This is a genomic window from Pseudomonas sp. C321 (assembly GCF_055407105.1).
On the sequence record NZ_JBUZRB010000001.1, the window covers coordinates 57,672 to 115,342 of the forward strand.

Annotated in this window: 47 protein-coding genes, 1 other RNA gene and 1 pseudogene (1 of these 49 only partly in view); 27 read left to right on the forward strand and 22 right to left on the reverse strand. The window is 60.1% G+C overall.

All coding sequences use genetic code 11. The annotated features are described in order from the left end of the window. The first annotated feature begins 234 nt into the window (after positions 1-234). Positions 235-1,800 carry a methyl-accepting chemotaxis protein gene (locus ACZRJ6_RS00235; protein ID WP_463969949.1) on the forward strand — a complete coding sequence of 522 codons (1,566 nt, stop codon included), beginning with the start codon at positions 235-237 and terminating at the stop codon, positions 1,798-1,800. 85 nt (positions 1,801-1,885) lie between these two features. Here the strand turns inward: ACZRJ6_RS00235 and ACZRJ6_RS00240 are convergent, their stop codons facing one another. Beyond that, positions 1,886-2,578: an alpha/beta family hydrolase gene (locus ACZRJ6_RS00240; RefSeq protein ID WP_463969948.1), complete on the reverse strand. Its 693-nt coding sequence runs from the start codon at positions 2,576-2,578 to the stop codon at positions 1,886-1,888. 79 nt (positions 2,579-2,657) lie between these two features. Between ACZRJ6_RS00240 and ccoN (ACZRJ6_RS00245) the strand changes: the two genes are divergently transcribed. From ccoN (ACZRJ6_RS00245) to hemN, 14 genes are all read left to right on the forward strand, one after another. Then, positions 2,658-4,082: a cytochrome-c oxidase, cbb3-type subunit I gene (gene ccoN, locus ACZRJ6_RS00245; protein ID WP_463969947.1), complete on the forward strand. Its 1,425-nt coding sequence runs from the start codon at positions 2,658-2,660 to the stop codon at positions 4,080-4,082. 10 nt (positions 4,083-4,092) lie between these two features. Then, entirely contained in the window at positions 4,093-4,701 is a 609-nt protein-coding gene (gene ccoO, locus ACZRJ6_RS00250; RefSeq protein ID WP_133101627.1) for a cytochrome-c oxidase, cbb3-type subunit II, read from the forward strand. A 3-nt stretch (positions 4,702-4,704) separates the two neighbouring features. Then, the gene (locus ACZRJ6_RS00255; protein ID WP_133101628.1) at positions 4,705-4,923 is read left to right on the forward strand and encodes a cbb3-type cytochrome oxidase subunit 3; all 219 of its coding nucleotides are present in this window, start codon (positions 4,705-4,707) and stop codon (positions 4,921-4,923) included. After that, positions 4,920-5,840 carry a cytochrome-c oxidase, cbb3-type subunit III gene (gene ccoP, locus ACZRJ6_RS00260; RefSeq protein WP_463969946.1) on the forward strand — a complete coding sequence of 307 codons (921 nt, stop codon included), beginning with the start codon at positions 4,920-4,922 and terminating at the stop codon, positions 5,838-5,840. Before ACZRJ6_RS00255 ends, ccoP (ACZRJ6_RS00260) begins: the two co-directional genes overlap by 4 nt. 548 nt (positions 5,841-6,388) lie before the next feature. Next, positions 6,389-7,831 carry a cytochrome-c oxidase, cbb3-type subunit I gene (gene ccoN, locus ACZRJ6_RS00265; RefSeq protein WP_463969945.1) on the forward strand — a complete coding sequence of 481 codons (1,443 nt, stop codon included), beginning with the start codon at positions 6,389-6,391 and terminating at the stop codon, positions 7,829-7,831. Further along, on the forward strand, positions 7,831-8,439 hold the full coding sequence (ccoO, locus tag ACZRJ6_RS00270) for a cytochrome-c oxidase, cbb3-type subunit II (RefSeq protein ID WP_022643327.1): 609 nt from the start codon (positions 7,831-7,833) through the stop codon (positions 8,437-8,439). Before ccoN (ACZRJ6_RS00265) ends, ccoO (ACZRJ6_RS00270) begins: the two co-directional genes overlap by 1 nt. Before the next feature lie 5 nt (positions 8,440-8,444). Then, positions 8,445-8,630, forward strand: coding sequence for a CcoQ/FixQ family Cbb3-type cytochrome c oxidase assembly chaperone (locus ACZRJ6_RS00275; protein WP_003175465.1), 186 nt, complete (start codon positions 8,445-8,447; stop codon positions 8,628-8,630). After that, the gene (gene ccoP / locus ACZRJ6_RS00280; RefSeq protein WP_463969944.1) at positions 8,627-9,604 is read left to right on the forward strand and encodes a cytochrome-c oxidase, cbb3-type subunit III; all 978 of its coding nucleotides are present in this window, start codon (positions 8,627-8,629) and stop codon (positions 9,602-9,604) included. Before ACZRJ6_RS00275 ends, ccoP (ACZRJ6_RS00280) begins: the two co-directional genes overlap by 4 nt. A 363-nt stretch (positions 9,605-9,967) precedes the next feature. Beyond that, positions 9,968-11,383: a cytochrome c oxidase accessory protein CcoG gene (gene ccoG / locus ACZRJ6_RS00285; RefSeq protein WP_463969943.1), complete on the forward strand. Its 1,416-nt coding sequence runs from the start codon at positions 9,968-9,970 to the stop codon at positions 11,381-11,383. 14 nt (positions 11,384-11,397) lie between these two features. Next, positions 11,398-11,937, forward strand: a complete 540-nt coding sequence (locus ACZRJ6_RS00290; protein WP_133101633.1) for a FixH family protein — start codon at positions 11,398-11,400, stop codon at positions 11,935-11,937. Between the two features lie 111 nt (positions 11,938-12,048). Further along, on the forward strand, positions 12,049-14,499 hold the full coding sequence (locus ACZRJ6_RS00295; RefSeq protein ID WP_463969942.1) for a heavy metal translocating P-type ATPase: 2,451 nt from the start codon (positions 12,049-12,051) through the stop codon (positions 14,497-14,499). 22 nt (positions 14,500-14,521) lie between these two features. Beyond that, complete coding sequence (gene ccoS, locus ACZRJ6_RS00300) at positions 14,522-14,749, forward strand: cbb3-type cytochrome oxidase assembly protein CcoS (protein WP_463969941.1); 228 nt, start codon at positions 14,522-14,524, stop codon at positions 14,747-14,749. Next, a complete protein-coding gene (locus tag ACZRJ6_RS00305) occupies positions 14,742-15,425 on the forward strand; it encodes a sulfite exporter TauE/SafE family protein (RefSeq protein ID WP_463969940.1) in 684 nt (227 codons plus the stop codon). The genes ccoS and ACZRJ6_RS00305 overlap by 8 nt, the downstream gene beginning before the upstream one ends. Before the next feature lie 102 nt (positions 15,426-15,527). Beyond that, positions 15,528-16,910, forward strand: coding sequence for an oxygen-independent coproporphyrinogen III oxidase (gene hemN / locus ACZRJ6_RS00310; protein WP_463969939.1), 1,383 nt, complete (start codon positions 15,528-15,530; stop codon positions 16,908-16,910). 6 nt (positions 16,911-16,916) lie between these two features. Here the strand turns inward: hemN and ACZRJ6_RS00315 are convergent, their stop codons facing one another. Next, on the reverse strand, positions 16,917-17,387 hold the full coding sequence (locus ACZRJ6_RS00315; protein ID WP_463969938.1) for a hypothetical protein: 471 nt from the start codon (positions 17,385-17,387) through the stop codon (positions 16,917-16,919). A gap of 156 nt (positions 17,388-17,543) precedes the next feature. On the opposite strand from ACZRJ6_RS00315, the gene fnr reads away from it, so the two are divergent. Then, positions 17,544-18,278 (forward strand): fumarate/nitrate reduction transcriptional regulator Fnr, encoded by a 735-nt coding sequence (gene fnr, locus ACZRJ6_RS00320; RefSeq protein ID WP_463969937.1) that lies wholly within the window; start codon positions 17,544-17,546, stop codon positions 18,276-18,278. Between the two features lie 79 nt (positions 18,279-18,357). After that, on the forward strand, positions 18,358-18,906 hold the full coding sequence (locus tag ACZRJ6_RS00325; protein ID WP_463969936.1) for an adenine phosphoribosyltransferase: 549 nt from the start codon (positions 18,358-18,360) through the stop codon (positions 18,904-18,906). A gap of 6 nt (positions 18,907-18,912) precedes the next feature. Here the strand turns inward: ACZRJ6_RS00325 and ACZRJ6_RS00330 are convergent, their stop codons facing one another. The 5 genes from ACZRJ6_RS00330 to dnaX form a co-directional block, all read right to left on the reverse strand. Further along, entirely contained in the window at positions 18,913-20,061 is a 1,149-nt protein-coding gene (locus tag ACZRJ6_RS00330) for an acyl-CoA dehydrogenase family protein (protein ID WP_463969935.1), read from the reverse strand. 97 nt (positions 20,062-20,158) lie between these two features. Next, positions 20,159-20,761, reverse strand: a complete 603-nt coding sequence (gene recR / locus ACZRJ6_RS00335) for a recombination mediator RecR (protein ID WP_133101641.1) — start codon at positions 20,759-20,761, stop codon at positions 20,159-20,161. A gap of 66 nt (positions 20,762-20,827) precedes the next feature. After that, positions 20,828-21,862: an NADP-dependent oxidoreductase gene (locus ACZRJ6_RS00340; protein WP_463969934.1), complete on the reverse strand. Its 1,035-nt coding sequence runs from the start codon at positions 21,860-21,862 to the stop codon at positions 20,828-20,830. A gap of 268 nt (positions 21,863-22,130) precedes the next feature. Next, positions 22,131-22,469 carry a YbaB/EbfC family nucleoid-associated protein gene (locus ACZRJ6_RS00345; RefSeq protein WP_133101643.1) on the reverse strand — a complete coding sequence of 113 codons (339 nt, stop codon included), beginning with the start codon at positions 22,467-22,469 and terminating at the stop codon, positions 22,131-22,133. Positions 22,470-22,512: 43 nt separating this feature from the next. Next, entirely contained in the window at positions 22,513-24,576 is a 2,064-nt protein-coding gene (dnaX, locus tag ACZRJ6_RS00350) for a DNA polymerase III subunit gamma/tau (protein ID WP_463969933.1), read from the reverse strand. Positions 24,577-24,710: 134 nt separating this feature from the next. Here dnaX and ACZRJ6_RS00355 point away from each other — a divergent pair, with 134 nt between their 5' ends. Further along, positions 24,711-25,469 carry a substrate-binding periplasmic protein gene (locus tag ACZRJ6_RS00355; RefSeq protein ID WP_463969932.1) on the forward strand — a complete coding sequence of 253 codons (759 nt, stop codon included), beginning with the start codon at positions 24,711-24,713 and terminating at the stop codon, positions 25,467-25,469. On the opposite strand, the gene ACZRJ6_RS00360 is transcribed toward ACZRJ6_RS00355, so the two are convergent. The 3 genes and pseudogenes from ACZRJ6_RS00360 to ACZRJ6_RS00370 form a co-directional block, all read right to left on the reverse strand. Continuing rightward, positions 25,450-27,141, reverse strand: coding sequence for a putative bifunctional diguanylate cyclase/phosphodiesterase (locus tag ACZRJ6_RS00360; RefSeq protein ID WP_463969931.1), 1,692 nt, complete (start codon positions 27,139-27,141; stop codon positions 25,450-25,452). The two genes, ACZRJ6_RS00355 and ACZRJ6_RS00360, sit on opposite strands and share 20 nt — an antisense overlap. An 18-nt stretch (positions 27,142-27,159) precedes the next feature. Continuing rightward, the gene (locus ACZRJ6_RS00365) at positions 27,160-28,299 is read right to left on the reverse strand and encodes a methyl-accepting chemotaxis protein (RefSeq protein WP_463969983.1); all 1,140 of its coding nucleotides are present in this window, start codon (positions 28,297-28,299) and stop codon (positions 27,160-27,162) included. Between the two features lie 144 nt (positions 28,300-28,443). Next, positions 28,444-28,872: pseudogene (locus ACZRJ6_RS00370) on the reverse strand (PAS domain-containing protein); the annotation flags it as partial. A gap of 301 nt (positions 28,873-29,173) precedes the next feature. Here ACZRJ6_RS00370 and ACZRJ6_RS00375 point away from each other — a divergent pair. Further along, positions 29,174-29,488 carry a helix-turn-helix domain-containing protein gene (locus ACZRJ6_RS00375; RefSeq protein ID WP_463969930.1) on the forward strand — a complete coding sequence of 105 codons (315 nt, stop codon included), beginning with the start codon at positions 29,174-29,176 and terminating at the stop codon, positions 29,486-29,488. A gap of 96 nt (positions 29,489-29,584) precedes the next feature. On the opposite strand, the gene ACZRJ6_RS00380 is transcribed toward ACZRJ6_RS00375, so the two are convergent. Beyond that, entirely contained in the window at positions 29,585-30,499 is a 915-nt protein-coding gene (locus tag ACZRJ6_RS00380) for a DMT family transporter (RefSeq protein ID WP_463969929.1), read from the reverse strand. Between the two features lie 102 nt (positions 30,500-30,601). On the opposite strand from ACZRJ6_RS00380, the gene ACZRJ6_RS00385 reads away from it, so the two are divergent. Next, entirely contained in the window at positions 30,602-31,465 is an 864-nt protein-coding gene (locus tag ACZRJ6_RS00385) for a LysR family transcriptional regulator (protein WP_463969928.1), read from the forward strand. Positions 31,466-31,640: 175 nt separating this feature from the next. On the opposite strand, the gene ffs is transcribed toward ACZRJ6_RS00385, so the two are convergent. The 6 genes from ffs to ACZRJ6_RS00415 all read right to left on the reverse strand — a co-directional run bounded on the left by ffs (position 31,641) and on the right by ACZRJ6_RS00415 (position 40,920). After that, positions 31,641-31,737: signal recognition particle sRNA small type (ffs, locus tag ACZRJ6_RS00390), an RNA gene on the reverse strand. A 121-nt stretch (positions 31,738-31,858) separates the two neighbouring features. Then, positions 31,859-33,025 carry a zinc-binding metallopeptidase family protein gene (locus ACZRJ6_RS00395; RefSeq protein ID WP_463969927.1) on the reverse strand — a complete coding sequence of 389 codons (1,167 nt, stop codon included), beginning with the start codon at positions 33,023-33,025 and terminating at the stop codon, positions 31,859-31,861. Positions 33,026-33,161: 136 nt separating this feature from the next. Beyond that, the gene (gene ligA / locus ACZRJ6_RS00400; RefSeq protein ID WP_463969926.1) at positions 33,162-35,528 is read right to left on the reverse strand and encodes an NAD-dependent DNA ligase LigA; all 2,367 of its coding nucleotides are present in this window, start codon (positions 35,526-35,528) and stop codon (positions 33,162-33,164) included. An 87-nt stretch (positions 35,529-35,615) separates the two neighbouring features. Then, positions 35,616-36,464 carry a cell division protein ZipA gene (zipA, locus tag ACZRJ6_RS00405; protein ID WP_463969925.1) on the reverse strand — a complete coding sequence of 283 codons (849 nt, stop codon included), beginning with the start codon at positions 36,462-36,464 and terminating at the stop codon, positions 35,616-35,618. A 305-nt stretch (positions 36,465-36,769) separates the two neighbouring features. Next, the gene (gene smc / locus ACZRJ6_RS00410) at positions 36,770-40,258 is read right to left on the reverse strand and encodes a chromosome segregation protein SMC (RefSeq protein WP_463969924.1); all 3,489 of its coding nucleotides are present in this window, start codon (positions 40,256-40,258) and stop codon (positions 36,770-36,772) included. Positions 40,259-40,260: 2 nt separating this feature from the next. After that, positions 40,261-40,920, reverse strand: a complete 660-nt coding sequence (locus tag ACZRJ6_RS00415; protein WP_463969923.1) for a GntR family transcriptional regulator — start codon at positions 40,918-40,920, stop codon at positions 40,261-40,263. Positions 40,921-41,200: 280 nt separating this feature from the next. On the opposite strand from ACZRJ6_RS00415, the gene xdhA reads away from it, so the two are divergent. Genes xdhA through guaD form a run of 4 tightly spaced genes read left to right on the forward strand, consistent with a single transcriptional unit; the run spans position 41,201 to position 47,229 of the window. Then, the gene (xdhA, locus tag ACZRJ6_RS00420; RefSeq protein WP_463969922.1) at positions 41,201-42,655 is read left to right on the forward strand and encodes a xanthine dehydrogenase small subunit; all 1,455 of its coding nucleotides are present in this window, start codon (positions 41,201-41,203) and stop codon (positions 42,653-42,655) included. Continuing rightward, positions 42,648-45,047, forward strand: coding sequence for a xanthine dehydrogenase molybdopterin binding subunit (xdhB, locus tag ACZRJ6_RS00425; RefSeq protein ID WP_463969921.1), 2,400 nt, complete (start codon positions 42,648-42,650; stop codon positions 45,045-45,047). Before xdhA ends, xdhB begins: the two co-directional genes overlap by 8 nt. A gap of 12 nt (positions 45,048-45,059) precedes the next feature. Continuing rightward, positions 45,060-45,902 (forward strand): xanthine dehydrogenase accessory protein XdhC, encoded by an 843-nt coding sequence (xdhC, locus tag ACZRJ6_RS00430; protein WP_463969920.1) that lies wholly within the window; start codon positions 45,060-45,062, stop codon positions 45,900-45,902. 22 nt (positions 45,903-45,924) lie between these two features. After that, positions 45,925-47,229: a guanine deaminase gene (gene guaD, locus ACZRJ6_RS00435; protein ID WP_133101659.1), complete on the forward strand. Its 1,305-nt coding sequence runs from the start codon at positions 45,925-45,927 to the stop codon at positions 47,227-47,229. Positions 47,230-47,289: 60 nt separating this feature from the next. Here the strand turns inward: guaD and ACZRJ6_RS00440 are convergent, their stop codons facing one another. Beyond that, positions 47,290-48,054: a GntR family transcriptional regulator gene (locus ACZRJ6_RS00440; protein WP_149412844.1), complete on the reverse strand. Its 765-nt coding sequence runs from the start codon at positions 48,052-48,054 to the stop codon at positions 47,290-47,292. Positions 48,055-48,382: 328 nt separating this feature from the next. Between ACZRJ6_RS00440 and ACZRJ6_RS00445 the strand changes: the two genes are divergently transcribed. Beyond that, positions 48,383-49,573 carry a benzoate/H(+) symporter BenE family transporter gene (locus tag ACZRJ6_RS00445; protein ID WP_463969919.1) on the forward strand — a complete coding sequence of 397 codons (1,191 nt, stop codon included), beginning with the start codon at positions 48,383-48,385 and terminating at the stop codon, positions 49,571-49,573. 54 nt (positions 49,574-49,627) lie between these two features. Here the strand turns inward: ACZRJ6_RS00445 and ACZRJ6_RS00450 are convergent, their stop codons facing one another. After that, positions 49,628-49,972 (reverse strand): YggL family protein, encoded by a 345-nt coding sequence (locus tag ACZRJ6_RS00450; protein WP_133101662.1) that lies wholly within the window; start codon positions 49,970-49,972, stop codon positions 49,628-49,630. A 235-nt stretch (positions 49,973-50,207) separates the two neighbouring features. On the opposite strand from ACZRJ6_RS00450, the gene dacB reads away from it, so the two are divergent. After that, positions 50,208-51,668, forward strand: coding sequence for a D-alanyl-D-alanine carboxypeptidase/D-alanyl-D-alanine endopeptidase (gene dacB / locus ACZRJ6_RS00455; protein ID WP_463969918.1), 1,461 nt, complete (start codon positions 50,208-50,210; stop codon positions 51,666-51,668). Positions 51,669-51,732: 64 nt separating this feature from the next. Here the strand turns inward: dacB and ACZRJ6_RS00460 are convergent, their stop codons facing one another. Together ACZRJ6_RS00460 and rlmKL are read right to left on the reverse strand one after the other, a co-directional pair. After that, positions 51,733-54,132, reverse strand: a complete 2,400-nt coding sequence (locus ACZRJ6_RS00460) for a sensor domain-containing diguanylate cyclase (RefSeq protein WP_463969917.1) — start codon at positions 54,130-54,132, stop codon at positions 51,733-51,735. A 136-nt stretch (positions 54,133-54,268) separates the two neighbouring features. Next, positions 54,269-56,539, reverse strand: a complete 2,271-nt coding sequence (gene rlmKL / locus ACZRJ6_RS00465; RefSeq protein WP_463969916.1) for a bifunctional 23S rRNA (guanine(2069)-N(7))-methyltransferase RlmK/23S rRNA (guanine(2445)-N(2))-methyltransferase RlmL — start codon at positions 56,537-56,539, stop codon at positions 54,269-54,271. A gap of 530 nt (positions 56,540-57,069) precedes the next feature. On the opposite strand from rlmKL, the gene rmf reads away from it, so the two are divergent. Beyond that, the gene (gene rmf / locus ACZRJ6_RS00470) at positions 57,070-57,285 is read left to right on the forward strand and encodes a ribosome modulation factor (RefSeq protein ID WP_002553055.1); all 216 of its coding nucleotides are present in this window, start codon (positions 57,070-57,072) and stop codon (positions 57,283-57,285) included. Positions 57,286-57,400: 115 nt separating this feature from the next. Here the strand turns inward: rmf and ACZRJ6_RS00475 are convergent, their stop codons facing one another. Then, on the reverse strand, positions 57,401-57,671 hold the 3' portion of the coding sequence (locus ACZRJ6_RS00475; protein WP_463969915.1) for a quinone-dependent dihydroorotate dehydrogenase. 755 nt of this gene lie beyond the right edge of the window; 271 of the gene's 1,026 nt are visible here — the last part of the coding sequence; its start codon lies off the right edge, out of view; it ends in the stop codon at positions 57,401-57,403.

A 57,671-nucleotide genomic window follows, 5' to 3' on the forward strand; every position in this document is an offset into this window, starting at 1 on the left:
CGGTTCAAGCCTGGGTAGCGCGGCGATTGCCACGCTTTTTGACTTGAATCCGCTGTATTTCGGACTATTTGCCTATCCGATGCTTGCTGGCTGAACGCCACATCAGCACAAGAGAGCAGCCCGCACCAGCACCTGCGAGCTACGGTGTGATGGCACGCTGATTATTGCAAAAACAAGTTAAATAAAACCCTGCGATGGTCGACAACCTGTCAAAGCCTTGTGGATTGAACAACCATGCGTAATAACCAGCCCGTTACCCACCGCGAACGTACCTTCCCCACTCAGCAACGGTTGATTTCCACCACCGATGCCAAAGGCGTGATCACGTACTGCAACGACGCGTTTGTCGAGATCAGTGGGTTTTCCCGGGACGAACTGATGCGTGCCCCGCACAATCTGGTTCGTCACCCGGATGTACCTGCGGCCGTTTTCGCCCATATGTGGTCCACACTCAAACAAGGCTTGCCGTGGATGGGCATCGTCAAGAACCGCTGCAAGACCGGCGATCACTATTGGGTCAACGCTTATGTGACACCGGTCTTCGACGGCAATCAGGTGATCGGCTACGAGTCGGTGCGGGTCAAGCCCTCCGCCGAGCAGATCCGCCGGGCCGAAGCGCTTTACCAGCGCATCAACCAGGGTAAGTCGGCCATCCCGAGCAGTGACAAATGGCTGCCGGTGCTGCAGGACTGGCTGCCGTTTATCCTGGTCAGCCAGTTGAGCTTTCTGATCGGAATCTGGTTCGACTCCCACTGGGGCTTCGCCCTGGCAGCCGCGCTTTCCGTACCTCTAGGCCTGATGGGCCTGTCCTGGCAACAGCGCGGCCTCAAGCGTTTGCTGCGCCTAACCGAGCAAACCACCTCCGACCCGCTGATCGCGCAGATGTACACCGACAGCCGTGGTGCCCAGGCGCGCCTGGAGATGTCGATCCTCAGCCAGGAAGCACGGTTGAAGACCTGCCTTACCCGCTTGCAGGACACCGCCGAACACCTCAACGAGCAGGCGCGCAAGTCCAATACACTGGCTCATAACAGTTCCAGCGGCCTGGAACGCCAGCGGGTGGAGACTGAACAAGTCGCCACCGCCGTCAATCAAATGGCCGCGACGACTCAGGAAGTCGCCAGCCATGTGCAGCGCACCGCCGATGCGACCCAGGAAGCCAATCGCCTGACCGGGCGTGGTCGCGATATCGCCGGGGAAACCCGCGAAGCCATTCAGCGCCTGTCGGTGGCAGTCGGGGAAACCGGGCTGACCGTGACCCAACTGGCCAAGGACAGCGACGAAATCGGCGGCGTGGTCGATGTGATCAAGGGCATTGCCGACCAGACCAACCTGCTGGCGTTGAACGCAGCCATCGAAGCGGCCCGTGCCGGCGAGATGGGACGTGGCTTTGCCGTGGTGGCGGATGAAGTGCGCCAACTGGCCCAGCGTACCAGCGAGTCCACCGGGCAGATCCATGCCCTGATCGCCAAACTGCAGCAGACCGCCAGCACCGCCGTACAGACCATGTCTGCCGGGCATCGTCAGGCCGAAGAAGGCGTGGCGAAGGTGATGGAGGCCGATCAGGCGTTGGTGGGTATCAGCGAAGCAGTGGCCAATATCACCGACATGACCACCCAGATCGCCGCCGCTACCGAAGAGCAAAGCGCCGTGGCCGAAGAGATCAGCCGCAACATCAGCACCATTGCGCTGTTGGCGGATCAGACTTCGGAGCAGGCTTTGAACTCGGCCCAGTTGAGTGAAGAGCTGACGCATACCGCCAATACTCAGTACTCGCTGGTAGAGCGGTTTAACCGCTAGACCGCTATCGCAGGCAAGGCAGCTCCCACATTTGACTGGATTCACAAATCAAAATGTGGGAGCCGGGCTTGCCCGCGATGGGCCCCTAAGTGCCACCAAGAAAACTTGAGACCTTCACCGCCGCCGCCTCCAGATGCTGCTCATGACTGAATCCCGAAGCCTTCAACGGCTTCAAGTCATGATCCCCCGCCACCAGCCACATCACCTCGATGCTCGGCGATAGCTCATATCCTTCCACTGCCTGGCGATTACCCAGCGCATCACGCTCGCCCTGGACAATCAAGGTGTGCGCTTTTAACCCAGCCAAATGCTCAATCCGAGGCTTTTGTGGCTTGCCTACCGCATAAAACGGATAGCCTAAACACACCAGCCCATCAGCCCCCACGTCATCCGCCAGCAAACTGGCCATCCGCCCGCCCATGGACTTGCCGCCGATGGCCAGGCGCCCAGTGACATGTTGTCGCACCAGGGCATATACCTCACGCCAGGACTCCAGCAGTTTTGGGGCCGGGTTGGGCGGGCGCTTGCCGCCATCCAGGCGCCGTTGGGCCATGTAGGGAAACTCGAAGCGCAACACGTTGACGCCACGGCCGGAAAGGCGCGCAGCCATATCGCTCATGAAGCTGCTATCCATCGGCGCGCCGGCGCCGTGGGCAAAAATCAGCGTCACCGGATCGCCAGAAACCGCGCCTGAGGCAACATCCCATAACCAGCCATGTTCACGCACACAGTGCGCCCATTGATCCTCGTCAATACCGGCCTTGTGTTCTTTACCCATGCTTGCCTCGCTTTTTAGTCTGCCTATAACTACAGCCGAAGTGTCGCACCTGCTTCGATTGAACCGTGGATGGGGAACCATGAACACTACAATCAGAACCGCCTATAACTACAAGGTGGTCCGCCAATTCGCCATTATGACGGTGGTCTGGGGCATCGTCGGAATGGGGCTCGGGGTTTTTCTCGCAGCCCAGTTGGTATGGCCGGAACTCAACTTCAACTTGCCTTGGACCAGCTTCGGCCGCTTGCGCCCGTTGCACACCAACGCGGTGATCTTCGCCTTCGGCGGCTGCGCACTGTTTGCAGCGTCCTTTTACTCGGTGCAACGCACCTGCCAAACCCAGCTGTTCGCGCCGAAAGTCGCCGCGTTCTGCTTCTGGGGCTGGCAGTTGGTCATCCTGTTGGCAGCGATTTCCCTGCCTCTGGGCTACACCAGTTCCAAGGAATACGCCGAGCTGGAATGGCCGATCGACATCCTGATCACCATCGTCTGGGTCGCCTACGCCATTGTGTTCTTCGGCACGTTGATGAAGCGCAACACCAAACATATCTACGTCGGTAACTGGTTCTTCGGTGCGTTCATCATCACCGTAGCCATCCTGCATATCATCAACAACCTGGAAGTCCCGGTTAGCCTGACCAAGTCCTACTCCCTGTACGGCGGTGCGACGGATGCCATGGTGCAATGGTGGTACGGCCACAACGCTGTAGGCTTCTTCCTCACTGCAGGCTTCCTGGGGATGATGTACTACTTCGTGCCGAAACAGGCCGAGCGTCCGGTGTACTCCTATCGCTTGTCCATCGTACACTTCTGGGCACTGATCACCCTTTACATCTGGGCCGGTCCTCACCACCTGCACTACACCGCACTGCCGGACTGGGCACAGTCCCTGGGCATGGTGATGTCGCTGGTGCTGCTGGCTCCGAGTTGGGGCGGCATGATCAACGGCATGATGACCCTCTCGGGCGCCTGGCATAAGTTGCGCAGCGACCCGATCCTGCGCTTCCTCGTGGTCTCCCTGGCGTTCTACGGCATGTCGACCTTCGAAGGCCCGATGATGGCCATCAAGACCGTCAACGCCCTCTCCCACTACACCGACTGGACCATCGGCCACGTACACGCCGGCGCCCTCGGTTGGGTAGCGATGATTTCCATCGGCGCGCTGTACCACATGATCCCGAAAATCTTCGGCCGCGAGCAGATGTATAGCCTCGGTTTGATCAACGCGCACTTCTGGCTGGCTACCATCGGCACCGTGCTCTACATCGCGTCGATGTGGGTCAACGGCATCGCCCAGGGCCTGATGTGGCGTGCAATCAACGAAGACGGCACCCTGACCTACTCCTTCGTCGAAACCCTGGTGGCCAGCCACCCAGGCTTTGTCGTGCGGCTGGTGGGCGGTGCGATCTTCCTCAGCGGCATGTTCCTGATGGCCTGGAACACCTGGCGCACCGTGCGGGCAGCACAACCTGCCGAAGTCGCCGCTGCGGCGCAGATGGCCTGAGGAGTCAGTCATGAAACACGAAATTATTGAAAAGAACGTCGGCCTGCTGATGCTGCTGATGGTGCTCGCCGTGAGCATCGGCGGCCTGACGCAGATCGTCCCGCTGTTCTTCCAGGACGTCACCAACAAACCGGTGGAAGGCATGAAGCCCTACACCGCGCTGCAACTGGAAGGTCGCGACATCTACATCCGTGAAGGCTGTGTACAGTGCCACTCGCAGATGATCCGGCCGTTCCGTGCCGAGACCGAGCGTTATGGTCACTACTCGGTCGCCGGTGAAAGCGTCTGGGATCACCCGTTCCTGTGGGGCTCCAAGCGTACCGGGCCGGACCTGGCTCGCGTCGGCGCACGCTACTCGGACGACTGGCACCGCGCGCACTTGTACAACCCGCGCAACGTGGTGCCGGAATCGAAGATGCCGGCCTATCCATGGCTGGTCACCGCCCAGGTCGACAACAGCCACACCGAAACCAAGCTCAAGGTCATGCGCACCCTCGGCGTGCCGTACACCGACGCGGACATCACCGCCGCCGTGGACAGCCTCAAGGGCAAGACCGAAATGGACGCACTTGTCTCCTACCTGCAAGTGCTCGGCACTGCAATCAAGAGCAAGAGGTGAACCATGGGTTTTGAACTTGATACCGGAATGATCCGCGGCCTCGGCACGCTGGTGGTGGCAATTGCCTTCATCGGCCTGTCGCTGTGGGTGTTCAACTCCAAGCGCAACCCGGAGTTCGCCGAGGCTTGCCTGCTGCCATTTGCCGATGAACCGTTGCCAAACACCACCGGCACCCCATCCGACGCTCACGAAGAGCCTGTAACAAGGAGCATTCGGCCATGACTACCTTCTGGAGTACATGGATCTGTGTACTGACCATCGGCAGCCTGATCGGCCTGACCTGGCTGTTGTTTGGTACCCGCAAGGGCGAAACCAAGGGCAGCGTCGACCAGACCATGGGCCACGCCTTCGACGGGATTGAGGAGTACGACAATCCCCTGCCCCAATGGTGGTTCATGTTGTTCGCCGGGACTTTGGTGTTTGCCGTCGGCTACCTGATCCTCTATCCGGGCCTGGGCAACTGGAAAGGTGTGTTGCCGGGCTATGAAGACGGCTGGACCCAGACCAAGGAATGGGACAAGGAAATGGCCAAGGCCGACGCCAAGTTTGGGCCGATCTTCGCCAAATTCGCAGCCATGCCCGTGGAAGAAGTCGCCAAAGACCCGCAAGCGCTGAAAATGGGCGGTCGCCTGTTTGCCTCCAACTGCGCGGTGTGCCACGGCTCCGATGCCAAGGGCGCCTACGGCTTCCCCAACCTCGCGGACAACAACTGGCGCTGGGGCGGTTCGGCGGATGCGATCAAGCTCACCATCATGAGCGGTCGTCACGCGGCCATGCCAGCCTGGGGTGAAGTACTGGGCGAAGACGGAGTCAAGAACGTTGCCGCCTACGTGCGTCACGATCTGGCCAAGCTGCCATTGCCTGCTGACAGCAATGTCGACATGGCGGCCGGCCAGGTGGCGTTCAGCACTACGTGCGTCGCCTGCCACGGTCCTGATGGCCATGGCGTTGAAGCCATGGGCGCGCCGAACCTGACGCAGCCAGGCGGTTTCATCTACGGCACCAGCCTGGCGCAGTTGCAACAGACGATCCGTCATGGTCGCCAGGGCCAGATGCCGGCGCAGGACGTACTGCAAGGCAATGACAAGGTGCATTTGCTGGCCGCGTACGTCTATAGCCTGTCTCAGAAGCAGGAGTAAGCTGCAAGCTGCAAGAGAAGAGCCCAAAACTTGGATCTTGCAGCTGCTTTCAACAGCCACGCCCTACCCCTTCCCCCCTTCAAACTTGTTGCTTGCAGCTCAAAGCTTAAAGCTGCGCGACTGCGCCCTATTGTCACACCCTCCCAAAGCACAACTTCCCCCTCCTGCCATTCGGGTCTACGCTTGTTTTGACAGTGGACCGGCATTGGCCGGTCGCAGGCCGACTTGCACTCGATGGGTTAGACATCTCTGCTCGATGACAGGCGCAAAGGCTGGTAGTTACCGGCTGTCGTGCCACTGACCATTCGTCACCTGCACAGCTTGTTTACACACGCACCGTTACAAGTACCTTCGACCCTCTGATTTTCCTGTTCGCTCTGTCAGCTTTTAATTGCGAATTTTGTCCTTACACCAAACATGGAAAGGGCGCAGAATCTGGTTTGGAACGCATTGACGCAAGTCAGGTTGCGTTGCAATACCCCCCCGCTTTCTACATACTTGCGGCCGATTTTTATCCTAATAAAACACCTAAACCGTGGAACCTTAGAATGAGCACAGCAATCAGTCCGACTGCTTATAACTATAAGGTAGTCCGCCAGTTCGCCATCATGACGGTGGTCTGGGGGATCCTTGGCATGGGGCTCGGTGTCTTCATCGCCTCGCAACTGGTCTGGCCGGAGTTGAACTTCGACCTGCCATGGACGACGTTTGGACGCCTACGCCCGCTGCACACCAACCTGGTGATCTTCGCCTTCGGCGGATGTGCACTGTTTGCCACCTCCTACTATGTCGTGCAGCGAACCTGCCAGACGCGACTGATCTCCGACAGCCTCGCCGCGTTCACCTTCTGGGGATGGCAAGCGGTCATCGTCGGCGCCATCATCACCTTGCCAATGGGCTTCACCACCACCAAGGAATACGCGGAATTGGAATGGCCCCTTGCCATCCTTCTGGCGATCGTCTGGGTGACCTATGGCATCGTGTTCTTCGGCACCATCGTCAAGCGCAAGACCAAGCACATCTATGTCGGCAACTGGTTCTACGGCGCATTTATCGTCGTGACGGCGATGTTGCACATCGTCAACCACGCGTCCCTGCCGGTGAGTTTCTTCAAGTCCTACTCGGCGTACGCCGGTGCGACTGACGCGATGATCCAATGGTGGTACGGCCACAACGCCGTAGGTTTCTTCCTGACCACCGGCTTCCTGGGGATGATGTACTACTTCGTGCCGAAACAGGCCGAGCGTCCGATCTACTCCTATCGCCTGTCCATCGTGCACTTTTGGGCGCTGATCACCCTGTACATCTGGGCCGGCCCTCACCACTTGCACTACACCGCATTGCCGGATTGGGCGCAGTCCCTGGGCATGGCCATGTCGATCATCCTGCTGGCTCCAAGCTGGGGCGGCATGATCAACGGCATGATGACCCTCTCGGGCGCGTGGCATAAGCTGCGTACCGACCCGATCCTGCGCTTCCTCGTGGTGTCTTTGGCGTTCTACGGCATGTCGACTTTCGAAGGGCCGATGATGGCCATCAAAACGGTCAACTCGCTGTCCCACTACACCGACTGGACCATCGGCCACGTACACGCCGGCGCCCTCGGTTGGGTAGCGATGATCTCCATCGGCGCGCTGTACCACATGATTCCCAAGGTCTTCGGCCGTGCGCAGATGCACAGTACTGCCCTGATCAATACGCACTTCTGGCTCGCGACCATCGGTACCGTGCTCTACATCGCCTCGATGTGGGTCAACGGCATCACCCAGGGCCTGATGTGGCGTGCAATCAACGATGACGGCACCCTCACCTACTCCTTCGTCGAAGCACTGCAAGCCAGCCATCCTGGTTTCATCGTTCGCGCCATCGGCGGTGCGTTCTTTGCCAGCGGCATGTTGTTCATGGCCTACAACGTCTGGCGCACCGTTCGCGCCTCGACCCCGGCTGAAGCTGAAGCCGCCGCTCAGATCGCTGTCGTTGGAGCTCACTGATGAAGCATGAAGTAGTCGAGAAGAATATCGGCCTGCTGGCCTTCTTCATGGTTATCGCCGTGAGCATCGGCGGCCTGACCCAGATCGTTCCGCTGTTTTTCCAGGACGTGACCAACAAGCCGGTGGAAGGCATGAAGCCGCGCACCGCCCTTGAACTGGAAGGCCGCGACATTTACATCGCCAACGGTTGTGTCGGTTGCCACTCGCAGATGATCCGGCCGTTCCGCGCAGAGACTGAACGCTACGGCCACTACTCGGTCGCCGGAGAAAGCGTCTGGGACCACCCGTTCCTGTGGGGTTCCAAGCGTACCGGTCCGGACCTGGCCCGTGTCGGCGGTCGTTACTCCGATGACTGGCAGCGTGCGCACTTGTACAACCCGCGCAACGTGGTGCCCGAGTCGAAAATGCCGGCGTACCCGTTCCTCGTGGAAAACAAGCTCGACGGCAAGGACACGGCGAAGAAAATGGAAGTCTTGCGCACCCTGGGCGTGCCTTACACCGACGAAGACATCGCCGGTGCCAAGGATGCCGTGAAGGGCAAGACCGAAATGGACGCGCTGGTGGCCTATCTGCAAGGCCTTGGCACCATCATCAAAAGCAAACGGTGATCTAAATGGATATCGGGATGATTCGAGGCCTGGGCACCGTTGTCGTGATGGTGGCCTTTATCGGCCTGGCCTTGTGGGTGTTCAGCCCCAAGCGCAAGTCAGAGTTTGAAGACGCGACCTTGCTGCCTTTCGCGGATGATCCCGAAGCCATCAAGCACGTCGAGCAAGCTTCTAGGAGTAACAAAGAATGACTACGTTCTGGAGTCTGTACGTCACAGTCCTCAGTCTGGGTACCATCTTCGCCCTGACCTGGCTGCTGCTGTCGACCCGCAAGGGTCAGCGCGCCGAGCAAACGGACGAGACGGTTGGCCACTCGTTCGACGGGATCGAGGAATACGATAACCCGCTGCCTAAATGGTGGTTCATGCTGTTCGTCGGCACCATCATCTTCGCCCTCGGCTACCTGGTGCTGTACCCAGGCCTGGGCAACTGGAAAGGCCTGCTGCCAGGCTACGCCTACCTCGACAATGACAAGCAAACCCCGTTCGCCAACGGCCAAAGCGGCTGGACCGGCGTACACGAGTGGGAAAAGGAAATGGCCAGGTCGGACGCCAAGTTCGGCCCGATCTTCGCCAAATTCGCTTCCATGCCCATTGAAGAAGTGGCCAAGGACCCGCAAGCCTTGAAGATGGGTGGCCGTCTGTTCGCCTCCAACTGCTCGGTGTGCCACGGTTCCGACGCCAAGGGTGCCTACGGCTTCCCCAACCTGACCGACGCCGACTGGCGCTGGGGCGGCGAGCCGGAAACCATCAAGACCACCATCATGGCGGGTCGCCACGCGGTGATGCCAGGTTGGGCCGAAGTCATTGGCGAGCAAGGCGTTGCCGACGTCTCCGGCTTCGTACTGACCAAGCTCGACGGCCGCAAGCTGCCGGAAGGCGCCAAGGCTGACGTAGCCAACGGCGAGAAACTATTCGCCGCCAACTGCGTGGCCTGCCACGGTCCTGCTGGCAAAGGCACGCCAGCCATGGGCGCGCCTGACCTGACTCATCCGGGCGCGTTCATCTACGGTTCAAGCTACGCCCAACTGCAGCAGACCATCCGTTACGGCCGCCAGGGCCAGATGCCTGCCCAAGAGCAGTTGCAAGGCAACGACAAGGTGCACCTGCTGGCCGCTTACGTTTACAGCCTGTCCCATGGGGAAAAGGCCGCTGACGCCAAGTAAGTAAACAAGCTGCAATAAAAAACGGCCCCGCCAGTGAAAATTGGCGGGGCCGTTTTTTTGGCCGTTGCTCTGGAACGCCGTAGCAACTAAGTTGCAAGGGTGATGTTTTTTTAGCGAGGCACAGCCATGAGCAATGAGGCAATCATCCAGGATTGAGCCCTCAGCGCCCAAAAACCGTCCATACTTCACCTGTCAATTGATTCAAGTCATTTACACCATCAATTGATTTCTCCCAACGCGACCAAAGGTCGCACCCGTTCGCCAGTACTACAGGCGTATCATTGCGCCACTGCAACACCCTTATTTTGACCCCGGCTGGCACGTACTGGCCGAGGCAAATCTCCACTGCCGTGGGATGCAATGATGAGCAACCAGATTCCGGTACATGACGTTACCCCGCCTGCCAAAAACTCAAGCAACACCGTCGATCTCTACGCGTCTCGGGAGAAAATCTACACCCGTGCCTTCACCGGACTGTTTCGCAATTTGCGGATGCTCGGTGGCGCCGGGTTGTTCCTGCTTTATTTCGGCACGGTGTGGCTGAACTGGGGCGGTCATCAGGCCGTCTGGTGGAACCTGCCGGAGCGTAAGTTCTTTATTTTTGGTGCGACATTCTGGCCCCAGGATTTCATTCTGCTGTCGGGCATCCTGATTATTTCCGCGTTTGGCCTGTTCTTCATCACCGTGTACGCCGGGCGTATCTGGTGCGGTTATACCTGCCCGCAAAGCGTGTGGACCTGGATCTACATGTGGTGCGAAAAAGTCACCGAAGGCGACCGCAACCAGCGAATCAAGCTGGACAAGGCGCCGATGAGCGCCAACAAGTTACTGCGTAAGTTCAGCAAGCACAGCCTGTGGCTGCTCATCGGCTTTGTCACCGGCATGACCTTCGTCGGCTACTTCTCGCCGATTCGCGAGCTGGTGTTCGAGTTTTTTACCGGACAAGCCGATGGCTGGTCGTATTTCTGGGTCGGTTTCTTCACGCTCGCCACCTACGGCAACGCCGGCTGGCTGCGTGAGCAGGTGTGCATTTATATGTGCCCCTATGCGCGCTTCCAGAGTGTGATGTTCGACAAGGACACCCTGATCGTCTCCTACGATCCGCGCCGTGGCGAAAGCCGTGGCCCGCGCAAGAAAGGCATCGACTACAAGGCCCAGGGCCTGGGGGACTGCATTGATTGCACCATGTGCGTGCAGGTCTGCCCCACCGGCATCGACATCCGCGACGGCCTGCAGATCGAGTGCATCGGCTGTGCCGCCTGCATCGACGCCTGCGACAACATCATGGACAAGATGGATTACCCTCGCGGGTTGATCAGCTACACCACCGAACACAACCTGTCAGGGCAGAAAACCCACAAGCTGCGCCCGCGCCTGATCGGTTATGCCCTGGTGCTGCTGGCGATGATCAGCTTATTGGCCACCGCTTTCTTCATGCGTTCGCTGGTGGGTTTCGACGTCAGCAAGGACCGGGTGCTGTACCGCGAAAACGCCGAAGGGCGGATCGAGAACGTCTACAGCCTGAAAATCATGAACAAGGACCAGCGCGACCACACCTATGTACTGGACGCCAGCGGCCTGCCGGACCTCAAGCTGCAAGGCAAACGCGAGATCAAGGTGGCTGCCGGGGAAATCTTCAGCATGCCGGTGGAACTGTCGAGCGCGCCGGAGCAAATGCCGTCGAGCACCAACGAGGTCAAGTTCATCCTCAAGGATGCCGACGATGACAGCGTCCACGTTGAAGCCAAGAGCCGATTCATCGGCCCTCAAATTCGTTAAAAGAGAGCAGAACAATGCCCGTAGCAACTGCCGCAAGCCCCTGGTACAAGCACCTCTGGCCCTGGATCATCATTGGCATCCTGGCCTGCTCGGTGACCTTGACCTTGACCATGGTGACCATCGCGGTGAACAACCCGGACAACCTGGTCAACGACAACTACTACGAAGCCGGCAAAGGCATCAACCGCTCTCTGGACCGCGAACTGCTGGCCCAAACCCTGCAACTGCGCGCCACCCTGCACCTGGATGCACTGACCGGCGAAGTCGAGCTACGCCTGAGCGGCAACAGCCAGCCTGCCACCGTGGAGCTGAACCTGATTTCACCCACCCAGCCGGAAAAGGATCGCAAGATCGTCCTGGCTCGCAGCGAAAGCGAACCGGGCCGTTACATTGGCCAAGTGACGGACAAGGTTGAAGGTCGTCGTTTTGTTGAGCTGCTGGGTGTGCAGGACGGCAAGACCTGGCGCATGTTTGAAGAGGAAGATGTCAGCCATGACAAGGACTTGATGCTCGGTGACGAACCGTTGCAGGGTGCTGAAGACCTGAAAAACTAAACCCTGCGCATCGCGCATCGCGGGCAAGCCCGCTCCCACAGTTGATCGCGGTCAAGTGTGGGAGCGGGCTTGCCTGCGATGAGGCCCTCCCAGCCGACATAGATCCAGACCATGACCACCCCAACCCCCTGCTACCACTGCGCCCTCCCCGTCCCGCCCGGCAGCCGGTTCACCGCCGTAATCCTCGGCCAGACCCGCGAGCTTTGCTGCCCGGGTTGCCAGGCCGTGGCCGAGGCGATTGTCGCCGGTGGTCTGGAAAGCTATTACCAGCACCGCAGTGAAGCGTCGGCTAACCCCGAAGCGCTGCCGGTGCAGTTGGTGGACGAATTGGCGCTGTACGACCGTGCCGACGTGCAAAAACCTTTCGTACGTCACGACGGCGACCTGGCCGAAGCCACCTTGCTGATGGAAGGCATCAGTTGCGCCGCCTGTGGCTGGTTGATCGAAAAACACCTGCGCAGCCTGCCTGCTGTGGCCGAGGCGCGGCTAAACCTGTCCAACCACCGATTGCAGGTGCGCTGGGCAGACGCGCAATTACCGTTGAGCCAACTGCTCAGCGAACTGCGCCACATCGGTTACGCCGCCCACCCTTATCAGGCCGACCGCGCCGCCGAGCAACTGGCCAGCGAAAACCGCCTGGCCCTGCGTCAACTGGGTGTGGCTGGGCTGCTGTGGTTCCAGGCGATGATGGCAACCATGGCCACCTGGCCGGAATTCAACATCGACCTGAGCCCGGAGCTGCACATCATCCTGCGCTGGGTCGCACTGTTTCTCACCACGCCCATTGTTTTCTACAGCTGCGCGCCGTTTTTCAAGGGCGCCATGCGCGACCTGCGTACCCGCCACCTGACCATGGATGTCTCGGTTTCCCTGGCCATCGGCGGCGCTTACCTGGCCGGTATCTGGACCGCCATTACCGGCGTTGGCGAACTGTATTTCGATGCTGTCGGCATGTTCGCCCTATTCCTGCTGGCCGGGCGCTACCTGGAGCGTCGCGCCAGGGAGCGCACTGCTGCCGCCACGGCGCAGTTGGTCAACCTGCTGCCTGCGTCGTGCCTGCGTCTAAGCGGCGACGGCCAGAGCGAACGCATCCTGCTCCGAGAGTTGGGGCTTGGAGATCGAGTGCTGGTACACCCGGGGGCAATCCTGCCGGCGGACGGGGTGATCCTCGACGGCCAGTCGAGCATCGACGAATCCCTGCTGACCGGCGAATACCTGCCGCAGCCTCGCCAAATTGGCGACGCCGTTACCGCAGGCACCCTGAACGTCGAAGGCGCACTGACCGTGGAAGTCCGCGCCCTGGGCCACGACACGCGCCTGTCAGCCATCGTGCGCCTGCTGGAGCGAGCCCAGGCGGAGAAACCCCGGCTGGCGGAAATCGCCGATCGCGCCGCCCAATGGTTCCTGCTGTGCTCGCTGATTGCCGCCGCCGTGATCGGCCTGCTGTGGTGGGAACTGGATTCGTCGCGGGCATTCTGGATCGTCCTGGCGATGCTGGTAGCGACCTGCCCTTGCGCGCTGTCCCTGGCGACACCCACTGCGCTGACTGCCGCTACCGGCACCCTGCACAAACTGGGTTTGCTACTCACTCGCGGCCATGTGCTGGAAGGCCTGAACCAGATTGACACAGTGATTTTCGACAAGACCGGCACCCTCACCGAGGGCCGACTGGCGTTGCGCGCAATCCGACCACTGAGCGTGCTGGACAGTGACGAGTGCCTGGGCCTGGCTGCTGCCCTGGAAAATCGTTCGGAACACCCGATTGCCCGCGCCTTCGGCCGCGCACCGCTGGCAGCTGACGAAGTGCTCAGTACGCCGGGCCTGGGGCTCGAAGGTCGGGTCGGCGAGCGCCGCTTGCGCATCGGCCAACCGGGTTTTGTCTGCGCGCTGAGTGGTTGCCCGATCCCCGCCTCGCCAGATGAAGCCGGGCAATGGTTGCTGCTGGGCGACACCAACGGCGCCCTGGCCTGGTTTGTCCTCGATGACCGCTTGCGCAGCGACGCCCCGGCATTGCTGGCCGCGTGCAAGGCGCGGGGCTGGCGTACGCTGCTGCTGTCAGGAGACAGTTCGCCGATGGTCGCCAGCGTTGCCGCCGAGTTGGGTATCGACGAAGCCCACGGCGGCCTGCGCCCGGATGACAAGTTGCAAGTGCTGCAGCAACTGCACAAGGAAGGCCGCAAGGTGCTGATGCTCGGCGACGGCGTCAACGACGTGCCGGTGCTGGCCGCCGCCGATATCAGCGTGGCCATGGGTTCAGCCACGGACCTGGCAAAAACCAGTGCCGACGCCGTGCTGCTGTCCAACCGCCTCGACGCGTTGGTGCAAGCCTTCAGCCTGGCGCGGCGTACCCGTCGGGTAATCATTGAGAACCTGCTCTGGGCCGGTCTGTACAATGGCCTCATGTTGCCATTTGCCGCCCTCGGCTGGATCACTCCGATATGGGCGGCGATCGGCATGTCCCTCAGTTCGTTGACCGTGGTGCTCAACGCCCTGCGCCTGACTCGCCTGCCGAGCGGGCCAGCCTTGGGCCCCGCCCCCGTAACCCGTCCGCTGCCGGCCTGAGCCGCGCGGGCATGGAGTACAGATGCCAGCTCTTTACGTGATGATTCCGGCGGCGCTATTGATCGTGGCCATCGCCATTTACATCTTCTTCTGGGCGGTGGACAGCGGTCAGTACGATGACCTCGACGGCCCGGCCCATACCGTGCTGTTCGACGACCAGGACCCCAATCACCTGGCCGGGGTCGATGAGGCCAATCGCCCGACGACCACCGATCAAACCGCCAAACCCAAAGACCCACCCCATGCTTGAACTGGCGCCGTTACTGGTTTCAGCGCTGATCCTCGGCCTATTGGGCGGCGGTCATTGCCTGGGCATGTGCGGTGGCCTGATGGGCGCGCTGACCCTGGCGATCCCCAAGGAGCAGCGCAGCCGGCGCTTTCGCTTGTTGCTGGCCTACAATCTGGGGCGAATTCTCAGCTATGCCACGGCAGGCGTGCTGATCGGCCTGGCGGGCTGGGCGGTGGCCAACAGCCCGGCGGCGATGTTCATGCGTATCCTCGCTGGGCTGCTGCTGATCACCATGGGCCTGTACCTGGCCGGCTGGTGGAGCGGCCTGACCCGCATCGAAAGCCTCGGTCGCGGCCTGTGGCGCTATATCCAGCCGGTTGCCAACCGTTTGCTGCCGGTATCCAGCCTACCCCGCGCCTTGCTGCTGGGCGCGCTGTGGGGCTGGTTGCCGTGCGGATTGGTCTACAGCACCTTGCTGTGGGCGGCCAGCCAGGGCAATGCATTGGACAGCGGCCTGCTGATGCTGGCGTTCGGCCTCGGCACCTGGCCGGTATTGCTGGCCACGGGACTCGCGGCCGAGCGGGTAACCGCCCTGCTGCGCAAACGCAGCGTGCGCATGACGGGTGGCTTGCTGGTGATCCTGTTCGGAGTCTGGACGCTGCCCGGCCCCCACCAGCACTGGCTGATGGGCCACTAAAAGGCTATGTGGCATGGCGCCGCTCCCCGTTGATGCAAATCAAGATGACTGCCCAGCCCAGCCCCTAGACTCGGACCACTAGTCACTCCGGGAAACGCCCGCATGCTCGACGCCATTCGTTGGGACACTGATCTTATTCATCGCTACGGTCTGGCGGGGCCGCGCTATACCTCGTACCCCACCGTCGCACAATTCGACAGCCAGGTCGGCTCCTTCGACCTGCTCCACGCCCTGCGCGACAGCCGAAAGGCCGTGCGCCCATTGTCGCTGTACGTTCATGTGCCGTTCTGCGCCAATATTTGCTACTACTGCGCCTGCAACAAAGTCATCACTAAGGACCGCGGGCGCGCTCAGGCCTACTTGCAACGCCTGGAGCAGGAGATTCAACTGGTGGCCTGCCACCTCGACCCCAACCAGCAAGTGGAGCAATTGCACTTTGGCGGCGGTACACCAACCTATCTTAGCCACGACGAACTGCGCCAGTTGATGGCCAAGCTGCGCCAGCATTTCAACCTGCTGGACGACGATTCCGGCGACTACAGCATCGAGATTGATCCACGGGAAGCCGATTGGGCCACCATGGGCCTGCTGCGCGAACTGGGTTTCAATCGCGTCAGCATCGGCGTGCAGGACCTCGATCCCGATGTGCAGCGGGCGGTCAATCGCCTGCAAAGCCTGGAAGAAACCCGCGCCGTGATCGATGCTGCGCGGACCTTGCAGTTTCGATCAATCAATATCGACCTGATCTACGGTCTGCCCAAGCAGACGCCGGAGCATTTCGCCCACACCATGGACGAAATAATCAGCCTGCAGCCGAACCGCCTGTCGGTGTTCAACTACGCGCACCTGCCAGAGCGCTTCCTGTCCCAGCGGCGGATCAACAGTGAAGACCTGCCGGCACCCGCCGACAAACTGCAAATGCAGCAAAACACCATCGAGCAACTGGCCGCCGCTGGCTACAGCTACATCGGCATGGACCACTTCGCCCTGCCCGACGACGAACTGGCCATCGCCCAGGAAGAATCCACCTTGCAGCACAATTTCCAGGGCTACACCACCCATGGCCATTGCGACCTGATCGGCCTCGGGGTGTCAGCTATCAGCCAGATTGGTGACCTGTACTGCCAGAACAGCAGCGACCTGAGCCACTACCAAAACTCCCTGGCCGGCGCGCAACTGGCCACCAGTCGCGGCCTGCTCTGTACGACGGACGACCGCTTGCGCAGAGAAGTCATTCAACGGTTGCTCTGCAACTTCAGCCTGGAGTTCGAGGAGATCGAACAGCTCTTCACAATCGATTTTCGCGGCTATTTCGCCGAACTGTGGCCACAACTGGAAGCCATGGCCCGTGATGGCCTGATCGAACTCGACGCCCAAGGGATTCGCACGCTGCCCGCAGGGCGCTTGCTGGTGCACACTGTGTGCATGGTGTTCGATGCCTACCTGGATCAGCAGAATAGGCAGCGTTTTCCCCGGGTGATCTGATCCGGGTTAGCTCATCGATAGAGATGCAGTCTTGAGTGCATCACCGGCGCTCATGCCTTTTATCTCCTTGATCAGGGACGCCTGGGCCGCCGTCAAGGCTGCCTGCAATCCGCTCAATGCTGTTTGCAGGCCGCCTAGCCTGGCCTGGGCCTGTTCAGGGCTAAGGCTCTTGTCGGCCATCACTGCCGCCATTTCCGCCTGTTTTTCTACGATCTGCTGTTTGAGCTGACGGATCATCTTCAGCAACTGCTTGACGTTATCCGCCAGCCCGCTGTCGTCGATATCCTCGTTAGCGACTTTCTCGGCGGCTGCAGCTTTCAGCGAAGCCCCGGAAAAAGTCACGGTCACGCCTTCCACCGCCTTGGGTTCACTGAGCAGAGTCGTCTCGGGCGCATCACTTGCGACGCTGTCTTTTTTCGGCTCAGGCATGGTCTGAACATGTGTGCGGGCTGCGAGATTGCCACCGATGGAAAGCATGTATTGAGCCTCCTGGCTCTTGGGTTAATAGCAGTACATCGGCCGCTGGCGGATAATCTTTACAGCCTTGCTGTTTTTTTGTACACGCTGGCCTGAAGACCTATGAGTGCGGTACCCTTACGCATCATGTGTGTTTTCCCACCAAGGATTTAAGAAATGTCCGAGCCAGTTAAACTGCGCGCTCATAGCCAGGCTCATTGCAAGGACTGCAGCCTGGCGCCGCTCTGCTTGCCACTTTCGCTGAATCTGGAAGACATGGAAGCGCTGGACGAAATCGTTAAGCGTGGTCGCCCGCTGAAAAAAGGTGAATTCCTGTTTCGCCAGGGTGACAAGTTCGATTCCGTTTATGCCGTTCGCTCGGGCGCCTTGAAGACCTTCAGCCTGAGCGATGGCGGCGAAGAGCAAATCACCGGTTTCCACCTGCCCAGCGAGCTGGTCGGCCTGTCGGGCATGGACACTGAGATTCACCCGGTGTCCGCCCAGGCCCAGGAAACCACTTCGGTGTGTGAAATCCCCTTCGATCGTCTCGATGAGCTGGCCCTGCAATTGCCGCAATTGCGACGCCAACTGATGCGGGTCATGAGCAGGGAAATTCGCGACGACCAGCAAATGATGTTGCTGCTGTCGAAGAAAACCGCCGACGAGCGGATCGCCACCTTCCTGGTCAACCTGTCGGCGCGGTTCCGTGCCCGTGGTTTCTCGGCCAACCAGTTCCGCCTGAGCATGTCGCGCAACGAAATCGGGAATTACCTGGGCCTGGCGGTGGAAACCGTATCCCGCGTATTCACCCGCTTCCAGCAGAACGAACTGATCGCCGCCGAGGGCAAGGAAGTGCATATCCTCGACCCGATCCAGCTCTGTGCGCTGGCCGGTGGTTCGCTCGACGGCTGAACCAGACACTTGCGGTCGCGCCAACCGGCGAGGCCGCAGGTATACTGCGGGTCCGCTTGCCTCCCAGGACTCCTCGACGATGGTCTTCGATTCGTTCGACATCAAATCCCTGATTCGCCCAGTTATCGACTTCCCCAAGCCTGGGGTGATCTTTCGCGATATCACGCCGCTGTTCCAGTCGCCCAAGGCCTTGCGCCTGGTGGCCGATGCCTTTGTTCACCGCTATGTCGAAACTGAATTCACCCACATCGGCGCGATGGATGCTCGCGGGTTCCTGATCGGTTCGATCATCGCCTATCAGTTGAACAAACCACTGATCCTGTTCCGTAAACAGGGCAAGTTGCCGGCAGACGTGTTGAGCGAGGGTTATCAGACCGAATACGGCGAAGCCTTCCTGGAAGTCCATGCCGACAGCCTGTGTGAAGGGGATTCGGTGCTGATGTTCGATGACCTGATTGCCACCGGCGGCACCCTGATCGCCGCGGCCAACCTGGCACGACGCATGGGCGCGCGAATTTTCGAAGCGGCGGCGATTATTGACCTGCCGGAGTTGGGTGGGTCGCAGAGGCTGGAAGACATGGGTATCCCGACGTTTTGCTTGACGCAGTTTGCGTTGACGGACAAATAACCCGGGTTACAACCCCATCTGCTTGCTGATGATTTCATTCATCACTTCCCGGGTTCCCCCGCCGATGGACAGGATGCGGTTGTCGCGGTACAGCCGCTCCACCAGGCTGCCACGCATGTAACCCAAACCACCGAGGATCTGCACCGCGTCGTAGGTCACGCGGTCGGCGGTGTCGGTGGCGAGGTTCTTGGCCATGGAAATCTCTTTGATCACGCTCTTGCCTGCGGCCATCTTCGCCGCCTGGCGGTAGGTAAATTCCCGGGAGACTTCGACGGCGGTGGCCATTTCCGCCAGGCGATGCTTGAGCACCTGAAACTTGCCGATGGGCTTGCCGAAGGCTTCACGCTGGGCAGCCCATTTCAGGCTTTCTTCCAGGGCCAGTTGCGCGGTCATGTTGGCCATTAAGGCCAGGGCCAGGCGCTCACTCTGGAAGTTGCCCATGATGCAGGCAAAGCCCATGTTCTCGGCACCGATCAGATTGCCGACAGGCACCTGGCAATCATCGAAGAACAGCTCGGCCGTGTCCGACGCCCACCAGCCCATTTTCTTCAGCGGCTGGCCGACGGTGAAGCCAGGGGTGTCCTTTTCCATCAGCAGCAGGCTGATACCACCGAAACCTGGGCCACCGGTACGCACCGCAACGGTGTAGAAATCGGCACGCGCGCCACTGGTGATAAAGGTTTTGCTGCCGCTGACCCGATAATAATCACCCTCGCGTACCGCACGGGTTTGCAGGTTAGCCACATCGGAGCCGCCAGCGGGTTCGGTGACGGCCAGGGCCATGATCTTCTCACCGGCCAACACCTGGGGCACCACACGCTCGCGCACCTCGGGCCGGGCCCATTTGACGATGGGCGGCAGGCCGATATCCAGCGAGCCCAACCCCGCCACTACCCCACCAGAGCCGCAGCGCATCAGCTCTTCGCTGGCGGCGACCTTGGCGAACAGGTCACCTTCATGGCTGCCGCCCAGGGCTTCGGGATAGCCGATGCCGAGAATCCCCACCGCGCCTGCCTTGAGATACAACGCCTTGGGAAAGCTTTCGGCTTCTTCCCATTGCTCGATGCCCGGCAGAATTTCGCGCTCGACGAAACGGCGCACGCTGTCGCGAACCAATTGGTGGCTGGAATCGAAGTATTCCTGATAGGCAGGCATCGGCAAGCTCCACGCAGAGGTGGAGCGAACTTACCAAGCGCTTGCTTGGTTTTCAAGCATGCAATGCTGTAGGGCCCTCGCGCCTACATTGAAAGCATCAAAGAACGATAGGCTTGCGCCCGGCAAACGAGTGCGCCAGGGTGCCGCCATCCACCAATTCCAGCTCGCCACCGAGCGGTACGCCGTGGGCGATGCGCGAGGTGATCAGGCCTTTGTTGGCCAGCAGTTGGGCGATGTAGTGAGCGGTCGCTTCGCCTTCCACTGTGGGGTTGGTGGCCAGGATTACTTCAGTAAAGGTGCCCTGCTGTTCGATCCGCGTTACCAACTGCGGAATACCGATAGCCTCCGGGCCTAGGCCATCCAGCGGAGACAAGTGGCCCTTGAGCACAAAGTAACGGCCGCGATAACCGGTCTGCTCCACGGCATAGACGTCCATCGGCCCTTCGACCACGCACAGCAGTGTGTCATCGCGACGCGGGTCGGCGCATTGCGGGCAGAGTTCTTCTTCGGTGAGGGTTCGGCATTGACGACAATGGCCCACACCTTCCATGGCCTGACTCAGAGCCAGGGCCAGACGGGAACCACCGTTGCGATCACGCTCCAGCAGTTGCAGCGCCATGCGCTGGGCGGTTTTCTGGCCGACGCCTGGCAAGGTGCGCAGAGCGTCGATCAGTTGACGAATCAGGGGGCTGAAGCTCATGAGGGAAAGGTCCGACAAAACAACGAGACGCGGTTTATACCCGCGCCCCGGATTAGCGTCAAATGCTCAATCCTCTGTGACACGCACCACCAACTTGCCGAAATTGCGCCCTTCCAGCAAACCGATAAAGGCTTCGGGCGCCTGCTCCAGGCCGTCGACCACGTCTTCGCGGAACTTGATCTTGCCATCGCGCACCCACGGCGTCATGGCGCTGAGGAATTCAGGCTGGCGGTCGCCGTAGTCGTCGAACACGATAAAACCCTGAATCCGCACGCGCTTGGTCAACAAGGTGCGCTGCAGCGCCGGCAACCGATCAGGACCGCTGGGCGCTTCGTGAGCGTTGTAGCCAGCGATCAGGCCACACAGGGGAATCCGTGCCTTGGGGTTGAGCAACGGCACCACCGCATCGAACACCTTGCCGCCGACGCTTTCGAAGTAGATGTCCACGCCGTTGAAGCAGGCCTGGGTCAGTTCATCGGCGAAATTCGCGCTCTTGTGGTCGATGCAGGCATCAAAGCCCAATTCGTCCACCACATAGCGGCACTTGTCCGCCCCACCCGCCACACCGACCACGCGCAAGCCCTTGAGCTTGGCCACCTGGCCGACCACCGAACCCACCGCGCCGGACGCAGCCGCCACCACCAGGGTTTCCCCAGCCTTGGGCTGGCCGATGTCCGTCAGGCCCATGTACGCAGTCATGCCAGGCATGCCGAGCACACCCAAGGCCATGGACGGGCTGGCCAGGCCATTGGGTACCGGTATCAGATTGCGGCCATCGCAGATGCTGTGGCTTTGCCAGCCGGTAGAGCCGACTACCAGGTCGCCCACTTCGAATTTCGGGTTACGCGACTGTTCGATACGGCTGACAGCGCCACCGGTCATCACCTCACCGATTTCCACGGGAGCTGCGTAAGACGGCGCATCACTCATGCGACCGCGCATGTAGGGGTCCAGGGACAGGAACAGCGTCTTGAGCAGAACCTGGCCATCGGCCAAATCCGGCAGGGTCACGCGCTCCAGGCGAAAATTCTCCGGCACAGGCGCACCCTGGGGGCGGGAGACCAGAACGATGCGCTGGTTAAGGGTCAGGGCTTCGGTCATCAGTGAGGCTCCTTTATCGGTGAGTAAATCCAACGGTATAGGGTGCAGACACCGACAAGGGCATCGAGGTTCGACAAAACTGCGTAACCGTTGTCGAGCCCCAGCAAGGCTACGTTGGCCACACCACTGCCATCAAGCTAGGCACCGAAGCCGCCCCCGACGCAGCCTCGTTTCACTGGACAGCTGCGCAATAGACAGGCCCTGCCAATCTACACCGCAAAAAAATGCCAGGCACGATGCCTGGCATTTTCATATTCACGCTCGCCGATCAGAACGGCAGTTTCATACCCGGCGGCAGTTGCATGCCAGCGGTCACCCCGGACATTTTGTCCTGGCTGTTGGCTTCGATTTTGCGCACGGCGTCGTTGACGGCCGAGGCGAACAGAGCTTCGAGCATTTCCAGATCGTCTTCGCCCACACCTGGCAGCACGCTTGGGTCGATGGTCACACGCTTGATGTCGTGACGACCGGTCATTACCACGCTGACCATATCGCCGCCGGCTTTACCGGTGACTTCGGCGTTGGCCAGTTCTTCCTGCATCTTGGCCATCTTTTCCTGCATCTGCTGCGCCTGCTTCATCAGGCCGGCCATGCCACCTTTCATCATGGGAATCACCTCAAAAGTACGTGGATCAATTATTAGCCCCGGCTTATGAAACCTGGGTTACCGGGGCTTCGACAGGTTCAATAGTATCGTGGCGAACCACGGCGCCAAACTGCTGCATCATCTGCTGGATGAGCGGATCAGCCTGGATCGACTCTTCAGCCTCGCGCTGGCGGTTTACCCGGCGACGGGAACCGGCCTGGGCCGGGGTTTCCTGCTCGGGTTTGATCAGCTCGATGCTGATCGTCAGGGTGCGCTCGTGGTACTGGTTCAGGGCATCGTTCAATCGACGCTGCTGGGTGGCGTTGAACAGCGCGCTGTGGGCCGGGTCCAGGTGCAGCAGCCAGTGGTCACCATTAATAGCGATCAAGGTGCAGTTGGCGGCGATGCTACCCGTCATGCCGGAAATCGGCAGTTTCGGGAACAACTCCAGCCATTGCAGCGCCAGGCCGGTAGCCGGCATCGCCGCCGGTTCCGGCTCGGGCTCTGGGGCCGGCTCGGCGGTGTGCTCGCTGGCCAAGTCATCCAGATAGCTATAGGCCGAGTCCATGTCTGGCTCGATGTAGTCTTCGTCCAGCGGCGGCTCGTCATCCAGGTCGACGCCCGGCGTCGCCGCGTCCACGTCGGCGATGGTCGGTTCGGGCACGGGGGCCGAAGCCCATTCCGGCGCATCCGGCACCATGCTGTCCGGAGTTGGCGTCGGCATCGGCGTGAGATCGGGCTGCTCGCCGGCGGTTTCGAGCACAGGCTCGACGGCGGCTTGCTGCTCGATTACCGCCTCTACAGGGTCGTTCCAGGGCAGATCGATCATGGGCAACGGCTCTGGCACGACAACAGGCGCCACCGGCTCGGCAGGTGCAGGTGCAGGTGCAGGTGCAGGTGCAGGTGCCACAGCCTCCGGCGCCGCAATACTCGGCGCAACCACTGGCGCGACAACCGCCGCGCCAGCCACTGGTTTGGCGGAATCAACTGTGGCCTGGCTGATCCCCACTGGCTTTAGCGGCTGTCTCGGCGCATCTGCCGTGTCCGCAGGCCTGAACGCCAGCATGCGCAACAGGACCATTTCGAAACCGCCACGCGGGTCCGGCGCCAGCGGCAAGTCGCGGCGGCCGATCAGGCCCATCTGGTAGTAGAACTGCACATCTTCGGCCGGCAGCGCCTGGGCCAACGCCAACACGCGATCGCGGTCGCCATGACCGTTGTCGACGCCTTCAGGCAACGCCTGGGCAATGGCGACGCGGTGCAGCACGTTGAGAATTTCCGAGAGCACGCCATTCCAGTCCGGGCCTTGCTCGGACAAATGGCGCACAGCTTCAAGCAAGGCCTTGGCATCGCCTTCGATCAGCGCGTGCAGCACGTCAAAGACTTGCCCATGATCGAGGGTGCCGAGCATCGCCCGCACGTCAGCAGCCATGACCTTGCCTTCACCGAAGGCGATGGCCTGGTCGGTGAGGCTCATGGCGTCGCGCATCGAGCCATCGGCGGCACGGCCCAGCAACCACAGGGCGTCGTCTTCGAACGGCACGTTCTCGACACCGAGGACGTGGGTCAAATGCTCGACCACCCGCTCGGGAGTCATGTTCTTCAGGGAGAACTGCAGGCACCGCGACAAAATGGTTGCAGGAAGTTTCTGCGGGTCGGTGGTGGCCAGAATGAATTTAACGTAGGGCGGCGGCTCTTCCAGGGTTTTCAACAGTGCGTTGAAGGAGTGACTGGAAAGCATGTGCACTTCGTCGATCAAGTAGACCTTGAAGCGGCCGCGGCTCGGCGCGTACTGCACGTTGTCCAGCAATTCGCGGGTGTCTTCGACCTTGGTCCGGCTCGCGGCGTCGATCTCGATCAGGTCGATAAAGCGCCCTTCGTCGATCTCCCGGCACACCGAGCAAGTGCCACAAGGCGTCGAGGTGATACCCGTTTCACAGTTCAGGCACTTGGCGATGATCCGCGCGATGGTGGTCTTGCCGACACCCCGGGTACCGGTGAACAGGTAGGCATGGTGCAGCCGCTGGCTGTCCAAGGCATTGATCAGAGCCTTGAGCACATGGGTCTGGCCGACCATTTCGCGGAACGAGCGCGGACGCCATTTACGTGCAAGAACCTGATAACTCATCGAAAACCGTCGCAACTGGGAAGCGGAAGCGGGTAATGCTAGCGGAGCAAGGGGGAAATTGCATCCGGCACGCTCGCCTAATCTGACTAAGCTGGTCTAACCACGCCCTATTAAGGGCTGAAGCCGGAGAGTTTATGCGCGTAGCCCTGGGCGCCTTATGGATGATCGCCACCATCAGTCTGGCGGGGCCCGCACCTTTGCGCTTCTCCATTTCCGACAGCTGGGCCATGCCTATGGTGCAAATCGAGCAGGGCCAGCCGACCCAGGGTATTTTGTATGACCTGATGCTGAGCCTGGCGACCCAGGTTGGCCGCCCGGCACAGTTCCAGGTCCTGGCCCGGGCGCGCATCACCCCCGCCATGGAGCACGGAGAAATCGATGTGCGCTGCTATGTCACACAAGCCTGGTTGAGCAATCTGTCCGGCGACTACAGCTGGAGTATCCCGCTGTGGGTCCAGCGCAATGTGCTGGTCAGCGCCCACTTGCCGCCGCTGTCGGTGCAACTGGGCAGCCTGGCGCCGCAGCAGATCGGCACGGTGCTCAATTACAGCTACCCAACCCTCGAACCGCGCTTCGCCAGCGGCCAGCTCAAGCGCGATGACGCCCGTAGCGAGGAGCAAGTGCTGCAAAAACTGGTGGCTGGACGTTTCAAATACGCGGTGAGCAACGAGTGGACACTGGATCGCTTCAACCAGAAACTGCCGGTGGCGCAACGACTTCATGCAGTGGCCGTCGTAGAGGAACAAAGCCTGGGCTGTTATGTGCGCAACGACCCTGCCCTGCCGGTTAAGGAGATTCTGCGCACGCTCTCGCGAATGAAAATGTCAGGGGAGATTGATGAGATCATCAAGCTGTATACCGGGACAGCGAGCCCTACACCTGACTCCCCGTAGCGGACGACAGCGAGAAGCCGTCTACCCACCCCGGCACCTCGGCAGCCGGCATCGGCCGGGCGAAAAAGTAGCCCTGAGCCACTTCACAGCCCATGCGCATCAATAACTGGCCATGCTCCAGGGTTTCCAGGCCTTCGGCGATCACTTCGCGGCCAAACGCACGGGCCAGGCCTATCACGGCTTGGGTCAGCGCCAGGTCGTCCTTGTCATGGAGAATGTCGCGCACAAACGACTTGTCGATCTTGATGGTCTGGGTCGGCAGTCGCTTGAGGTAGCTCAAGGATGAGTAACCAGTGCCGAAATCATCCAGGGAAAACTGCACCCCCAACGCCTTGCAGGCTTCCAGGTGCTGGGTGACTCGCTGGATATTGTCGATGGCTACCGATTCGGCGATTTCCAGGTCAAGCATGTGCGGTGCAACCTCGGGGTGCTGCGCCAACAACAGCTGTAGTCGGTCGACAAAGTCTGCCCGCTGGAAATGCCGTGCCGCGATGTTAACGCTGACCGACCAGGAGTGCCCTGCGCCCTGCCACTGATGCATCTGCGCCAGCGCCTGGTCCATCACCCACTCACCCACGTCGACAATCAGATCGGTCTGCTCGATCAACGGCAGAAAGTCCCCCGGAAACACCAGGCCGCGCACGGGATGCTGCCAGCGTAACAGCGCTTCAAACCCCACCACCGTACCGCAGCGCAGGTTCACCTTGGGATGGTAATACAGGCACAACTCACCTGCCGCCAGGGCCTGGCGAACCTGCTCCACCGTCTGGTGGGTGGCCTTGACCTCCTGCTCCAGGGACACATCAAACAGCTGGAAGCGATTGCGCCCGTTCTGCTTGGCTACGTACATGGCCTGGTCGGCGTGGCGTAGCAAGGTGTCGGCGTCCTCATCATCCGAGGGGAACAGCGTGACACCGATGCTGGCGAACACGTTGATCTCCAGGCCCTGGATCGAATAGGGCTCGGAGATGGACTTGAGGATACGCAACAAGGCGGCGTTCAGTTCGTCGGCATCCCGTACGTAACGCAGAATCAACACGAACTCGTCACCGGCCAACCGGGCGACCACGTCCTCGCCACGGATGATATCTCGCAGGCGAGTGGCCACTTCCACCAGCAGCAGGTCGCCACACGCGTGACCGTAGCCATCGTTAACTGCCTTGAAGCCGTCCAGGTCGAGCATGCACACGGCCAGGGGAATGTCCTCGCTGCGGGAAAACTCCAGGGATTGGATCAGCAATTCGGAAAGGTAGGCGCGGTTTGGCAAGCCAGTCAGCACATCGTGGCCAACCCGCCATTGCAAGGTGTGCAGCAACTGGCGTTTTTCGCTGACATCAAAGCGAATCGACACATACTTCTGCACCTGCCCGGTGCGCTCATCCAGCAGCGGCACCATGGTGCTGTCGACCCAATAAAGCGTGCCATCCTTGGCCCGGTTGCAAATTTCCCCACGCCAGATCTTGCCTTGGGTAATCGCGAGCCACATGCCCTGGAAAAACCCGGCCGGATGCAATCCGGAGCTGAGTATCCGATGGTTTTGCCCCAGCAACTCCTTCCGGCTGTAGCCGGACAGGACGCAGAACTGATCATTGACGTAGGTGATGCTGCCGGCCAGGTCGGTCTCGGAAAAAATGGCGGCGGCATCCACGGCCCTGCGGTATTTCTCATCCATGAGTCAGGCTCTGGGTGGCTAGCGGTTAAACCGCTCGACCAGGGCACGCAACCCGGAAGAGATGCTTTCAAGTTCCCGGCCACGGGTGACTGCAGCGTTGGCATTGCCCGCTGTCTTTTGCACCGTGGCGGCGACGTTGTTGATCTGTTGCGAAACTTCCTCGGCGACGTGGGACTGCTCCTGGGAGGCGGCGGCCATCTGCTGGCTCATGTCAGTGATGCGCTCCACCGCTTGGCGAATGCCCAGCAGCGCCTGTTGCGCCTCAAGCACTTGCTGCACGCCCTGCTCGGCTTCGCGAATGCCCAGGCTTGCGATCTCGACAGCTTCAGCGGCGCCGGCCCGCAGGTTCTGGATGATGCCCTGGATCTGCTGGGTCGACTCACGGGTCTTGCCCGCCAGCGCCCGAACTTCATCGGCTACCACGGCAAAACCGCGACCCTGCTCGCCGGCCCGTGCGGCTTCGATGGCGGCATTGAGGGCCAGCAGATTGGTCTGATCGGCGATTGCCTGAATCATGCTCGCGGCCACGCGAATTTCCTGGGTCTGCCCGGCCAGATTGCCGACAGCCTGGTTGATCTGGGTGACGGTGCCGGCCAGCAGCTGGATGGCCTCACGGGAGGTCCCGGCCACCTCGCTGCCCTGTTCGGCCAAGGTATTGGCGGTGTGAGCTTCGCCGGCGGTCTGCTGCACATGCACGGCGACTTCGGCAATGGAGGCGGCCATTTCGGTCATGGCGGCAGCGGTCATGTCAGTTTCGGCGCGCTGCTCCAACAAGGCCGACTCGGTATTGCTCGACAGTACGCTGGAATCGGCGGCCGCTTCAGCCATTTGGCTGGCCAGGTCGCTGAGGCGCGTGAGGGCGGTTTTCAAGCGCGCTTCTTCGCTGATCAGGATCATTTCCAACTGCGCAGCCGGGCCCAACGCATCGCTGTAGATCAACGCACTGATGGGATCGGAAAAGGTGTTGGGTGTGAGCTGAACAATCTGTTCGAGCTGTCGCCCCAGACGCTGCTGAGCCCAGGCACCTATGCCGAGAAACAGCACGGCAGTCAGTGCTTGCGCCCACACACCGGGGACCAATTGGAATGCGCCAATAGAGACGACCGCCGCTACGGCGGGCACTGCCAGGGTCTTGGCTGCCGAAATCACCCGACGCATCGGCGAGACCGCTGAATGCCCTGCCTGTAACCGTGCGTACAAGGCTTCGGCGCGACGAACCTGGTCGCGAGTCGGTTTGACTCGCACCGATTCGTACCCGACCAGCCGGCCCTCCTCCAGAATCGGCGTCACATAGGCGCTGACCCAATAGAAGTTGCCGTTCTTGCAGCGATTCTTGACCACGCCCATCCAACTGTGACCGGCCTTGAGGTAACTCCACATCAGCTCGAACACTGCGGGCGGCATGTCCGGGTGGCGCACCAGGTTGTGGGGGCTGCCGATCAGCTCCGCCTGGGTAAAGCCGCTCATGGCGGCAAACTCGGCGTTGCAGTAAGTAATGTGGCTGTTGACGTCAGTTGCGGAAATTAGCCGTTGCTGCTCCCCAAAAGTCTGTTCAACAGCGGTGACCGGCAAGTTGAGACGCACGTTAAAGCTCCATGGACAGCGTTCGATCGCTCTGCCGGCGGCCGGGTAGGCCCCGCAGGCGGATTCGTATTTCCAGACAGGCTGTGCCGTCAATTGGCGAGTTGGCCACAATCGACGGCAAACCCAAGATTTTGCACAGCGATTCACCGTTGATTCGACGAAGATCAACTAGGCTTGAATTCAGGTATCTGGCACGGGAGGCGGGATGATGCGTGGCGCTGACGAGCGACGTTAAAGTCCCTGCCAAGCGTTCGTTTTATGTGAACAAGGAGAGCGCAATGATTTCCTGTTTCATAAACCTGCCTTCTGAAACGAGACCACTAAATACTTGTCCTAAATGTTGATTCTACGAATTACATCACACTTTACAATAAAAGGTGATGGTACAAGCGGTTGTCTAATCCAAAGATTTATCGTTAAGTTCTTGATTCTAAATGGGAATTTAGCGATGCACATTTCAAGTTTGGGTCCAGCCATCAGACGTTACCGCAAGGTCGCAGGGCTTACTCAGGCTGAACTAGGTGAAAAAACCGGTTTTGACCCTAAAACCATCAGCCGCTTCGAAACCGGCACCTATACACCCAGCGTGGAGGCTCTGTTCTTGTTCGCAGAGGCGCTGGAAGTGAAGTTGAAAGTCTTTTTCGCAGACTTGGTCGACGAGGATGAACAGCGCGCTTATCTGTTTGGTGTCATTCACAAAGCCACCCCGAAGGAACTGGGAAAGCTGATTGCGGCGGTAGACCAGGCCTTGTCCAAGCCTTAGAGCTCGTAACAGAAGCGCCCGTAATAAAAAGAGCGGCAGCCTACGCTGCCTGATCTTTTCTTAAAGACTCCTGACATGAACTGACCGGACAGCCCCCTAGACTTGCTGAGGCTGGGTAACGCCTTTACTGGCTCTTCTTCGCCAGCACCCTTCCAGGCTGATGGCGCCGACACTGACCAACACGATCAGGCCGCCCAGCACCACCCGCAGGGAAACCTGTTCGCCGAGCATCGTCGCTGCCATCACCATTGCTACCGGCGGCACCAGGTACAAGGCCACCGAAGCGCGACTGACCTCAACGTGCTTTAACACAAAGGCCCAGGCCAAGTACGCCAGGGCGCTGGGGAAGACACCCAGCACCAGCACCGCCAGATTGACCCGCAGCGGCGCCTGGCTCACGGCCTCAGGCAAACCGGGCAAATAGAAACAAAGCAGCAACGTCCCCGACCAGACCGTGTAGCACACGCTGGTCAGCGGACTGTAGCGACGGGAATAGTGCTTCTGGATGGCAAAATAGAAACTCCAGGAGATTGCCGCCAGCAAGATCAACAGGCCGCGCGGGTCGATCTCACCTACACCATGATCGCCCCAGATCACCACTAACACTCCGAGTAGCCCCAGCAACACACAGCCCCAGCGCCAGCCACTTACCACTTCCTTCAAACAGAAAAACGCCACCAACACACTGAACAACGGCACTGACTGCGCCAACACACTGGAAGCCGCCGCCGTGACCCATTGCTGGCCAACGTTAAGGCAGAGGTGATGCAGGAATATCCCGAAAAAGCCCAGTACCAGCAGCCACGGCAGATCCCGCAGTCGCGGCCGATCAATGCGCACAACCAGCGCCACGCCCGCCATGAACACCGACGCAATCAAAAATCGCAACAAGGCCAACTGACCAGGACTGTAGCTGTGCAACCCCAAATGAATACCGATGGGCGAATAGGCCCAACAGAGAATCACGCTGGCGGTGACTAGCGTAAGCTTTACGGGTGACGGGGCATTCATCAATGGCGTCCAGAAACAGAATGGGAACGCCGTCAGTCTTGTCCTGCGCAAGGCGCAGGACAATTAACCGATTCTGACTTCTGTAATCACTGGAACTGAGCGATGGAACTGGCGCAACTGAAGATGGTGAAAGCCGTGGCGCAAACCGGCAGCGTGGCCCAGGCCGCCCTGCAACTGCACTGCGTACCGTCCAACATCACCACGCGCATCAAGCAGCTGGAAAGCGAACTGGGCACGGCGCTGTTTATTCGTGCCGGGCGTGGGTTGGCGATCAGCGCTGCAGGCGAAGTGTTCCTTGATTACTGCGAGCGTATTCTAGCCCTGGTGGAGGAATCCAAACGCGCCGTCGACAGCAACGCCATCCCCCGCGGCAAATTGCGCATCGGCGCAGTGGAATCCAGCGCCAGCGGCCGCCTGCCTCCATTACTTGCCGAATACCATCGGCGTTATCCAGAGGTGACCCTGGAACTGGTCACCGGCACCTGGTCGCAATTGCTCGATGACTTGCAGCACCATCGCCTCGATGCTGCCCTGGTGGCCGCCGGGGCCAAACGACCAAAACTCGAACAGAGCGTGGTCTACAGCGAGCGCCTGGTGCTGATCACAAGCAGTACCAGCGCCCCCATTGAGGACGCACGGGACCTGGCAGGGTGCACCTTGCTGGTCTGGCCGCCGGGCTGTCCTTACCGAGCGGCTCTGGAAAACTGGCTCAAACCCCACGACATCAAGCCGGCCATCGCCAGCTATGCCAGTTGGGGCACGATCATCGGCTGCGTCAGCGCTGGCGTTGGCGTAGCGCTGGCACCGGAAGGCATCCTTGCCCGTTACGAACAGAGCAACCAGCTCACCTCCTATCGTTTTGACGAACTGGCGGCCGTCGACAATCTTTTGTTCTGGCACAAGGACACCCAGCGTCACCTGGCCCGGGATGCATTCGCCGGGTTGCTGCGGGAGACGTTCGGCTAACGCGACGCCAGTTGATTCGGGTACCTGTCGAGCTGCGTCGGCGGGTAAACGATAGACACGCGAAATGGCTACGCAGAGGGCATCAGCGAAGTTATTGAAAAGTATTTTTTGAGATTTACCGCAGAGGTACGGTTTTGTAGCGACATCCGCTCAAGGGCGGACGTTATGGAGGCAACCCCACCAGCCACACCCCGGCACACAATGTTCCCGCTGTGGCTGCTGCCTTCCGGCTCTGACCAGGTTCACGGGTAATCGTTGCGGGGGGACCGATGGAGTCACCATAACGACACTCGCCTCTCGGCAAGCCGCGCCATTGTACCGATCTGATCGGAAGTTACAACCGTTGCACCGGATTAAAAAATGTTGGGGCTCAAGCACTTGCCCGCTGCTGTGTTATTGCGCCTGCAACACCTCATCCGCCCTGCCACCCTCTTGCTGGATCACCAAGTGGATAAAGTGCAGCTTGGCAATCACCGCCGGTGGCAACACGAACGGGTAGAAATCCGGCTGCCCCATGCTGCGTGACAGCTCGTTGAGCATTGCCGCCAATTCGATCCACGCATTGACGAACGATAGGAACGCCACGCCGCCTGGATGCTCTGGATCGTAGAGGGTGCCAAGGGGGAAAGGCTGGTAGTCCAGGTCCATCTCCCGTGCGCTCATGCCAAAGCCCAGCGCCGTGTCCACCGCATCCATCATGTGCAGGTAATGGGCCCAGGTTTCCGCCCAGTCTTCCCAGGGGTGCATAGTGGCGTAGGCGCTGACGCAGGTTTGCTGCCAGTCCGGGTGCGGGCCGTTTTGATAGTGATGATCCAGCGCGTCGGCATAACTGGCACGCTCGTCGCCGAACAACCGGCGGAACGGCTCCAGCCAATGATCGTTGACGATCAGCCGATCCCAATAGTAATGACCCACTTCATGGCGCAAGTGACCGAGCAAGGTGCGGTAGGGCTCGCGCATCTGCACGCGAATACTCTCGCGATGGGCATCGTCGGCCTCCTTGATATCGAGGGTGATGAGGCCGTTGGCATGACCGGTGGTGGGTGCATTACCTTCCAGGTCGATGCCGACAAAATCGAAAACCAGGCCGGCGCCTTCATCGGCCGCCTTGGGAATGACCTGCAGGCCCAAGCTGATGAGTTGCGCCACCAAACGGCGCTTGGCGGTTTCCACTTTGCGCCAGCGCTCAGCGTTCTCCGGGATCGACAGGTCAGGAATGGTGCGGTTCAGGCTGCAAGCCACGCACAAGGTCTGGCCGTTATCGGCGGGCAGCAGCCAGTTGCAGGCGGCCGGGGTGTCGAGGTTGGCGCAGCGGCGAAACAGCCCGCCGTCAGGATCGGCATCCAACTGCCACGTCCCAGCGTACGGCCCGGGCGTGAGAGACGACAGCCGGCTCTGCTCCGGCTGATACCCAAGTAATGCTGAACAAGCCAGGCATTGGCTGTTGCGAAAAAACAGCGACTGCCCACAGCGACACTGCCAGACCTTGCTGTTGCGCGACTGCTCGACCATGAACGGCGCGGCAATGCGCGAACTGAGCTGCTCGAAGAAGCGGTACATGGCGATCTCTCCCTGGGACATGCCAAGACTAGATCATGGTTATGCGCTAATTGTTCCAGTTTTTATTCAATACCGATTACTTGTGACAAGCAGGCTTCCTGTGGCGAGAGGGCTTGCCCCCTCGCCACAAAAGACATCAGACGGTGATGTTGTGCCTGGCCAAAAACGCCACGAACGCCTCTTCATCCAACACCTTCAACCCCAGCTCGCTGGCCTTGGCCAGCTTCGAGCCCGCCCCAGGCCCTGCTACCACGCAATGGGTTTTCGCCGACACCGAACCCGCCACCTTGGCGCCAAGGCTTTCCAGCTTCTCCTTGGCGACATCGCGACTCATCAGTTCCAGGGAACCGGTGAGCACCCAGGTGTGCCCCGCTTCAGGCAAGCCTTCGACGACTTTCTTTTCACTCTGCCAGTGCATACCGAAGTCCTTGAGCTGCTGCTCAATGGCCAGCGCCCGTCGGGCATTTTCTTCGATGTCGAAGAAGTCGCGCACGGCCTTGGCCTGCTTCTCCGGCAACGCCTGGCGCATGTCCAGCCAATCAGCCTTGATCACCCCATCCAGGGAGCCGAACTTGTCCGCCAGTTTCTGCGCAGCGCCCGGACCTACCGAGGGCACGTGCAGCTTGTCCAGCAGACCGCCCAACGTGGTACTCGCCGCAAACTCGGCGCTCAGGTCGCCCTGCTCCTGCAACTCCAGCCCGCACTCGTTCTTGGACAGCAAGGCGCCAATGACTTCCCGATTATGGCGATCTTCAAAGAAGCTATGGATTTCATGAGCCACTTCCAGGCCAACATCCGGCAAGTACGTCAGCACTTCCGGCAACGCCTGCTGAACGCGCTCAAGGGAGGCCAGGGAGCGAGCGAGCACCTTGGCGGTCTCCTCGCCGACATCGGGAATGCCAAGGGCGTAGATAAACCGCGCCAGAGTCGGCGCCTTGCTGTTTTCGATGGCGGTGATCAGTTTTTTGCTGGAGACATCGGCAAAGCCTTCCAGATCGATGATCTGCTCGTACTTGAGCTTGTACAGGTCCGCCGGCGAGCCAATCAGTTTCTCATCCACCAACTGCTCAATGGTCTTGTCGCCCAGGCCATCAATGTCCATGGCTCGTCGAGAAACGAAATGGATAATCGCCTGCTTGAGCTGCGCACCACAGGCCAGCCGGCCAACGCATCGGTACACCGCACCTTCACTGATGGTTTCCTTGCCCTTGCTGCGCTTGACCAGTTGCGTACGCTCGACATGGGAACCGCACACCGGGCAACGCTCGGGAATCTGCACCGCACGGGCATTTTCCGGGCGACGCTCGATCACCACCGAAACCACCTGCGGAATCACGTCACCGGCACGACGGATGATCACTGTGTCGCCGATCATCAGGCCCAGGCGCGCCACTTCGTCCATGTTGTGCAACGTCGCGTTGGACACTGTCACGCCAGCGACCTTGACCGGTTTCAGGCGAGCCACCGGCGTCACGGCGCCGGTGCGGCCGACCTGAAATTCAACGTCCAGAAGTTCGGTGAGCTCTTCCAGCGCCGGGAATTTATGGGCAATCGCCCAACGCGGTTCCCGGGCGCGAAAACCTAGTTCACGCTGGGAAGAGAGGCTGTTGACCTTGAACACCACGCCGTCAATTTCATAAGGCAAGGCATTACGGCGCTCGCCGATATCGCGGTAGTAGTCCAGGCACTCCTGGATACCTTTGGCCAACTTCAGCTCATGGCTGATGGGCATGCCCCACTTTTGCAGTTGCTGCAGGTTGCCGATATGAGTGTCGCTGATATCGGCAGTCACCTGGCCGAGGCCATAGCAGCAGAACTCCAGCGGGCGGCTGGCGGTGATCTTCGAGTCCAACTGACGCAGGCTGCCGGCGGCGGCGTTGCGCGGGTTGGCGAAGGTCTTGCCGCCGACTTCCAATTGCGTGGCGTTCAGCCGCTCGAAACCGGCCTTGGACATGAACACTTCGCCGCGCACTTCCAGGGTCGCCGGCCAGCCCTTGCCTTGCAACTTGAGCGGAATATTGCGCACGGTACGCACGTTGACGCTGATGTCTTCGCCAGTAGTGCCGTCGCCGCGCGTGGCGCCGCGCACCAGCTCACCCTCTTGATACAGCAGGCTGACCGCCAGACCATCGAGCTTTGGCTCGCAGCTGTATTCCACCGTCGCTGCGCCACCAAACAGATCACCCATCGGCAGGTCCAGGCCTTCGGTTACCCGGCGATCGAATTCCAACATGGTGCTTTCATCGAAGGCGTTGCCCAGGCTGAGCATCGGGATTTCGTGACGCACCTGAGTGAAGGCTGACAACGCCGCGCTGCCGACTCGCTGAGTGGGCGAATCACGGGTTACCAAATCCGGGTGCTCGGCTTCCAATGCCTTGAGCTCGTGGAACAGACGGTCGTACTCGGCGTCCGGAATGCTCGGCTCGTCGAGGACGTGGTAACGGTAGTTGTGCTGATCCAGTTCAGCGCGCAGTTCGAGGATGCGGGTATGGGCGGCGGTCATGGGTGTTCTCTCATAAAGCAAAAGAGCAGCCGAAGCTGCTCAATATGTTAGTGCGCTTATTCTATCGACAACGCCGAGGGGTAAGCCTCAGCGTTTCTGTGTCAGGGCACGACGCTCGAACTCGACGATGCGCTGACGGTAGTGCTCGATGGTCTGGGCGGTCAGGACGCTACGCTGGTCATCCTTGAGCTCGCCATTGAGCTCCTGGGACAGCTTGCGAGCTGCGGCCACCATGACGTCGAACGCCTGCTTGGGGTGACGCGGGCCTGGCAGGCCGAGGAAGAAACTCACCGCCGGGGTGCTGAAATGGTCGATGTCGTCCAGATCAAAGATGCCCGGCTTGACCGCGTTGGCCATGGAGAACAGCACTTCACCGTTGCCAGCCATGCTTTCGTGGCGGTGGAAAATATCCATCTCGCCAAAACGCAGGCCACTTTCCAGAATATTTTGCAACAAGGCCGGGCCCTTGAAGCCGGCGGCGTCACGACAGATCACGCTGATCACCAGAACTTCTTCGGCGGCCGGATGATCCTTCACCGATTCGCGATGGCTGCTTTTCGGCTGGCCTTCGTCCGGAAAATCGTCGTCGCGGCTGCTGATGCTCGGGCCACCATCCAAGTCGAGATTCAGGTTCAGGTCGCCCTGGTGAGGCTCGCCACCACGCTTGCCACGTTTACCTGTCGGCTCCCGAACGGGCGCGCTCATCGACGGCAGATCGTGCTCGTCCAGTTGCGGTTCTTTATGGGTATCCAAGACACGGGGCGGCCCCAGCAGTTCGGTACCGCTGTCATCGTCCGACAAATTGGACAGATTTCTGTCCAGACGGAATTTCAACTTGCCCTTGCCGCCACGCATCCGGCGCCAGCCATCAAAAAGAATACCGGCAATGACAATAATGCCGATGACGATCAGCCACTCGCGCAGACCGATTTCCATGTAATCCCTTGCCTCTATAAAAAATGCTGAAAAATAAGGGGTTTAGCACCGTGCAAACCGCTTTAAAACGTGGCGCCAACTCTATGTTCTGAATGACGTTTTGCCCACGCATACGATAAATTGACATTAAACTAGCACGACCAAAGATAACTTTACACAGTTGGTGCAAATTGTGTCGATTTGCCATCTTTTCGACAACATAGGCAATCTCCTACAGCAGGCGCCAACTGTGAGCTACAAGCCCTAAGCTACAGGCTTCAAGCCAACTCACTTGCAGCTTGCGGCTTGAAACTAACAGCTCGCCGCTAGGCGTCCACCATCGCCATCGCTTCTTCGACATCCACTGCCACCAACCGCGAACAACCCGGCTCATGCATCGTCACCCCCATCAGTTGATCAGCCATCTCCATGGCGATCTTGTTGTGGGTGATATAGATGAACTGCACCGTCTGGGACATCTCTTTAACCAGTCGGGCGTACCGTCCAACGTTAGCGTCATCCAGCGGGGCGTCAACTTCGTCGAGCATGCAAAACGGCGCCGGGTTCAACTTGAAGATAGCAAATACCAGCGCCAATGCGGTCAGGGCCTTCTCGCCGCCGGACAACAAGTGGATGGTGCTGTTCTTCTTGCCCGGAGGCCGCGCCATGATCGTCACCCCTGTATCGAGTAGATCTTCGCCCGTCAGTTCCAAGTAAGCGTTGCCGCCACCGAAAACTTTTGGGAATAAGGCCTGTAAACCGCTATTAATCTGATCAAAGGTATCTTTGAAGCGGTTACGGGTTTCCTTGTCGATCTTGCGAATCACGTTTTCCAGGGTATCGAGGGCTTCTACCAGATCGGCGTCCTGGGCGTCCAGATAACGTTTGCGCTCGGACTGCTGCTGATACTCATCGATGGCCGCGAGGTTGATCGCCCCCAGTCTTTGAATGCGTGCAGCAATGCGTTCAAGTTCTTCTTCGGCTTCTTTCTCGTTGGCCTGGGCCGTCAAGGTGGCGAGGACGCCGTGCAGGTCGTAACCGTCTTCCAGCAACTGGTCTTGCAGGGTTTTGCGCCGCACCGTCAGCGCCTGCCATTCCATGCGCTGCTGTTCGAGTTGGCCACGGATCAGTTGTGATTGTTGCTCAGCCTGGGTCCGGCGTTTTTCAGCGTCCCGCAGTTCGCGGTCGGCGTCTTCCAGGGCGATTTGTGCGGTCTTGAGTTCTTCGTCGACGGTCATGCGCTTGTCGAGCAACTCTTCAAGCTTGAGCCGCAGCTCTTCCAGCGGGGCTTCGCCCTCCTCCAGATTGAGGCTCAGTTGCTCGCGCTTTTCGGTCAGGCGCTCGGACTGCATCTCCAGGCGTTCAAGGGCCTGGCGCGTGGAATCGTGTTGTGCCCGCAAGGAGCCCAGCCGCACCGCCAATTGATGTGCGTGATCCTTGTGCTGACGAGCCTCCTGACGCACCCGATCCAGGCGCTCGCGCAGGTTGTCGCGCTGGGCCAGCAGCAACTCGCGCTGCTCGGTGTCCAGTGCCATGCTGTCGAGGGCTTCCTGCAATTGCAGGCGTGCTTCACCGACCTGTTCGTGTTCCAGAGCGCGCTGCTCGCCCATCTCGGCCACTTCTTCATCAAGACGGATGCGGCGCAAAGTCAGTTGCTCGACCTTGGCCTTGCTCGCCGACAGCTGGGCTTTCAATTCGCCTTGCTGGCGCGCTTCGTCCTGCAATAGCCGACGCAAGTGTTCGCGGCCGGTCTCTTGCTGGCGCTGGGTGGCGCGCAGGGTTTGCAGTTGGCTTTCCAACGTTTCGAGAGTGACTTCACGCTCTTCGCGTTCGCCGATCAGATTGACGATTTCCTGACCTCGGGCCAGCACGCCGCTTTCCGCTTCGCTGGCACGACGCACCCGCAAGAAGTGCCGACCAATCCAGTAGCCGTCACGGCTGATCAGGCTTTCGCCGTTGGCCAACTGGCCGCGCAAGGCCAAGGCTTGCTCAAGGGTTTCCACCGGTTTGACCTGACCGAGCCAGGGCGACAGGTCAATTGCCGCCTCGACCTTGTCCAGCAGGCTGCCGGGCACACGCGCACCGTCCGCCGCGGGGCTGAGCAAGCGCAAATCACCCTGGGCAAAACCTGCCAGGTCGAAACCGCCAAAATCATCCACCAACACCGCTTGCAGATCGGCGCCGAGCACGGTTTCCACCGCCAGCTCCCAACCGGCCTCAACCTTCAAGCCTTCGGCCAAACGCGCATGCTCGGCCAGATGCTGATCGCGCAGCCATTCGGCGGTGCCGGTGCCCGGGTCCAGTGCCGCTTGCTGCAAAGCCTCAAGAGATGCCAATCGACCGTTAAGCCGCTGCAAATCGCCTTGGGCCTGCTGCTGCGCCTGGGTCGCCTGTTGCAGCTGCTGACGCAGTTGCTCCAGGCGTTCCACCTGCTGTTCTTCGCTGGCTTCCAGCTCTTCAAGGGTCATTTCACTGGCGGCCAATTGCTCACTCAGCTCCAGGATCGCCGCGTCTTCCGGGTCGGCCGCGAGTAATACGCGCTCTTCCCCCAGGCGACGCTGGCGCTCGCCCAGGCGCTCCATGCTGGTTTCCAACTGCTGGATGCGCGACTGCTGCACCTCGGCCTGTCGGCGCGGTTCGGCGCAGCGCAGGTTGAAGGCGTCCCACTGTTCTTGCCAACCGTGCATGGTGGTCTCTGATTCTTCCAGGGTCGCGGCGGCTTCTTCGGCGGCGGCACTGGTGACTTCCTGCTCTGGGGTGAGCATGCCCAGCTCTTCGCCGAGGGTCAGCAGCAAGGTGCGGTCGTGGCCCAAGTGGGATTCAGTTTCCAGCCGGGCGCGCTCGGACTCTTTCAAGTCTTCCTGCAACTGACGCAAACGTTGCTGGCCGTGCTGGATGCTCTGTTCGACCCTGGCGATGTCACCGCCCACCGAATAGAAGCGCCCCTGCACCAGATTGAAGCGCTCGGACAGGTCATGGTGACCGTCTCGCAGACGCTCAATACTGGCGTCGGCGTTGCGTTGCTCGGCCACCAGGGCCTCGAAGCTGATTTCCTGGGTGCCAATGGTCGCTTCGCGCTGGCCGACCTGCTCGTTCAAAGCCTGCCAGCGCAGCGCCGACAACTGGGCCTTGAGCTGGCGTTCTTCGCCCTTGTATTCCTGATACTTCTCGGCGGCCTGGGCCTGGCGGTGCAGACGCTCAAGCTGACGTTCAAGCTCTTCGCGCAAGTCGCTCAGGCGGGCGAGGTTTTCGTGGGTACGGCGAATGCGGTTTTCAGTCTCGCGGCGGCGCTCCTTGTACTTGGAGATGCCGGCCGCTTCCTCGATAAAGTTACGCAGGTCTTCAGGCTTGGCTTCGATCAGCTTGGAAATCATCCCCTGCTCGATGATCGAGTAGCTGCGCGGGCCCAGGCCGGTGCCAAGGAAGATGTCGGTAATGTCCCGGCGCCGGCACTTGGTGCCATTGAGGAAGTAACTGTTCTGGCTGTCGCGGGTCACTTTGCGGCGAATGGAGATTTCCGCGTAGGCGGCGTACTCACCGACCAGCGTGCCGTCGGAGTTGTCGAACACCAGTTCGATACTGGCCTGGCTCACCGGTTTACGACTGGTGGAGCCATTGAAGATGACGTCGGTCATCGACTCGCCACGCAGGTTTTTCGCAGAGCTCTCGCCCATCACCCAGCGTACGGCGTCGATGATATTCGACTTGCCGCAGCCATTGGGCCCCACCACTGCCGCCATGTTACTGGGGAAGTTCACCGTGGTTGGGTCGACGAAGGATTTGAACCCCGCCAGTTTGATGCACTTGAGCCGCACGCTTAGGCATCCGCCAGGGCAGTAATGACCAGCGAGCAACTGCGCTGGCCATAAGCGGAGAGCACCAGGCGAATCTGCGGCAGGTCACGGGCCAATACGGCGGCGAGCAACTGCTCGAACAGCTCCAGGTACTCGCTCATTTCTGCCTTGCGCTGATCCAGGGCCAGGTAATAGGCGCGGTTCATCGCCGGCTGCAGGTTCTCGACGGTTTCCTGCAAATACGGGTTGTTGGCGAAGGGATAGGCGGCGCGCATCACGTTGAAGCTTTCTTCAACGAAGGCACGGATGTCCTGGTGTTCGAAATTGCTCACCAAGCGTTGCTGGATCTGCACGAACGGCGCCATGTCGGCCTGGGTCTGCCAGCCTTCGGCTACTGCGTTACCCAGCAGGATGTACAGCTCGCCCATCAACGTACACAGGCTCTGCACCTTGTGGGCGGTGAGTTCAGTGACGTGGGCGCCACGGCGCGGCAGGATGGCGATCAAGTGCCGTCGCTCCAGGATCAGCAACGCTTCGCGCACGGAACCACGGCTGACATTGAGCGCCAGTGTGACCTTCTGCTCCTGGATCCGCTCCCCAGGCTTGAGGTCGCCGCGAATGATACGTTCGGCGAGGTGGTGAGCGATTTGCTCGGCAAGACTATCCGGCGCCTTGAACGTCATGTTTTCCCTTCAAAATCTTCTATCGATACAAGCGCGGCAGTGTAGCGCAAATGCCTGCTAATGGCGCAGGGCCCACCGATCCGAATTTGGCATGAAATAAGCAGCCGTTAAAGCCCAGAAGTCCCAAAAAACGGCGGCTCCAGAGATATGGACCATAATTAAACAGGTTGAAATCGCAATTTCTTGACCTCCTGGTCAGAAAATCGTTGACCGAAAAGTCAGACATGACTAGATTCGGCGCAAAGCGGTTAACAACAATAATGAGTCTGCGAGGCCTTCCGTGATCCAGTTTTTACTAAACCAGGAGCTCCGTAGCGAGCATGCCCTGGACCCGAACCTGACCGTGCTCAACTACCTGCGTGAGCACCTGGGCAAATCCGGTACCAAGGAAGGCTGCGCAAGCGGCGACTGTGGCGCCTGCACCGTGGTAGTCGGCGAGTTGCACACCGATGACCGGGGCATCGAGCAGATTCGCTATCGCAGTCTCAACTCATGCCTGACCTTTGTCTCGTCCCTGCATGGCAAACAACTGATCAGCGTCGAAGACCTCAAGCACCAGGGCCAGTTGCACAGCGTGCAAAAAGCCATGGTCGAATGCCACGGCTCGCAATGCGGCTTCTGCACCCCCGGCTTTGTGATGTCACTGTTCGCGCTGCAAAAAAACAGCGACGCCCCCGACAGCCAGAAAGCTAACGAAGCTCTCGCTGGCAACCTGTGCCGTTGCACCGGCTATCGCCCCATTCTCGCCGCCGCCAAACAGGCCTGCTGCAACAAGCCCCAGGACCAGTTCGACAGCCGCCAAGCCGAGACCATCGCCCGCCTCAAGAGCATTGCTCCGACCCAGACTGGTGAATTGAACAGCGGCGACAAACGCTGCCTGGTGCCGCTGACCGTCGCCGATCTGGCCGACCTCTACGACGCCTACCCGCAAGCCCGCCTGCTGGCTGGCGGTACCGACCTGGCGCTGGAAGTCACCCAGTTCCACCGTGTGCTGCCGGTGATGATCTACGTCGGCAATATAGAAGAAATGAAACGCATCGAGACCTTCGACGACCGCCTGGAAATCGGCGCGGCAACGTCGCTGTCCGACTGTTATAGCGCACTGAATAATGAATACCCCGACTTCGGCGAACTGTTGCACCGCTTCGCCTCCCTGCAAATCCGCAACCAAGGCACTCTGGGCGGCAACATCGGCAACGCCTCGCCCATCGGTGACTCGCCGCCGCTGCTGATCGCCCTCGGTGCGCAGATCGTACTGTGCAAGGGCGAAACCCGCCGTACCCTGGCCCTGGAAGACTACTTCATCGACTACCGGGTCACCGCGCGCCAGGACAGCGAGTTCATCGAGAAGATCATCGTGCCTCGCGCCAGCACCGAGCAGCTGTTTCGCGCCTACAAGGTCTCCAAACGCCTGGACGATGATATTTCCGCCGTGTGCGCCGCCTTTAACCTGCGCATTGATAACGGCGTGATCGCCGATGCCCGGGTCGCCTTTGGCGGCATGGCAGCCACCCCAAAACGGGCGAAAAGCTGTGAGACGGTGTTGATCGGCTCCGTGTGGAATTCGGCGACGGTGGAAAAAGCCTGCTCGGCCCTGGCCGAGGATTTCACCCCGCTGTCGGACTTTCGCGCCAGCAAGGAATACCGCCTGCTCAGCGCGCAAAACCTGCTGCGCAAATACTTCATCGAACTGCAAACGCCGCACATCGAGACTCGGGTGACCGCTTATGTCTAACCATCATACCGTGGAAAAATCCCAGTCCGAACTGGCCGAACTGTTTGCCAAGGACCTGACCACCGGGGTCGGCCGCAGCGTCAAGCACGACAGCGCCGCCAAACACGTCTCGGGCGAGGCGCAGTACATTGATGACCGCCTGGAATTCCCCAATCAGTTGCACCTGTATGCACGTCTGTCCGACCGCGCCCACGCGAAAATCATCAGCATCGACACCACGCCCTGCTACGCCTTCGAAGGCGTGCGCATCGTCATCACCCACAAAGATGTACCGGGCCTGAAAGACATCGGCCCGCTGCTGCCCGGCGACCCGCTGCTGGCGATTGATGATGTGCAATTCGTTGGGCAACCGGTGCTGGCTGTCGCCGCTCGCGACCTGGAAACTGCGCGCAAGGCGGCCATGGCCGCGATCATCGAATACGAAGACCTGGAACCGGTGCTGGACGTGGTAGAAGCCCTGCGCAAACGCCATTTTGTACTGGACAGCCACACTCACCAGCGCGGCGATTCAGCCGGCGCCTTGGCCACTGCCGAACACCGCATTCAAGGCTCGCTGCACATCGGCGGCCAGGAACACTTCTACCTGGAAACCCAGATTTCCTCGGTGATGCCCACCGAAGACGGCGGCATGATCGTCTACTGCTCCACGCAAAACCCCACCGAAGTGCAGAAGCTGGTGGCCGAAGTGCTGGACGTGTCGATGAACAAGATCGTGGTCGACATGCGCCGCATGGGTGGCGGTTTCGGCGGCAAGGAAACCCAGGCCGCCAGCCCGGCGTGCCTGTGCGCAGTGGTCGCGCACCTCACCGGCCAGCCAACCAAGATGCGCCTGCCCCGGGTCGAAGACATGCTGATGACCGGCAAGCGCCACCCCTTCTATATCGAATACGACGTGGGTTTCGACGACAGCGGCCGCCTGCACGGCATCCAGCTGGAACTGGCCGGCAACTGCGGTTGCTCGCCGGACCTGTCGGCGTCGATTGTCGACCGCGCCATGTTCCATGCCGACAACTCGTATTACCTGGGCGACGCCACCATCAACGGCCATCGCTGCAAGACCAACACCGCCTCCAATACGGCTTATCGTGGGTTCGGTGGTCCGCAGGGCATGGTCGCCATTGAAGAAGTAATGGACGCCATCGCTCGCCATCTGGCCCTCGACCCGCTGGCGGTGCGCAAGGTCAACTACTACGGCAAGACCGAGCGCAACGTCACCCACTACTACCAGACTGTCGAGCACAACATGCTCGAAGAGATGACTGCGGAACTGGAGGCCAGCAGCCAATACGTTGAGCGTCGCGAAGCGATCCGCCGCTACAACGCAGGCAGCCCGATCCTGAAAAAAGGCCTCGCACTCACGCCAGTGAAGTTCGGCATTTCGTTCACCGCCAGCTTCCTCAATCAGGCAGGCGCCTTGATCCACATCTACACCGACGGCAGCATCCACCTGAACCACGGCGGCACCGAGATGGGCCAGGGTTTGAACACCAAGGTCGCGCAAGTGGTGGCCGAGGTATTCCAGGTCGACATTGACCGGGTACAGATCACCGCCACCAATACCGACAAGGTGCCGAACACCTCGCCTACCGCTGCCTCCAGCGGTACCGACCTGAATGGCAAGGCCGCACAGAACGCCGCCGAAATCATCAAACAACGGCTGGTGGAATTTGCCGCGCGCAAGTATGAAGTCAGCGAAGCGGACGTCGAATTCCACAACGGTCATGTCCGGGTGCGCGAGCATATCCTCACCTTCGAAACGCTGATCCAGCAGGCGTATTTCGGCCAGGTGTCGCTGTCCAGCACCGGATTCTACAAGACCCCAAAAATCTTCTACGACCGCAGCCAGGCGCGGGGCCGGCCATTCTATTACTACGCGTTCGGCGCGGCCTGTTGCGAGGTGATCGTCGATACCTTGACCGGTGAATACAAAATGCTGCGCACCGACATCCTCCATGATGTCGGCGCTTCGCTGAACCCGGCCATCGACATCGGCCAGGTGGAAGGCGGCTTTATCCAGGGCATGGGCTGGCTGACGATGGAAGAGCTTGTCTGGAATAACAAAGGCAAGCTGATGACCAACGGCCCGGCCAGCTACAAGATTCCGGCGGTGGCGGACATGCCGCTGGACCTGCGAGTAAAACTGGTGGAAAACCGCAAGAACCCGGAAGACACGGTGTTTCATTCCAAGGCCGTGGGGGAGCCGCCGTTCATGCTCGGCATTGCGTCCTGGTGTGCGATAAAGGATGCCGTGGCGAGCCTCGGTGACTACCACCACCAGCCGAAGATTGATGCACCGGCAACGCCGGAGCGGGTGTTGTGGGGGTGTGAGCAGATGCGCCAGTTGAAGGCCGCGAAGGCTGTGGAAACTGAAACCGAATTGGCTTCGCTCTGAACGGAGGTGACCATGAACAACTGGATCAGCGCCCTCGCCGACCTGCAACACCAGGGTGAGCCCTGCGTACTGGTGACCATCATCGAAGAGCTCGGCTCGACGCCGCGCAATGCCGGCTCGAAGATGGTCATCAGTGCAGCCCAGACCTTTGACACCATCGGCGGCGGCCACCTGGAATACAAGGCGATGCAGATCGGCCGGGACATGCTCACCCGTGGCCAGCAGAACACCCATCTGGAGCGCTTCAGCCTCGGCGCCAGCCTGGGCCAATGCTGCGGCGGCGTGACCGTGCTGCTGTTTGAACCCATGGGCCAGGTGCAGGCGCAAATCGCCGTATTCGGCGCCGGGCATGTCGGCCGCGCCCTGGTGCCGCTGCTGGCCAGCCTGCCGTGCCGGGTGCGCTGGATTGATTCACGGGAACAGGAATTCCCGGAGCACATCCCCCAGGGCGTGCGTAAAATCGTCGCCGAAGAGCCTGTGGATGAAATCGACAACCTGCCTGTGGGCAGTTACTGCATCGTCATGACCCACAATCACCAACTCGACCTGGAGCTGACCGCTGCCCTGCTCAAGCGCAATGACTTTGCCTACTTCGGCCTGATCGGCTCGAAGACCAAACGGGTCAAATTTGAACATCGCCTGCGCGATCGCGGCTTTGACACCGCGCAACTACAACGCATGCGCTGCCCGATGGGGCTGGGCGAGGTCAAAGGCAAATTGCCTGTGGAAATCGCCATCTCCATCGCCGGCGAAATCATCGCCACCTATAACGCCAATTTCGGCCAGCACACTGCCAGTGCCGAACCCATTGCAAAACTGCTGCCGGCCTCGCGCCGCAGCCATGCTGCTAATTAAAAAGCCACAATTTGAGACGACTATGCCTTTGACTCGCAAAGCCTACCGTGCCGCCATTCTGCACAGCATCGCCGATCCCGCTGAAGTGGGCATCGACGCCTCCTATGAGTATTTCGAAGACGGCCTGCTGGTCATCGACAACGGCCAGATCAGCGCCCTGGGCCATGCCAGCGAATTGCTCGCCAGCCTGCCCGCCGATATCGAAGTCACCCATTATCAGGACGCGCTGATCACCCCCGGCCTGATCGACACCCATATCCACCTGCCACAAACCGGCATGGTCGGCGCCTATGGCGAGCAGTTGCTGGATTGGCTCAATACCTACACTTTCCCTTGCGAAAGCCAATTCGCCGACAAGGCCCATGCCGAAGAAGTCGCGGATATTTTCATCAAGGAACTGCTGCGCAACGGCACCACCACCGCTCTGGTATTCGGTAGCGTGCACCCGCAATCAGTGAACTCGTTTTTTGAAGCTGCCGAGAAACTCGACCTGCGAATGATCGCCGGCAAGGTCATGATGGACCGCAATGCGCCGGACTATCTGACCGACACGGCTGAATCCGGCTACCAGGAAAGCAAGGCGCTGATCGAGCGCTGGCATGGCAAAGGCCGTTTGCACTACGCGGTGACGCCACGTTTCGCACCGACCAGTACGCCTGAGCAACTGACCCTGGCCGGCCAGTTGCTGGGGGAATATCCGGATTTGTACATGCAGACTCACATCAGTGAAAACCTGCAAGAGGTCGAATGGGTCAAGGAGCTATTCCCGGAGCGCAGCGGTTATCTGGATGTGTACGACCATTACAAACTGCTGGGGGAGCGCTCGGTGTTCGCCCACGGTGTGCACTTGTGCGACGACGAATGTGCGCGGCTGGCGCAGGCGGGTTCAGCGGTAGCGTTCTGCCCGACCTCGAACCTCTTCCTCGGTAGCGGCTTGTTCAATCTGCCGATGGCCGAGAAGCACAAGCTGAATGTCGGCCTGGGTACCGATGTGGGCGGCGGCACCAGTTTCTCGCTGCTGCAGACGCTGAACGAGGCGTACAAGGTCATGCAATTGCAAGGGGCGCGGTTGAGTCCGTTCAAGTCGTTGTACCTGGCGACCTTGGGCGGTGCGCGGGCACTGCGGCTGGAAGACAAGATCGGCACCTTGCAACCAGGCACCGATGCAGACTTTTTGGTGCTGGACTACAACGCCACGCCGCTGCTCAGCTATCGCCTGAAGCAGGCCAATACCATTGCCGAGACGTTGTTTGTATTGATGACGCTGGGGGATGATCGGGCAGTGTTGCAGACCTATGCGGCGGGACAACTGGTGCATCAGCGCTGATTTAGCAGACACCACAAACCAAATGTGGGAGCGGGCTTGCTCCCACATTTTTGATCGGGTTTACAATTTTACGGACGAGCGCCCTGGCTTCTTGGTCTGCAACAAATGCGAGAACACCGCATGCAGGTCATCCGATGCGCTTTCCTCGTCGAGGTTGAGTTTGCTGTCGATGTGATCCATGTGATGCATCATCAGGTTCACGGCCAATATCGCATCCCGCGCTTGGATGGCATCGATCAGTTGGGTGTGTTCATCGTAGGAACAGTGCGAACGGTTGCCGCTTTCATACTGGGCGATGATCAGCGACGTCTGGGACACCAGGCTGCGCTGGAAGCTAATCAACGGTGCATTCTTCGCCGCCTCGGCCAGTTTCAAGTGGAACTCGCCTGAAAGACGGATACCGGCACCACGATCACCGCGCGAAAAGCTGTCGCGCTCGTCGTTGACCATCTGCCGCAACTGGGCCAACTCCTCGGCCGTGGCGTGCTGCACCGCCAGTTCAGTGATCGCCTTTTCTACCAGACGCCGGGCCAGGAATACCTGTCGCGCCTCATCAACACTTGGACTTGCGACCACCGCACCGCGATTGGGCCGCAGCAGCACCACGCCTTCATGGGCCAGACGCGACAGCGCACGGCGAATGATGGTGCGGCTGACGCCAAAGATTTCGCCCAGTGCCTCTTCACTCAATTTGGTACCGGGCGCCAGGCGTTGTTCGAGGATGGCCTCGAAAATGTGCGCGTAGACGATATCATCCTGGGTTCCACTGCGACCGGCCTTGCCAGCTCGCGGTTGTTTCTTGAGGGGCTGCAACTGTTCGTTCATGGGCACTCGGGTAGGGAGAACGGCGGCGAATTAACGGTAATACGACCACAAAGGTTCGCTGGCAAGTATCACCTAAAAACAGCGCACATTGTACACAACCCAATGCGCCAACACACTGTACGGCTGTTTACGCGGCCGTCTGTATTGCAATGAGTCGTTACGTTTGAGTTTAGGCTTGAATCCGCAATTTCTCCTTGTCGGAGAGATCTTGCTCGCGAAGAACGTCGGTGCACCGTTGGGTGTCAGACAACCCGCGTCATCGTTGACGACCATCGCGAGCAAGCTTGCTCCTACAAACCGCTTCCCAGGCATCAAGGAACACCGCCCCATGTCCGACGTCCCCCAAGCGCGATTACGCCCACTGGCCGATACCTCGCCTTCGGCCATTGTCGCCGGCTTCATTGCCATGATGACCGGCTACACCAGCTCTCTGGTGCTGATGTTTCAGGCTGGCCAGGCCGCTGGCCTGACCACGGCGCAGATTTCGTCGTGGATCTGGGCGATTTCCATCGGCATGGCGGTGTGCAGCATCGGTCTGTCCCTGCGCTACCGCACGCCAATCACCATCGCCTGGTCGACACCCGGCGCGGCGCTGCTGATCACCAGCCTTGGCGGCGTGACGTACGGCGAAGCCATTGGTGCCTACATCACCTGCGCAGTGTTGGTGACGATCTGCGGGCTCACCGGCAGCTTTGAAAAGCTGGTCAAACGCATTCCGGCGTCCCTGGCGGCGGCCTTGCTGGCGGGGATTTTGTTCAAGATCGGCAGCGAGATTTTCGTCGCCGCGCAACACCGTACCGCCCTGGTGCTGGGGATGTTTTTCACTTACCTGATCATCAAGCGCCTGTCGCCGCGTTATGCGGTGCTGTCGGCGTTGCTGATCGGCACGGCATTGTCTGGCCTGATGGGCCTGCTGGATTTCAGCGGTTTCAGCCTGGAAGTGGCCACGCCGGTGTGGACCACTCCACACTTTTCCCTGGCCGCGACCATCAGTATCGGCATTCCGCTGTTCGTGGTGGCGATGACCTCGCAAAACATGCCTGGCGTCGCCGTACTGCGGGCCGATGGCTATAACGTTCCGGCCTCACCGCTGATCACCACCACCGGGCTCGCCTCGCTGGTGCTGGCACCGTTCGGCTCCCACGGCATCAACCTGGCAGCCATCAGCGCAGCCATCTGCACCGGGCCCCATGCCCACGAAGATCGCAACAAGCGTTACACCGCAGCGGTCTGGTGCGGAATTTTCTACGGGATTGCCGGGGTGTTTGGCGCAACGCTGGCGGCATTATTCGCAGCGCTGCCCAAGGAACTGGTGCTGTCGATTGCGGCATTGGCGTTGTTTGGCTCGATCATCAATGGCCTGAGCATTGCCATGAATGAGCCGAAGGAGCGGGAAGCAGCGCTGATCACCTTTATGGTCACAGCGTCGGGGTTGACGTTATTTTCCATCGGCTCGGCGTTTTGGGGGATTGTTGCGGGAGTGTTGACGCTGGTGATTCTGAACTGGCGCAAGGCCTGACTCTTTCTACCCTGAAACGAAACAGCGACCCGGGCGGGTCGCTGTCTCATGACATCAGGCTACCGGATTGATCGGCTTTTCCGGGTACCAGACGTCCAGCAACGGGCTAGCTTCAACGCTGGTCAGCTCGCTACGGCCCTTGAGCCAGGCTTCAACAGCAACACGCTGCTCTTCGCTGACCGAACCGCGCTTCTGCAGGCAAACCAGACCGTAGTCATCGCCGCCAACATAGCCGAGGCCGTTGGCCTCCATCGCTTCTTTCAGGAATGCGTCGAGGAAAGCGTCGATAGCCTTGTCGTCCAAACCTTCTTTGAAGTCCAGGTTCAGCTCGAAACCCAGCTCTTGATATTCATCAACGCACAGTTTTTTGCGCAGACGCTGGGAACGGTTAGTCGCCATGGAACAATCCTCATAAGTAATAACGGGCGGCACTTTAGCAGTTTAAGCAGGGGTTTGCCCGTCTCTCTGGGACGGGTGGCGTACCACTGGTAAAAAAATCAGTGATTAGCAGCTATCGTTCGGCCACAAGTGGCTCCACCTTGGGGCATAATGCCGACACTTTCATGACCACTGAGGGATTTTCGTTCACATGCCCTCGTTTTTTTCACCCTCCTCGCAGTAGGGTTTATTTCTTATGATCAAATCTTTACGTCCCTTGTTACTGGCTGGCTTTCTGCTTCCTTTGGCCTTTTCCGTTTGCGCCGCACCGATCAACACCACCCTGCCCCCCAAGGTCCAGGAAGCCCTCCAGAAGGCCAAGCTGCAAAACAACGCGCTGTCCCTGGTGATGATCCCCCTCAACGGCCCTGGCACCGCGACGGTGTTCAACGCCGACGTATCAGTCAACCCGGCCTCGACCATGAAGTTGGTCACCACCTACGCCGCCCTCGAAATGCTCGGCCCCAACCACCAGTGGAAAACCGAGTTCTACACCGACGGCACCCTCAGTGGCGGCATATTGCGCGGCAACCTGTACCTCAAGGGCGGTGGCGATCCCAAGCTGAACATGGAAAAACTCTGGCTGCTGATGCGCGACCTGCGGGCCAATGGCGTGCAGCAAGTCACTGGCGACCTGGTGCTGGACCGCAACTTTTTCGTCCAGCCGCAATTGCCGGAATTCAATGACGACGGCAATGACGCCAACAAGCCTTTCCTGGTCAAGCCCGATGCCCTGCTGGTCAACCTCAAGGCCCTGCGCTTTGTCGCCCGCAACGATTCGGGCAAGGTGCTGATCTCGGTGGAACCGCCGATTGCCAGCATTCGCATCGATAACCAGGTGAAAGTGGCCAACACCAAGCAGTGCACTGGTGACGTGCGCTACAACCCGGTGACCGCCACCGACGGCAGCGTCACCGTGACAGTCAGCGGCCAGTTGGGCGATGGCTGCAGTTCGCAGACTTATCTCTCATTACTGGATCACGCTACCTACACCGCCGGCGCCGTGCGGGCGATCTGGAAGGAACTGGGCGGCAGTATCCAGGGCCGCGACGTACTTGCCCCGGTACCGAAAGACGCCAAGGTCCTGGCCCGCGCGTTCTCCCCGGACCTGGCGGAGATTATCCGCGACATCAACAAATACAGTAACAACACCATGGCCCAACAATTGTTCCTCAGCCTAGGCGCGCAATACCGCAACGATGCCGATGGCGACGATGCCAAGGCCGCCCAACGCGTGGTGCGCCAGTGGCTGGCGAAGAAAGGCATCACCGCACCGCACCTTGTGATGGAAAACGGTTCGGGCCTGTCCCGCGCCGAACGGGTCAGCGCCCGTGAGATGGCGACCTTGTTGCAGGCGGCCTGGAGAAGCCCGTATTCGGCGGAGTTCATCAGCTCGATGCCGATTGCCGGCACCGACGGCACCATGCGCAAACGCCTGAAGACCACCGCCCTGCGCGGTGAAGCCCACGTCAAGACCGGGACCCTGAACACCGTCCGGGCGATTGCCGGCTTCAGCCGCGATAACAATGGCAATACCTGGGCAGTGGTGGCAATCCTCAACGATCCTAGGCCGTGGGGCGCTTCGTCGGTGCTGGATCAGGTGCTACTGGACCTGTATCGCCAACCTAAGTTGGCGACCATCGCACCGATACTGTAATTGTGACAAGCTCGCTTGTTGTGGCGAGCGGGCTTGCCCGCTCGCCACAGGGCGATCCTTGACTTCAAGCCGGCAACCGCTCTGCCTCAACACGATCCCTGCCCGCCTGCTTGGCCGCATACACACCCGAATCCGCGCGCAACAGCAAGCCATCAATCCCTTCATCGACCCGCCAGCTGGCAACCCCAAAGCTCGCCGTCACCGTGCCGACGCGGTTCATGGGCACACGGCGCAGCGCTTGCCACAATTCAAGGGCCAGGCTGTAGGCCTGGGCGCCATCAGTGCCGGGGCACAGCACCATGAACTCCTCGCCTCCCAGGCGACAAAATACATCACTGCGACGCAGGCGCAGACTGATGCGCCGACATAACTCCTGCAGCACCTCATCGCCTACCGCATGACCATACTGGTCATTGATGCGCTTGAAGTGATCGATATCCAGCATGATCACCGCCAACGTTCCCGCAGTGCGCTCGACCCTGACCATCTCGGCCTTCAGGCGGTCCTGGAAGTAACGGCGGTTATGGATACCCGTAAGAGAGTCGGTGATGGACAGCGCCCGCAACTCTTCCTCCACGCGTTTGAGGTCGGAAATATCCGACACATAGCCATGCCACAGCGTGCCACCGCCCGGCAACTCTTCCGGGGTGGCCTCGCAACGAATCCAGCGCAGGCCCCGGCGCGGCAACTGCACCCGATACTCTTCACGCCAATGGCTCATTTGCAGCGCTGACAACCGGATGGAGGCACGAACCCGTTCGGCATCCTGGGGATGAAGGCGTTCGAAGGCTAGCTTTGCATCTTGCTGCAATAACCCCGGATCAATTTCATAGATGTCGCGAATACCATCACTGACGTAGATAAATCGCCAGTTATCGTTGGGCTCCAGGGCGAACTGGAAAATCCCGCCGGGCACATGGGCGCTGAGCTTCTTCAGCAAGCGATCGCGTGCCGCCAGCGCCTCATAGACGCGTTTTTGCTCAGTCACATCCAGGCAAATCGCCAGGTGGCCGATCCACAACCCATGGTCATCAAGCAATGCAGTCGCCAGCATATTCACCGTCAGTTGGCTGCCATCCTTGCGCACCAGGGTCCACTCACGAGCTTCGTGCAGGCTGTCAGCGCCTTCCACCAGCATCGCCTGACTCGGCACGATCCGCTTTCCAAGCGCCTGGCTCAACTGGGTGGCGCGGACTTCCAACTCGGGCGCCAGGTGCAGGCTCTCAAGGGTCAGATGATTGAGCACCTGCGCGGCCTCATACCCCAACATTTGTTCGGCCCCGGCGTTGAAGGTGATGATGACGCCGCGCAGGTCAGTGGCGATGATCGCCACCTGAGTTGCTGCATTGAGCACGCTGCGCAATTGGCCGTGGGCATCGCGCAGCTCGTGCTCACGCTGGCGCAACTCGCCGGTACGTTGCTGTACCAGTTTCAACGCCCGCTGACGCTGGCTGACCAGCATGTAGAGCAAGGCGCTGAGCAGCAGGCTGAGCAGACTGCCCATTGTCAAGATGCTGATTGCCGAGGAATGGGTGGCCCGCTCGAATACCTGGCTGGGGCGCATGCTCAAGGCGTAGACATGGTCGCCCAGGGTCAGACGGCGGATCGCCTCCAGCTTGCCACCCCCCGTGGCATTGTTCGATTCATACAACACCCGCTGTTGCGTGTCAGAGGTGTCGACAATCCGCATCACCAGGTTGTCTCGATCCGCCTTGGGCAATCCGTCGGCTACCAGTTGGCGCATGCTGATCACCGCCATCACGTAGCCATACGGTTCACCGGGGGGCATTTGGGCGGTGACCGGCGCACTCACCGGCGCCACCAGCAACACACCCATCGCGTAGGCTGGCTCCACGCCCACCAACTGCATGGGTTGCGACACGGCGATGGTGCCGGAACGTTGCGCACGCTCGACCACCGAACGCCGCAAAGGCTGGGCCAGCAGATCAAACCCCAGGGGCGAGCCAAGGAGACTCTGGGTCTGGCTGTACAACACCGGCACATATTCGTCCCGTTCGGTCGCCGGGACCAGCGTGCCGGCCTCGCTCAACTCACGAATGGTGAAACCCGCACCCCGCTGCCGGGTAACCTTTTGCTCAAACCCGGAGCGCTGATCGCGAAAAATCCGCGGCGCCCAGGAATAGGCACGCGCACGCAGCAGCAACGGCTGGGCGAAACCATCGAACTCTTCGCGGGAGACATTATGAGAGTTGACGAAAAAGCGGCGCAGGCTGTCGAGGCGTTGCTCCTGGTCTTCGAAGCGCTCTTCCAGATGGCTGTAGCGCTCGTTGACCAGCAACTGAAATCGCTGACGAGCCTGTTGCTGATAGAGATCGGATGCAGCCCACGCCATCACCGCCGTGAGCGCCAGTCCCACCAGCAGCACAACCAATGCCACCAGCCACGCCGACGCCTGCTCGCTGATAAAGCCAAGAATTTTCGGGCGGACGGCATGCAGCAGCATAAGCAAAACTCAGAACGCCAGCGTGCAAGGGCGTCATGTTGGCTAGGAGTTAAGTTATAACCACCGGGTCCTGTTTTGACCAGCGCAAAAAAAACCGCGAGCCCGGAATAATCCAGGCTCGCGGCTTCAGGGTCGATCAACGTGCGGTGATTTTCCAGGCACGGTGGATCTTGGCATTGCGCGCAAAATCCGGATCGATGGTTTTATCGCTGATTTCCTCGACGGCATAACGCTCGATGAGGTTCTCCTCCAACTGGAACTTGCGGAAGTTGTTGGAGAAATACAGCACGCCGCCGGGCGCCAGGCGAGCCATGGCCAGGTCGAGCAACTGCACGTGGTCGCGTTGTACGTCGAAGATACCTTCCATGCGCTTGGAGTTGGAGAAGGTCGGCGGGTCGATGAAGATCATGTCGAACTCATCGCGACTGGCTTCCAGCCAGGCCATCACGTCACCCTGCTCCAGGCGGTTCTTGTCGGAGAAACCATTGAGCGAGAGGTTGCGACGCGCCCAGTCCAGGTAGGTTTTCGACAAGTCGACGCTGGTGGTGGTGCGCGCACCGCCCTTGGCCGCGTGCACACTGGCAGTGGCGGTGTAGCAATACAGGTTGAGGAAGCGTTTGCCTGCGGCCTCTTTCTGGATGCGCATGCGCATAGGGCGGTGGTCGAGGAACAGGCCGGTGTCCAGGTAATCGGTCAGGTTGACCAGCAGCTTCACCCCGCCTTCGCTGACTTCGGTGAACTTGCCCTGGGCACTCTGGCGCTCGTACTGCTTAGTGCCACTTTGACGTTCGCGACGCTTGACCACCACGCGATTCTTGTCGATGCCCAGCGCTTGGGGAATGGCCGCCAATGCATCGAACATCCGCGCCGAGGCTTTTTCCGGGTCGATGGACTTGGGCGCGACGTATTCCTGGACGTGGACCCAATCGTGGTACAGGTCGATGGCCATGGAGTATTCCGGCATATCGGCATCGTACACACGGTAGCAATCGACGCCTTCGCGCTTGGCCCATTTGCCGAGCAACTTCAGGTTCTTCTGCAAACGGTTGGCGAACATCTGCCCGCCTTCGCTCAAGCGCGCCTGCTCAACAACCGGAGCCGGTGCTGGCACTGGCTTGATCGGATTGCCGTTCTTGTTGTACTGGCGCTCTTGCGGCTCGGTCGGCGCCTGATCGTAGGCGGCCTGCTCGCGTTCGGCCTGGCGTTGTTCCGGGGTACGGCGCTCGCCGGTGACGAACTGGTCCGGGGTGACCTTGATCAGCAGCAACTTGCACGGCAAGGCGCCGTTCCAGAATGAATACTGTTTGTGGCTGCGAATACCCATGCGTTTGCCCAGGTCCGGCGCGCCGGTGAACACCGCCGCTTCCCAACCCAAACAGGCCTGACGCAGGCGTTCGCCGAGGTTCTGATAAAGGTACAACAGGCTAGCTTCATCACCCAGACGCTCGCCGTAGGGCGGGTTACAGATCACCAAACCTTTCTGGTTCTGGTCCGGGCGCGGCTCGAAGGTAGCGACTTCACCCTGATAAACCTTGATCCAGTGGCTCAGGCCAGCACGTTCGATATTGTTACGAGCCGGCTGCATCAAGCGTGGGTCAGCCTCGTAACCGCGAATCCACAGCGGTGGCTTGGCCATGCCGATGGCAGCACGCTCGCTGGCCGCTGAATGAAGTTTCTTCCACAGGGCTGGGACGTGGCCGAGCCAGGCGGTGAAGCCCCACAACTCACGGTTGAGGTTGGGGGCCATGTCGGCAGCGATCATCGCGCCTTCCACCAGGAAGGTACCGACGCCGCACATCGGGTCAGTCAGCGCACCGCCTTCGGCGGCAATGCGCGGCCAGCCGGAACGGATCAGGATCGCTGCCGCCAGGTTTTCTTTCAGCGGCGCGGCGCCCTGCTGCAGGCGGTAACCGCGCTGGTGCAGGCTGTGGCCGGACAGGTCAAGAGAGAGAATCGCTTCGCCACGGTCCAGGCGCAGGTGAATACGCAGGTCCGGGTTGATCTTGTCGATGGACGGACGTTCGCCGGTCGGGGTGCGCAGCTTGTCGACAATCGCATCCTTGACCTTCAGCGCGCCAAAGTGGGTGTTGTCGATGCCCGAGCCATGGCCGCTGAACTCCACCGCCAGGGTGCCATCAGCAAGCATGTGGTCTCCCCACTCGATATCCAGTACGCCGTAGTAAAGGTCTTCGGCGTCTTTCATCGGGAAGCGCTTGAGCACCAGCAACACGCGGTTGGCCAGACGGGACCAGAGGCACAGGCGATAGGCGGTCTCCATGTCGGCCATGCCGCGCACGGCTGAGGTGTGCTCGCGAGCGTCCTCAAGGCCAAGCCCGACGGCTTCCTCGATCAGCAGGCCTTCAAGGCCCTTGGGGCAAGTGAGGAAGATTTCGTAACGATCCGACATGGGGATTCCAGGCTTTTCAGCAATAAGTAAACGGGCGACGCATCGCCGGTTCGGTTTTCAATCAAGCGCTTTTCTTGAAGAGCGCTCGTGTGGCACGAATGTGCCGTCCCACCCCGGCTGCAGGCCCTTTGAGCCAATATTGACGGGGCAGATCATATATTTGATGCAACAAAGAGAAATATTCTGACCCTTCGTCGAATAACAACCGACTGCAACAGGAGGACATTCTCACTAAAGGATTAAACCTATCCTCTTTGCAGGGCACATCATAGCTGGCTTTGGCCTGGAAAAGGGGCGAAAAGCCATCCCAGCTTATGGCCATAGCATCATTATCGTTACGTCCTTATGACAAAACGATCATTGAATCCATGTGACCTATTGGTTAGAACTCAATACAGGTTGGCGCCGCCACGGTGCCAACACTTAGCTCGCCACGCCGGCAGCGAGCGCACCAACGGCAGAAAAACTCTGCCCGGCCTCGGACGAGGCTGAAGGATATCAAGACAGTCAACAAGTGAGGGAAACACCCTATGAGAAGACTTAAGCGTGATCCGTTGGAAAGAGCATTTTTACGCGGATATCAGTATGGCGTTCATGGCAAATCCCGTGAGCTTTGCCCATTTACTCTACCGTCGGTACGCCAAGCCTGGATTAACGGCTGGCGAGAAGGACGTGGCGACAACTGGGACGGTATGACCGGCACTGCGGGGATCCACAGACTCAACGAACTTCACGCCGTCGGCTAATCAGGGCACTTAATTCCGACACCACCTTGAATATGTAACGACTTAACCACGCACGCCCCATCAGGGCGGCGGGCTTCGGCCCAAGGGCTCCTTCGAGGAGCCCTTTTTTATGCCTTCAGCTTCGTGGCAATGCTGCGATCGCATCCACCGACTGGCGAATCAGCGCCGGCCCCTTGTAGATAAAACCGGAATACAGCTGCACCAGGCTCGCGCCAGCAGCAATTTTCTCAGCGGCGTGCTTGCCTTCGGTGATGCCGCCGACAGCAATGATCGGCAAACGCCCCGCCAGTTCGGCCGCCAGCACCTTGACGATATGGGTACTTTGGTCGCGCACCGGCGCCCCGGAAAGCCCACCGGCCTCATCACCGTGGGCAAGGCCTTCGACA

Coding starts and splice junctions, on each gene's coding strand:
- ACZRJ6_RS00235 (WP_463969949.1), top strand. CDS start 235: ATGCGTAATAACCAGCCCGTTACCCACCGCGAACGTACCTTCCCCACT.
- ACZRJ6_RS00240 (WP_463969948.1), bottom strand. CDS start 2,578: ATGGGTAAAGAACACAAGGCCGGTATTGACGAGGATCAATGGGCGCAC.
- ccoN (WP_463969947.1), top strand. CDS start 2,658: ATGAACACTACAATCAGAACCGCCTATAACTACAAGGTGGTCCGCCAA.
- ccoO (WP_133101627.1), top strand. CDS start 4,093: ATGAAACACGAAATTATTGAAAAGAACGTCGGCCTGCTGATGCTGCTG.
- ACZRJ6_RS00255 (WP_133101628.1), top strand. CDS start 4,705: ATGGGTTTTGAACTTGATACCGGAATGATCCGCGGCCTCGGCACGCTG.
- ccoP (WP_463969946.1), top strand. CDS start 4,920: ATGACTACCTTCTGGAGTACATGGATCTGTGTACTGACCATCGGCAGC.
- ccoN (WP_463969945.1), top strand. CDS start 6,389: ATGAGCACAGCAATCAGTCCGACTGCTTATAACTATAAGGTAGTCCGC.
- ccoO (WP_022643327.1), top strand. CDS start 7,831: ATGAAGCATGAAGTAGTCGAGAAGAATATCGGCCTGCTGGCCTTCTTC.
- ACZRJ6_RS00275 (WP_003175465.1), top strand. CDS start 8,445: ATGGATATCGGGATGATTCGAGGCCTGGGCACCGTTGTCGTGATGGTG.
- ccoP (WP_463969944.1), top strand. CDS start 8,627: ATGACTACGTTCTGGAGTCTGTACGTCACAGTCCTCAGTCTGGGTACC.
- ccoG (WP_463969943.1), top strand. CDS start 9,968: ATGAGCAACCAGATTCCGGTACATGACGTTACCCCGCCTGCCAAAAAC.
- ACZRJ6_RS00290 (WP_133101633.1), top strand. CDS start 11,398: ATGCCCGTAGCAACTGCCGCAAGCCCCTGGTACAAGCACCTCTGGCCC.
- ACZRJ6_RS00295 (WP_463969942.1), top strand. CDS start 12,049: ATGACCACCCCAACCCCCTGCTACCACTGCGCCCTCCCCGTCCCGCCC.
- ccoS (WP_463969941.1), top strand. CDS start 14,522: ATGCCAGCTCTTTACGTGATGATTCCGGCGGCGCTATTGATCGTGGCC.
- ACZRJ6_RS00305 (WP_463969940.1), top strand. CDS start 14,742: ATGCTTGAACTGGCGCCGTTACTGGTTTCAGCGCTGATCCTCGGCCTA.
- hemN (WP_463969939.1), top strand. CDS start 15,528: ATGCTCGACGCCATTCGTTGGGACACTGATCTTATTCATCGCTACGGT.
- ACZRJ6_RS00315 (WP_463969938.1), bottom strand. CDS start 17,387: ATGCTTTCCATCGGTGGCAATCTCGCAGCCCGCACACATGTTCAGACC.
- fnr (WP_463969937.1), top strand. CDS start 17,544: ATGTCCGAGCCAGTTAAACTGCGCGCTCATAGCCAGGCTCATTGCAAG.
- ACZRJ6_RS00325 (WP_463969936.1), top strand. CDS start 18,358: ATGGTCTTCGATTCGTTCGACATCAAATCCCTGATTCGCCCAGTTATC.
- ACZRJ6_RS00330 (WP_463969935.1), bottom strand. CDS start 20,061: ATGCCTGCCTATCAGGAATACTTCGATTCCAGCCACCAATTGGTTCGC.
- recR (WP_133101641.1), bottom strand. CDS start 20,761: ATGAGCTTCAGCCCCCTGATTCGTCAACTGATCGACGCTCTGCGCACC.
- ACZRJ6_RS00340 (WP_463969934.1), bottom strand. CDS start 21,862: ATGACCGAAGCCCTGACCCTTAACCAGCGCATCGTTCTGGTCTCCCGC.
- ACZRJ6_RS00345 (WP_133101643.1), bottom strand. CDS start 22,469: ATGATGAAAGGTGGCATGGCCGGCCTGATGAAGCAGGCGCAGCAGATG.
- dnaX (WP_463969933.1), bottom strand. CDS start 24,576: ATGAGTTATCAGGTTCTTGCACGTAAATGGCGTCCGCGCTCGTTCCGC.
- ACZRJ6_RS00355 (WP_463969932.1), top strand. CDS start 24,711: ATGCGCGTAGCCCTGGGCGCCTTATGGATGATCGCCACCATCAGTCTG.
- ACZRJ6_RS00360 (WP_463969931.1), bottom strand. CDS start 27,141: ATGGATGAGAAATACCGCAGGGCCGTGGATGCCGCCGCCATTTTTTCC.
- ACZRJ6_RS00365 (WP_463969983.1), bottom strand. CDS start 28,299: ATGCGTCGGGTGATTTCGGCAGCCAAGACCCTGGCAGTGCCCGCCGTA.
- ACZRJ6_RS00375 (WP_463969930.1), top strand. CDS start 29,174: ATGCACATTTCAAGTTTGGGTCCAGCCATCAGACGTTACCGCAAGGTC.
- ACZRJ6_RS00380 (WP_463969929.1), bottom strand. CDS start 30,499: ATGAATGCCCCGTCACCCGTAAAGCTTACGCTAGTCACCGCCAGCGTG.
- ACZRJ6_RS00385 (WP_463969928.1), top strand. CDS start 30,602: ATGGAACTGGCGCAACTGAAGATGGTGAAAGCCGTGGCGCAAACCGGC.
- ACZRJ6_RS00395 (WP_463969927.1), bottom strand. CDS start 33,025: ATGTACCGCTTCTTCGAGCAGCTCAGTTCGCGCATTGCCGCGCCGTTC.
- ligA (WP_463969926.1), bottom strand. CDS start 35,528: ATGACCGCCGCCCATACCCGCATCCTCGAACTGCGCGCTGAACTGGAT.
- zipA (WP_463969925.1), bottom strand. CDS start 36,464: ATGGAAATCGGTCTGCGCGAGTGGCTGATCGTCATCGGCATTATTGTC.
- ACZRJ6_RS00415 (WP_463969923.1), bottom strand. CDS start 40,920: ATGACGTTCAAGGCGCCGGATAGTCTTGCCGAGCAAATCGCTCACCAC.
- xdhB (WP_463969921.1), top strand. CDS start 42,648: ATGTCTAACCATCATACCGTGGAAAAATCCCAGTCCGAACTGGCCGAA.
- xdhC (WP_463969920.1), top strand. CDS start 45,060: ATGAACAACTGGATCAGCGCCCTCGCCGACCTGCAACACCAGGGTGAG.
- guaD (WP_133101659.1), top strand. CDS start 45,925: ATGCCTTTGACTCGCAAAGCCTACCGTGCCGCCATTCTGCACAGCATC.
- ACZRJ6_RS00440 (WP_149412844.1), bottom strand. CDS start 48,054: ATGAACGAACAGTTGCAGCCCCTCAAGAAACAACCGCGAGCTGGCAAG.
- ACZRJ6_RS00445 (WP_463969919.1), top strand. CDS start 48,383: ATGTCCGACGTCCCCCAAGCGCGATTACGCCCACTGGCCGATACCTCG.
- ACZRJ6_RS00450 (WP_133101662.1), bottom strand. CDS start 49,972: ATGGCGACTAACCGTTCCCAGCGTCTGCGCAAAAAACTGTGCGTTGAT.
- dacB (WP_463969918.1), top strand. CDS start 50,208: ATGATCAAATCTTTACGTCCCTTGTTACTGGCTGGCTTTCTGCTTCCT.
- ACZRJ6_RS00460 (WP_463969917.1), bottom strand. CDS start 54,132: ATGCTGCTGCATGCCGTCCGCCCGAAAATTCTTGGCTTTATCAGCGAG.
- rlmKL (WP_463969916.1), bottom strand. CDS start 56,539: ATGTCGGATCGTTACGAAATCTTCCTCACTTGCCCCAAGGGCCTTGAA.
- rmf (WP_002553055.1), top strand. CDS start 57,070: ATGAGAAGACTTAAGCGTGATCCGTTGGAAAGAGCATTTTTACGCGGA.